We start from the raw sequence: 43723 nt of genomic DNA, 5'->3' as shown, positions 1-43723 counted from the left end.
GGAGCATCCGGTCATGCTTGATATGCAGGTAATCCTTGGTGATCCACGGCGGGATTGCGGACCTGGCCTGGCGTTCAGCCAGGTCCGCATCCCAGGTGGCTTGCGCATGGTCAGTGCTGAGCGGGTTCCCACCACACCAGGTTGGCGGCCACCTGGGCCACCGGTTCGATGATCTCCCACGCCTCGGCGATGAGCCCGCCGTCGATCCGCCAGATGTCGACGACGGCGATCTCTGGTCCTGCGTCGGGAAGCCAGCGTCGCGAGTACATCACGACGCGATCGCCGTCGGCCAGGACCTGATGGATCTCGATCTGCATGCCGGCCAGCTGTACCAGCGCGGCGCGGACGGCGGCGAGCCATTCCGCCTTGGTCGATGTGGTGGAACCCGGTCGGTGGTGGACGAAGTCATCGCTCAGGAACGGTGCGAGCGCGTCGACGTCGCCCGTCTCGATCAATCCTGCGAGTGCCTGTTGGACGATGGTCTTGTTCTCGGTGGTCATGGACGCAGTGTTTCCGTGGTCGCTTCGATTGTCGATGAACTCGGATGTCATGGCGCCCCGCCCGGCGATGAGTAGGCTTCTTGATCATGCACACCGTCGGGGAACTCTTGCGGCAGTGGCGCCAACGCCGGGGGCTCAGCCAGCTGGATCTCGCGATCGCCGCGGATGTCTCGGCTCGTCACGTCAGCCTGGTCGAGACCGGCAAGTCCAAGCCGAGCGCCGACATGGTCCTCCGGCTCGCGGATCAGCTCCAGGTGCCGCTGCGCGATCGCAACCGGCTGCTGCTCGCCGCCGGCTTCGCACCCCGGTACGCCGAGCGTCCGCTCGACGACAACGCACTGGCGGCCGCCCGCGACGCGGTCCGCAGGGTGCTCCGCGCGCACGAGCCGTATCCGGCGCTGGTCTTCGACCGCCGGTGGAACATCCTGCTGACCAATCGCGCTGTCGACCCGTTCTTCGCCCAGGTGGCTCCCGAGCTGCTGCGGCCGCCGGTCAACCTGCTGCGGCTGGGGCTGGACCCGCGCGGATTCGCTCGCATGGTGGTCAACCTGGCCGACGTGCGCGCGGTCTTCCGTACCCGGATCATGCGCCAACTCGCCGCCGCTCCGGACCCTGAGCTCACCGCGATCTACGAGGAGCTGCTGGCGCCCGAGTCCGAGGATTCGTCAAGCCAGCGGGTCGAATCCGACGTCGTGATACCGATGATCCTGCGCGTCGGCGGACGCGAGCTGCGGCTGTTCTCGACCATCACCACGTTCGGCACCCCGATGGACATCACGATCGACGAAATCGCGATCGAGTCCTACTACCCGGCAGACCCGGAGAGTGCTGCCTACTTCACGGAGTAGCGCCCTGTCATGCCGCCGACCGCGCGCCCCGGCGTCGCCGCGGGACTCACTCATAGCCGCGATGTCGTAAGGCTCCTCGGTCTGCTGGGTCGCGACCGACTCGACCAGGCCATGATCGTCATTGGGTAATGATCAACCGGAGAGCTTGAGACAACGGCGAACACGGCCAGCATGGTGAAGGACATCTTCGACATCGGGTCAGTCTGGTCGTAGCTGCTGCCGCCCAGCGACAGGCGGACACCGCGGGTGACCAGGGTGTCGCCGATGTCGCGGGCGTCGGGGACCGAACGCGCGAAGGGCTAGTCCTCAGACCCGAGATAGGGCTCGAGAAGGATGGTGAGCTGGGTGCGGACTTGATCGGCGGGGCTGCCCTGGCCGTGCATCCCCCAGGTGACCATGGCGCCGTTGTAGGCGGCGTGGATCGCGCGGGGCAGGTCGGTCAGGTCGGTGTGGACGATCTCCCCGGCTGCGTGGGCGGCGGCCAGAACCTCGGCGATGGTCTGTTCGACCGCGTCGGCGTAGTCGCGGCTGATCTGCTGGAACTGCGGGTCGGTCAGGTCGAGCAGCAGGAAGGCCAGGTGGTTGGCGAACTCCGCTGAGGTGCGCACCGAACCGGCCAGGGCGGCGAAGTTTTCGATCAATGCACGGGCCGGGGCGGCGGCGGAGCGGGCGGCGGCGAGCCGGTCGGGAAGCGCGTCGGCGCCGTGACGGGCGAGTGCGAGCAGCAGCCCGCGTTTCGTCTTGAACCGTTGCGTCAGCGTCGCCGCCGCCAACCCGACCTCTTGGCCCACCTCGGCCAGGGTCAGCCGGGCCGGGCCCATGCGGGCGACCACCCGAGCCGCGCCCGCCAGGATCTGTTCGTCGCTCACCGTTCTCGGCCGTCCTACCGTCATCCCTAGATAATAAACGAACAGCCATTTAGTATCTACCGCGACCTCACCGAAGGAGCACCGCCATGACCATCACCGCCCCGAATCCGGCCTACGCCTCCGTCGCGGACGAGTCCACCACCGCGGCCGAGGGCCTGCGGGCGCGCGGCTACGAGGGTGCGGCGGGTGTCCGACGCCGCTCGACGCGCGAGGACCGGCGGGACTTCGTCCAACCGGACTGTGACGGTTGCCGCGAGTGATCCACTCGGCTTCCCGGAGGTGGGGGTATCGGCGACCCGCCGACATCCCCGGTTCGCGGGAAGCCGAGTGGATCTATATCAGCGGAGGCGCTCGGTCACTGCGGCGTAGGCGTCGATGACGCCGTGGCCGTAGAAGCCGTTGAACTTCGTGCCGCCCTCGCACAGTGCGTCGAAGGTGGTGTCGCGGCCTTCCTGCACGTAGCTCTTGAGCCGCGGCTGCGGGCAGGCCGTCTTGGCGGCGGTGCGGTAGAGCTGCGTCTCGACCTTGGTGGGCGACATGGTCAGGCCGCCGCGCCACCGGTCACGCTGGCCGAACTTGCTGGCGATCAGCGCCGCGACGCCGGCGGCGTGTGGCGAGGCCATCGAGGTGCCCTGCAGGTAGGTGTAGTAGCCGCAGACGCCGGCCTTGGTGCAGTCCTTGAGGACGAGTTCCTCGTTGCCGGCGGTGACGTTGCCGGCTGCGTCGACCTTGCCTTCCTCCTGCAGCACCTTGATCGGGTACGACGAGAGGATCATGTTGCCGTTGGTGCGGGAGGTCGGGGTGCCGAAGCCGTCGCGGAACCAGCCGCCCGGTGCGGCGACGGAGATCTGCTCGAGACCATAGTTGGAGTAGTCGGCCTTCTGGCCCGACGGTCCGATCGACGAGACGCCGATGACGTGCGGGCCCTCGACGGGCAGGTCCCAGCAGGTGTTGTTATCGATCGGACGTTCCTTGGCGGCGTCGGCCGGGTAGTCCGGGCTGGACGTGTCGGTACGGGGCTTGCCAAGGTCCTCGTGGTTGTTGCCGAGAGCGCCGACCAGGGTGACGCCACGGCGGTGGGCGTACGTGAGAGCGCGCTTCATGCCCTGGATGATGGCCTTCTGCTCGGCCTTCTCCTCCGCGGTATCGGCCGGGTTGTCGGTGCAGTTGTAGAGCCATGGGTCGACGTAGAACGACATGTTGACCACGTCGAGACCGACGTCACCGGCGTAGGTGAGGGCATTGACGACGGGCTCGAGGAAGAAGTAGCCGGAGTCCTGGCCGCCCTTGAGCTCGACGAGCGTGATGCCCGGAGCAACACCGGAGACACCCGATCCGTTGGCGGCCGCGCCGATGGTACCGGCGACGTGCGTGCCGTGGCCGCCATCGTCGGTGCCGACCGGGTCGAGGCAGCTGGCGACCTCGCAGGGACCGTCGACGTCGATCAGGTCCGGGGCGAAGTTGCGCGAAAGCCGGGTGCTGAAGTTCGGCGCGAGGTCCGGGTTGCTCGCGTCGAGGCCGGTGTCGAGGACACCCACGGTGACGCCTCGGTCACCGGCTTCCTTCTTGCGCGCCCTGTCAGCCCTGATCATCTGCAGGCCCCAGAGCTTGTCGTCGAGCGGGTCGAGCTTGGCGGCCTTCGAGGGGTGCTTCCGAGAGGACGTGGCGGAGTTGAGGTTCTCTCGCTCGACCAGTTTGTCGGCCTTGGGCGCGTACCCGATGGCCTTACGCTCGCTCGCCCCGATCAGGGCGGTCGCGGCGGTGGCCCGGGCGCCGAAGTCGGCGCGCTGCGAGGTCACCTGGAACATTCCCACGGCGTCGTTGCGGCCGACGACGGTGCCACCGGCGGCGGTGATCGCCTGCACGGCTGCCTCGGCGGATACCCCGTCCTCGGCGACCACGGTGTATTCCGTGGTGGTGGTCGACGCCGTTGGGGCGGCGACCGCCGAAATGCCGGGTACGGTGATAAGGAATGCCAGACCCGTCGCGGTCGCGACGGCTCCGGCGATGAGGCGTCTTCTCATGGAACGCTTCCCTCCGATGCGGTTGACGATGACATCACATCGAACTCAGATCACGATCCGGCATGCAAATGACGAACATGTAGTCCGTACAATTCGTACCCAATAACCTATACCATTTCAAAACTTTGTCCGCGCCGCGCCCGAGGCCTTTGAAAGTCGGGGTCGGGCTGCGCAGTGCTGCGCGTTGGTGGTGGCGCTTTGTCATCAAGGCCGCGTAGGACCTGAACGTTCGACTCGCGAATTATGGGGGTTTTGTCCGAAAGTTGATCTATGCAAGTTTCCCGGTGGTTCATGCTTTTCCAGTGGCCGATCAGCGCGGTCCTCGCTCGTCCAGGCCGATACGATCGGAGGATGGCGACGTCCTTTGTGGTGCGGGCCACTCACGCGTTCGACGGGCAGCGGTTCGTTCCCGATGGGTTACAGGTCCAGGTGCAGGGCGATCGCATCGTCGCGGTTCGCCCGGCTCACGCGCCGCTACCGGTCGGCCTGCCAGTGTTGGACCGCCCCGACACCACTCTGCTGCCCGGTCTGATCGACACCCACGTCCATCTTGTGGCCGGGGCGGAGCCGGACGCACTCTCCTTGGATGCCGGACGGTCCGCCGACCAGCGCGAACAGGTCATCCGTCAGTCGCTGCTGCAGCAGGTGCGCGCTGGCGTCACCGCAGTGCGAGATCTGGGCGACAACCGGTTTGCGGTCGTGGACCGCACGGTGCGCGACGACGAGCCGTCGGTCGTCGGGTCGGGCCCGCCGATCACCTCGGTCGGCGGCCACTGCGCCGCGCTCGGTGGCGCGGTGAGCGGCGTGAGCGCGCTGCGGGCCGCCGTTGCCGAACGGCATGAGCGCGGCGCTCAAATCGTCAAGCTCATCGTGAGCGGCGGAGCGATGACTGCCGGCTCAGATCTGCTGTTGGATCAGTTCGAGGATGCCGACGTCCGGGTCATGGTCGACGAGGCGCACCGTCGAGGGCTCCCGGTGACGGCGCACGCCCACTCAGTGTCCGCCGTCCAGACATGTTTGACCGCCGACGTCGATGCCATCGAGCATTGCACGTGCCTAACCGCAGCCGGTATCCATACCCCGAGCGAGGTGGTCGACGCCTTGGCGGCGCGGCGGATCTGGGTATGCCCGACGTTCGGCCGGTTACCTGCGCTGCCGCCGTCCCCGCAGGCAATCGAGGTCATGCGGCGGACAGGGATGACGCTGGATGCGCGATTCGCCCAGGTCGGCCGATTGTATGCCGCTGGGGTGCCGTTGACCGCGGGCTCGGACGCTGGGATCCATCCCGCCAAGCCGCATGGCGTCCTGGCCTATGCGGTTGGCGAGTTGGTGCGGTCAGGGCTGCCGGTGGACGCCGCGGTCGCGGCCGCGACATCTGGTGCTGCCGAGGCGTGCGGGCTGGCTACTACGGCGGGACGGCTTCGCCCGGGGATGGTGGCTGACCTGGTCGTCGTAGACGGAGATGTGGAGCGCGACGTCTCTGCCCTTACCCGGATCCGGGACGTCGTCCTGCGCGGACGGTCGGTCGTCGTCAGCGACTCCGAGCGACCAGCACTGAGTTGATGACCTCCCCAAAGGGGTGTACGACAACCTCGGGTGCCAGCCCGGCATCGTGGACGTCGCGGACATCGACCACCGGGTAGAGCAGGGAGCGCAGACCTTCCGCGGTGCGGACGACGACATACGTGCCAGGCTCGACCGCCGTGCCGACCGCTCGTAACGCCGCCCGCTTCTGCATCGCGGTCCTTCCGACAAGTGCGGCCACCACAACGACGTCGCAGCCGGCCACCACGCGGGTCATGTCCACCGTGGACTCCGCGTCCGCCGCTATCACGCTGATCCGCTGCGCCGGGGCGAGCCGGTCGAGCAGGCGGCGGGAAAGCTCGACGGCGTCGGTGTCGCGGTCCACGACGGTGACCTCGACCGCCAAAGCGCGGCTGAGCAGCAGCGCGCTCAGCGGCAGCGGACCCCCGCCGACGAAACACACCCGACGGGTGGCCTCGGGACGGTGGCCGACTGCGGCCAAGGCGTGCAGCTCAAGCCGAGCGAGCTGTTCGTAGTTGCCGAAGTACGGGAACGCGGCCGCCTCGGCGCGGGCGTCGTCGGCAGCCAGCGCCCTCCGGGCCCACACGCCTTCGAGCAGGGACTCTCCCTCGGCACACAACCGCACCAGGTCCGGCCGCACCCGGTGGATCCGCGGATCCGACAGGACAGACGCGACCTCCTCCGGCTCGGCGTGAACGCACGCGTTGACCAGATCACCGAAGAGCGCGTCGACCACGGGCGAGGGGGCCAGGCTTGCCTGGGCGCGCAGCCGCTCGTATAGGCCAAGGATGTGGCGACACAGCGAACCGGTCGGGTCCACGTCCCGGTCGGGCGTGACCGATACGGTCAGCATCCGGACGCCTGCGGCAGCGCGTCGACATCGATCTCGAAGTGCACCGTGTGGAACGGATCGGGTCGTCCGTCGTGGACCTCGCGGGTCGGTAGCGTACGCCAGAACGCTTCCGCCCCGGGCACGCTGGCGTCGGTGTGCAGGTAGATCCGGCGATATCCGCCGGGGCCGACGCTCCAGGTCATGGCCCGCTCGGCGAGGGCCCGACCGACGCCACGGCGGCGGGCGCCGGCGGCGACCCAGACCCGGACGAGCTGGCAGACGTCCGGCTGGTTGTACTCGCGGGCGAGCCACTGCGGGCTCGGCGGACTCGCCAGCGCGCAAGGCTTGACCGCGGCGGTGCCGAGAACCTCGGTAGCGTCCCAGGCGATGAACAGGGCACACCCCGGCCGATCAAGGTAGGCCGCTTCAAGGTCGTCGAGGTCGTGGTGCCACTCTGGGCGATAGCCGCCAAGGTCCCGGTGCAGCACTTCCCGCATGACCAGCTCGGCCTTCGCCAGATCCGCCGGTGTGGCAACGGTGACGACCGGTTCCACGGTAGCGACCTGGCCCTTTCCTCGAGTGCTCGACATACGTTCAAACTCCTTCAATAGATATTATGCGATGGCCACGATCCGGCCCGGGCATTCCTAAGCAGATGTTCCGACTGCTCCGGGCGACGCATCGACGCAGGAGGCAACCTTCGGGGCGACGCGTTTCCCGCCGGTCGTCGTTGCGGTGACTCCGATCCTGCGCGCACCTCCCTCAGCAACCGCCGCCGTTAATAGTAACGGTTTCCATTTGCTTTAGGAGGCGGCTGCCCCGCAGAAAGTCGCCCGCAGGTGTCAATCTCGCACCGGCTCCCCTGCCGCTCGCGATGACCGCCGACGAATCAAAGGGCTGCACGATGCCCGATGGCCAGCCCTTACACCTGTTTGACCCTGCCAATCGAGACCCTGCCGCCCGTCAGCATCGTCGTGATGTCCGCGCGTTCGATCCCGGCGCCGGCGTCGCCGTAGCCGCACCCTTCCAAGACCTGACAGCGCCCACGCCGTCAACCCCGCACCGCGACGTTGACGGCCATAATCCCGGTCATGAGTCCTGAGGTGATCGCCGACGACAACTGTCGCTTGTGGGCCGAAGAGGCCGGGAATGGACCACCACTTGTGCTCTGCCACGGTGGACCTGGGCTGTGGGACTACTTCGACGATGTCGCCGCTCTGCTCCGCGACCACGCGCGGACCGTTCGATGGGACCAGCGCGGCTGCGGCCGATCGGAGCGACGCGGCCCCTACTCGGTCGCCCGATCCATCGCCGACCTCGACGCGGTGCGCGACCAGGCGGCCGGACCGCGCATGACCCTGCTCGGCCACTCGTGGGGTGCGCACCTGGCATTGCGGTACGCCCTCGAACATCCCGACCGGGTCAGCAGCCTGATCTACGTCTCCGGAACCGGCATCGATCCCGACCGGGGCTGGCACCCGCACTACAAGCAGAACCTGCGGCTGCGGCTCGGGAAGCACCTGGACCGGTGGGAGACACTCGGCGCCCGCGACCGCACGACCGCGGAGGACCGCGAGTGGGCGATCCTGCAATGGTCGGCCGACTTCACCGACCCCGCCACCGCGCTGCGACACGCCGAACACATGGCCACGCCGTGGCCGGGAATCAACTACGACTGCAACGCCGCCATCAACACCGAGGTCAAGCAAGAAATCGGCCACAACAGCCTCGCGACGCGTTGCCGCGAACTCGAACTGCCCGTCCTGATCGTCCACGGGACCGAGGACATCCGCCCTCGCTGGGCCGTCGACTCGCTGCACCAAGCGCTGCCCAACGCCCAACGCGTCAGCCTCGCCGGCGCCGGTCACCTGCCCTGGGTCGAGAACCCTGACGAATTCCATCAAGCGGTGACCAGCTTCCTGACGCGACACAATCGCCACACCGATGGCTGGAGTCATCGCGAACCCCCGGATCCGCGACAGCGCGATGGCGACGACGCACCCTCGGGTTCCCGCTGAGAATCAGTCGGTTTTCCGAACTCGCGGGGAATAACGAACTGTTGAAGTTCGAGCTACCCCTCGGACGTGCCGGTCGGCTCTCGCACCCCGACCTCCTCCTCGGCCGCGCCGTCTCAGCCAGGTCATGGCGGCCACCGGCTGACCCGCCGCGCATCACGGCGGTGATCTGTGCGGGCAGGGGGAAGATCGGTGGCCAGGTGCGCGAGCATCGGATGAACGGCTCGGTGCGCGGCTGCGCGTCTACAAAGCGGCTGACTCGGTCAACGACCAACAGGCGTGAGCCTTCGAGGTGCCGGTCAAGCCGGGCATCCGCTTCACCAACATGATCACGGTGTCCCTGGGCGGCCAGGGCACGATCAACCGCGTCATCGACGACAAGAGCAATCCCGCCGTACGCGGCACCGAAACGCAATACCTCACATCCGGTCCGAGTCCCCCTACGCACGCGGCGCCCCGGGCACCCGCTCCGGTGCGGCGGCGTCAGCCCTTGGTGAAATCGGTCATGGGCTGCACCCGGACCAGGTGGTGGTCGGTGCCGGTCGCCACGCTTGCGCCGTCCGGGCTGACGCGAACGATCATCGGCCACTCGTCGTTGACATTCACCGTGCGGATCAACCGGCCCGTCGCTATCTGCCACACGGGCATCCCGAGCTCAGACTCGGTCCCGGCGATCAGCCAGCCGCCGTCCCGGCTGAAGTCCACGCTCTCGATCAGAGCGTCCGACCTGGTGAGCGCGGTGCCCGCGCGCCAGTCGACGGTGCTCCACAGCCGCACCTCACCGTCTGTGCCACCAGCAGCCAGCAGTTTGCCGTCCGGGCTGAACGCCACGCCCATCGGCGAGGGCCCGGGCAGGGCCTTGACCAGCCGTCCGTTGCTCGCGTTCCACACCCGGACCGAGCCGTCGTTCCCCCCGCTGGCCAGTGTCTTGCCGTCCGGGCTGAAGGCTACGTCGTACGTGCCATTCCGATGCCCGGACAGGCGTGCCCGCTCGGTCAGCGTGCGGGCGTCCCACAGCACCACCGGCCCGCCTATCCCGCCGGCCGCGATGGTTCCGCCGTCCGGGCTGAACGCCACTGCCTGCACCGACTCGATCTTGGGGTTGAGCTTGGCGACGCGCTTCCACGCGCCGGTCTGCCACAGCAGCACAGACGCGTCGTCGCTGTGTCCCGCGGAGGCGAGCAGCTTGCCGTCCGGGCTGAACGCCAGGTCGAGCACACTATCCAGGTGCTCTTTCATGGTGCTGACCGACTGGCCGGTAGCGGTGTCCCAGAGGCGTATCGTCCGATCACTGGCCCCACTGGCCAGTGTCTTACCGTCCGGGCTGAACGCGACGGCCAGCACGATTTCGCCGTGCCCGAGGAGCGCGCCGCGGTACTGCTCCCGCGACGGTTCGGCCGACGCGCTGGAGGGTGCCGGGCTGGGCGCGGCCTCCGGCTCTTCCCTCGACCGCGTCGCAACGACCGCAAACGTCACGACGAGGGCCGCGACGCCGGCGGCGGCGATCCCGATCCAAGCCCGGCGCCGTCGGGAGGGCTCGGGCGGCACCAGCGCGGTGATGGTGTCGATGTCGACCGGCGGAGCCGACGCGGTGGTCGCCGCGATCGTGGCCAGCGGCGCGTCCAGGGTCACTGAAGTGGACCACAGTGGCCGGCGCCGTCGCTTCTGCGCGGCGGTCGGAGCGGGCCGCTGTGCGACGGCGGCAAGCAGCTTCAGGGCCGGTTCGGCGGTGAGCCGACGGCCTGGATCCTTCTCCAATAGTCCCTTGATCACCGGCCACAGCCGGCCGGCGTGCGCGGGCGCGGCGGGTTTGCTGGTGAGAATGGCGGCGAGCGTGCCCTGGGTGTCGTCACGCTGGAACGGCGAGCGTCCGGTCACCGCCAGGTAGAGCGTGACACCCAGCGCCCACAGGTCCGTCGCGGTCGTGGCCGGCTCGCCGTTGATCCGCTCGGGCGCCATGAACGCCGGCGATCCGACCATCTGCCCGGTGCGGGTGAGCGCCGTGGCGTCGTCGATCGCGGCGATGCCGAAGTCGGTGAGCACCACCCGGTCGCTGTCGAGCAGAATATTGGCGGGCTTGACGTCGCGGTGCAGGATCCCGCCGCGGTGCGCCGCCCGGAGCGCGTCCAGCACGCGCACCCCGATCTCGGCGGTCCGCTGTTCGGTCAGCAGGCCGCGCGCCCGGATCTCGTCGGCCAGCGACTGCCCGCCGACGAGTTCCATGACGATCCACGGCCGCCCGTCCTCGATGATCACGTCATGCACGGTGACGATGCTGGGATGGCGCAGCCGGGCCGCCGCCTGAGCCTCCCGCAGAGCCCGCTTGATCAGTGGATCCCCGGGATCGACGGACCCATGCCCGGCCGCCGGGAACAAGATCTCCTTGACGGCGACATCCCGCCCGAGCAGCGAGTCGTGCGCCACCCACACGGCACCCATCCCGCCCCGTCCCAGCGCCCGCTCCAGCCGATAGCGCCCAGCGACCAGCCCAGCCATAGACGAAATCTACAGGTCTTCCAAGACACTCGATGCCGCAGCGGGTGGGTGGTCCGGACCGCAGCTCACGCCGAGGATCGCCTCGCTCCGCGTTGGCTCCACCTCCGTGCCGCTCACCGACAGCGCCTTCTGCTACTCGCGGTGTCAGGTCTGGTCAGGAACGTGGCCGAGAGCACCGCCTGATCGGTCGGTTCCAGATCCAGGCGTCTGACCTGACTGCTACCCACCGAGCGACCGATCGCGCACAGAACCGCAGCTCAAACCCCGGAACCCAGTTTTCGAGCGGTACCGGTTCAGAGCTCGGCGACGACGCGTCGTAGGGTGCCCGGCGCGACGCGCAGCATGGCGGGCATGACTTTCGTCTGACCGGGGAATGCCATGTTCCGCCTCCGCCGGAGAGCTTTCATCGTGACCGCCGCCCCCTGCGCGGGAGTCAGTTTCTTCCCCGTGGCTTCGGCATTCATGGGCGTGTCCGTAGACGGTGGGAGGACCTCGAGGACATGGGTGTGACCATGCGGGGCGAGTTGACGGCGCAAGCCATCCGCAAAGCCGTGCAGGCCGGCCTTCACCGCGCCGTGGGTAGGCGCGCGAGTGGGCGAGACCAAAGCGAACCCCGAGGTGATGAAGACGATCGCGTCGGGCGATGGCCATCGCTCGAGCACTTCACCCGTCAAGTGGATGGGGGCGGTGAGATTCAACGCCACCTCGTCATCGAGAGTCGCATTGGGGTTCTTGCCGGCGGCATAGTCTCGTTGCTCGAACGTACCGGCGTTGTTGACCAACACGTCCAAACGCCCGAAGCGATCAGCGACTGCTTGCAACAACGCTGCCCGATCAGCTGCGTTCGTCACATCAGCCCGCACGGCCAGCGCCTGCGGGTGTGCCTGCGCGAATCGGTCAAGCGCGGCCTGCGAACGCCCGCAAACGACGACAGACGCCCCGAGTTCCACGAAGGATTGCGCGAGGCTCAAGCCGATGCCTGAGGTTCCGCCAGTTATGAGTACGGTCTGTGACACGATGTCGCCTCTCCGTATAGCGTACCGGTTGGTACGGAAGTACCGTAGCACGTCCGTACCGATCGGTACCCAATGGCTAGGATGAAGAAATGTTCTCGACGACACCGGCCCCTGCCGGCAGGCCTCGCGCGTTCGACATCGACGAGGCACTCGACCGTGCAGTCCTGGTGTTCTGGTCAAAGGGTTTCGAGGGCGCCAGCCTTGACGACCTCACCGAAGCGATGGGTATCAGCCGCCCCGGCCTGTATCGGGCGTTCGGTAACAAAGAAGACCTCTTCCACAAGGCCCTGGAGCGGTACACCGAGGGCTTGGTCTCCTACTTCGCTCGAGCTCTAGCAGAGCCCACAAGTGCCGCAGTGGCTACTGCTGTGCTCCACGGGGCGGTCGAAGCGGCAACCATGCCGGGACTCCCCACGGGCTGTCTCGGCGTGCAGGGTGCGTTGGCCACCGGGGATGAGAGCCGCCCAGTCCGAGACGCGCTCATCGCATGGCGCGAGGACGGGATAGCCCACTTGACGCGCCGGTTTCAACAGGCGGTGGACGCCGGCGACCTTCCGCCTTCCACCGATCCTCATCTTCTCGCGCTCTACCTAAGGACAGTCGCCAACGGGATCGCCGTCCAGGCCGCGAGTGGTAGTTCCCGCCCCGAGCTGCTGCAAGTCGCGAACCTCGCGTTGGGCGGCTGGCCAAAGCTGTAGTCAGCTAGCGCCCAGTGTCGCCGCGGTCGGGCGCCGCGGTGACGAAGTCCTCCCGGGCTGCCTGCGTCTCTGCGGTGGTCATCGCTTCCGGTACGGGGTAGGGCTGCTCGCCCTTCTCGGTGACTGTCTTACCGTCTCTGGCGATCGTGCTGGGGGCGAGAACGCGGCGGCCACCGTTGATGTCGGGGTGGGTGCCGCAGCCGGCGTGCATGATCTGCAGGACGATGCGGCCGCCCTCGGCGTGCACCGCCTCGAACACCTGCTGCCAGCCGGCCGCCTGCTCGTCGGTGGCGATGCCCGGCTCACTGACATACCCCTGCGAGGCGTGGTCGGGGTAGGTGCCCTCGGTGATGATCAGCCCGACGCTCGCCCGCTGCCGGTAGTACTCGACCATCAGATCCCCGGGAATGCCGGAGGAACCGGCCCGGACCCGGGTCATCGGTGCCATGACGACGCAGAGGGTCCACGCCGTCCGGTCTCAGCGATCCTCATTTTCGCCGGCCTGAGGCACTTCGTCGGCCGATCGCCCGCCGGACAGCCTGCTTCCCGAAAGCGCGAGGTTAGCTGAGCGGTACGTCCGCGACGGCCTTGAGGTGGCTGAACGTCTCGAGGGAATACCGGCCGTGGTACCGACCCATGCCACTTTCGCCGACGCCACCGAAAGGCAGGCCGGGCATGAGCAGTTGCATCACCGGCTGGCCCCAGGCGACGCCGCCGGAGGACGTCTCGTTCAAGAGGCGCGACTTGGTGGGCTCGGACGTGGTGAAGGCGTAGAGCGCTAGGGGCTTTTCGCGTTCGTTGATGAAGGCGATGGCGGCATCGAGGTCTTCGACTTCGACGACGGCGAGGATCGGACCGAAGACCTCCTCCTGCATGACCGGCGATGCGGGGTCGACGTCGGTGAGCACCGTCGGTGCGATGAACAGGTCGTCACGGTCGTGCTGGCCTCCCACCGCCGCCTGGCCGGAGTCCAGCAGACGGGTGAGCCGGTCGAAGTGCGGCTCGTTGATGATCCGGCCGAAGTCGGCTGCGGTCTGCGGGCTGGTGCCGAACTGGGCTTCGACCGCCGCACGGAGGGCGGGAACCAGTGCGGCAGCGGTGGCAGGATCAGCCAGAACATAGTCCGGGGCTATGCACTGCTGCCCCGCGTTGCCGAATTTGGCGCCGACCAGCCGCTTCGCGGTCTCGTCCACGTCGGCGTCGGGTGCCACGAAGACCGGCGACTTGCCCCCGAGTTCAAGGGTGACCGGGGTGAGGTTCTTGGCGGCTGCGGCCATGACGATCCGGCCGACGGTGCCATTGCCGGTGTAGAAGATGTGGTCGAAGCGTTGTGCCAGGAGGGCCGTAGTCTCCTCGGCGCCCCCTTCGACGACGGTGAGCACGTCGGCGTCGAAGTACTGTCGCAGCAGGCGTGCGGCCACCGCCGATGTGTGCACCGAGATCTCGCTCGGCTTGGCCACCACGGTGTTTCCGGCGGCCAGTGCGCCGATGATGGGGTCGATGAGAAGGTGCAGCGGGAAATTCCACGGTGCGATCACCAGGACGACCCCGAGCGGGTCGTACGTGGTGTAAGCGGTTGTCGTGGGACCGAAGTGGGCAGGAACCTGCACCGGGCGCGGCTACAGCCAGCTCTCGAGACTCGCCAGCGTCTCGTCGATGTCGGCGACGGTGAAGTCGATCTCCTGGGTCTTCGCCTCGGCGGGGTTCTTCCGCAGATCCGCCCAGAGCGCTTCGATCAGCTCCTGCTCGTTCTCGACCAGCAGGGCCCGCAGCCGCTGCAGCTGGTTGACGCGCCAGTCCAGTCCGCGGGTGACGCCGGTGTTGAACGTCGCACGAAGGCGGCCGACCACCTCAGCGGCCGTTTCGCTCTGGCGCGTCCTCGACTCCCCCCTGCCGCTGGGCCCTGCCCCGACGGCGGTGCCGTCGGGGCAGGGCGCGAGCGCGGCGCCCGGCCCGACGGCCATCGCGTCAGAGCAGCTTGTCCAGGGTGATCGGCAGGTCCCGCACCCGTTTGCCAGTCGCGTGATGGACGGCGTTCGCCACGGCAGCAGCGACACCCGTGATGCCGACCTCGCCGGCGCCGAGGATCCCGAGCGGCATGTTCGGATCCGGTTCGTTCAGGAAGGACACGTCGATCGGCGGAACGTCGGCGTGCACCGGTACGTGGTATTCGGCCAGGCTCGGGTTCATGATCCGCCCGGTGCGCGGGTCGACGAGGGTCTCCTCGGCCATCGCCATGCCCAGGCCCATCACGATCCCGCCGCGCAGCTGACTGGACGCGGTCTTCGCGTTGATCACCCGGCCGATGTCGAACACCCCGACCCACCTCGACACCCGCGTCTCCCCGGTTTCGGCATCGACGCGTACCTCACAGAACTGCACACCGGAGGCCGCCTTCACCCACCTCTGGGCTCCCAGCAGGAAGCCCGGGAGGAACCGTGCCCGCCCGGCGATCCGGCCGAGCCGCGTCTCCGATCCGACGGCGGCCTCGACATGGGGCACCTTCGCGCGCCGGAGGATCTCCTCATGGCTGCCGCCGCCGGTCTTGCGGGCCATGGCCTTCAGCTTTCGCTTCAACTCGTCGCACGCCTGGATCACGCTGGCTGCGATGCTCGCGGTCTGCAGAGATGAGGCGGCGGCCGGCCCCATCGGCAGCGCGGAATCGCCGTACTCGACGTGGACGGCGTCGAACGGCACCCCGAGCGCGTCGGCGGTGATCTGAGCCTGGGCCGTGGCGGCGCCCATGCCCATCTCGTGGAAGCCGCAGCGCACCAGCACACTGCCGCCAGCCGACAGGCGTACCGCGACGTTGACCGGCATCGTCAACGCCGGGTGGAACGCCGTTGCCACGCCCGTCCCGACCAGCCACCGGCCGTCGCGCGTCGCACGCGCCTCCGGGTTCCGCTCCTGCCAGCCGAACCGTTGCGCGCCAAGCGCGTACATCTCTCGCAGCCTGCGGTGGGAGAACTTCTTCTTGCCGTCGATCGGGTCGACCGCGGTCTCGTTGCGCATGCGCAACTCGATCGGATCCATGCCCAGCGCATAGGCCAGTTCGTCGATCGCCGACTCCAGGGCGAAGGTGCCGATCGCCTCGCCCGGCGCCCGCATGAAGGTGGTCGACAGCAGATCGAGCTCCACGCGGTCGTGCCGGGCGAGGATGTTCTCGGCGGCGTAGAGATGCTGGGCCGGGCCGGTTACCTGCTCGTAATTGCCCCCGATCCGGCCGTTGCGGGTCACACTGGTGTGCACCAGCGAGGTCAGCCTGCCGTCCCGGTCCGCTCCCAGCGCGACCCGCTGGACCGACGGGGTACGCCCGCCGACCGTGCGGTAGACCGCCTCCCGGGAGAGCACCAGCCGGACCGGTCGGCTGGTCGCCCTGGCGGCCAGCGCGGCGAGGATGGTGCCGGGCCACATCGCGAACTTGCCGCCGAACGCGCCGCCGACGAACGGCGCCAGCACCCGCACGTTCGTCATCGGAACCCCGAACCGCAACGCGAGGTGGGTGCGGAACCAGTCGATGGACTGGGTCGCGTCGTGAATGGTGAGCCGGTCGCCGTCCCACAGGGCCACGGTGGCGTGCAGTTCCAGCGCGTTGTGATTGTGCGGCGGGGTGCTGTAGCGCAGATCCAGCGACACCGCCGCAGCCTTGAGGGCGGCCTCCGCGTCACCTCGCTTGGCACCTTGGGGGAAGAACGAGTTGTTCGGTTGCGGCCGGGCGTCTTTCGCGGCCACGTCGAAGTCCACGACGGCCTTGGTCACGGTGTATTCGGCGTGCACCAGCCCGGCAGCCTCCCGGGCGGCGGCGGAGGTCTCCGCGACGACCACCGCGATCGGCTGCCCTTCCCAATGCACCTCGTCGGTCTGCAGGTAGTTCACCGAGGTACCGGAGAACAACATGCTGAAGTTGAACGTGCCGGGCTTGGGCGCCGGTTTCAGCGGCGGCGCGTTGCGGTGGGTGAGCACGGCGATCACGCCCGGCACCGCACTCGCCTCGTCGGTGTGCAGGGCGGTGATCCGGCCACGGCTGATGGTGGCGTGCACCATGACGGCGTGGGTGAGGCCGGGATAGAAGTGTTCGGCGGCGAACTTGGCGGCACCGGTCGTCTTGACGCCGCCGTCGACACGGTCGAGCGGTTGTCCGATCGTGGTCATGCCGCGCTCCTCTCGGCCAGCAGCTGCCGTAGCGTCGCCACGATCGTGCGGCGCGCGAGTTCGATCTTGAAGCCGTTTTGCGGCCCGCCCACCGCGGCGGCGAGTTCGGCGTCTGCCGCGTGCCCGAAGGTCTCCTCGGTCGCCGGTCTGCCGATTAGCGCCCGTTCGGCCTCGGAGGCGCGCCACGGTTTGGTGCCGACCCCGCCGAGCGCGAGCCGGACCTCGGTGACCGTCCCGTCGTCGACGGCGAGTGCGGCAGCGACCGAGACGAGGGCGAATGCGTATGACGCACGGTCGCGTACCTTGCGGTAGTGCGAGTTCGCCGCGACCGGCACCGGCGGCAGCTCGACGGCCGTGATCAGCTCGTCGGCGACCAGCACCGTCTCGATGTGGGGGGTGTCGCCGGGCAGCCGGTGGAACTCGGCGATCGGGATGCGCCGGGTGCCGCGCAGGCTCTGCACCTCGATGACTGCGTCGAGCATCACCAGCGCCACCGCCATGTCCGAGGGGTGGGTCGCGGTGCAGTGCTCGCTTGCCCCCAGCACGGCGCTGCCGCGGGAGAATCCGCCGATCGCGGCACAGCCGCTGCCGGGTGCGCGCTTGTTGCAGGCGGCGGCGTCGTCGTAGAAGTACATGCAGCGGGTGCGCTGCAGCAGGTTGCCTCCCACGGTCGCCATGTTCCGCAACTGGGCCGACGCCCCGAGCAGGATCGCCCGCGCCAGCACGGGATAGCGGGTCCTGATCACGGGGTCCGTCGCGAGCCGGCTGTTGCTCACCAGCGCACCGATACGGATCCCGCCTTCCGGCAATTGTTCGATCCCGGTCAGCGGCAGCCGGGTGATGTCCACGACCGTCGACGGTTGTTCGATCCCCTCGCGCATGAGGTCGACGAGGTTCGTCCCGCCCGCGAGAAGCTTCACGTCGTCGTGGTCCGCGATCGTGCGCAGCGCCGTGTCAAGGTCAGGTGCGCTGAGGTAGCCGAAGGACTTCACTTCGCGACCTCCCTGATCGCCGAGACGATGCCGTTGTAGGCGCCGCAGCGGCACAGGTTCCCGCTCATCCGTTCCCGGATCTCGTCGTCGTCCAGCTCCCCGCTCGTGGCGGCGAGGTGCTCGGTCGCCGCGCTGGGCACACCATCCTTGTGCTCGGCAAGCATGCCGATCGCCGAACAGATCTGGCCCGACGTGCAGTAACCGCACTGGAACCCGTCGGTGCGGACGAACGCCTGCTGCAACGGGTGGTCGACCCCTTCGATGGTCGTGATCTCACGGCCCTCGTACTGCACCGCCAGCGCGAGGCACGCGTTGATCCGTCGACCGTCGGCGAGCACCGTGCAGGCCCCGCACGCGCCCTGATCACAGCCCTTCTTGGTGCCGGTCAGGCCGAGATACTCGCGCAGCGCGTCGAGCAGGCTCACCTGCGGCGAGACGTCCACCCGCCGGGCCGATCCGTTGATCTGCAGTTCGATCTCCACCGCTCGTTCCTCCGGTTCGCCCGAGGGCTCGCATCTCGTGAGAGGGCCGCGCCAGGCACACATGACTCGACCGGAGCTAATCCGGCCTGCGGCCCGAACACCGCGTCTCGCCTCGCCACGCTCGCAGTGAGGATCTGTTTCAGATCACGGGCTATCTGCGGGCAGTGCCGGGTAGTTGGGTGTCGCCGCCAGCTTGCCGGGCGATCAGGCATTCACCCAGGCCACGACCTTGCGTACGTCCGCTGGTCCTACTACTGGCAGGGTCAGGTTAGGGTGCGTCCGCCCATGGATACTCAAGTGATGGACGCACTCCCCGAACCGGTGCGCGAGCCCGCCGCCGGCGCCTTGGACCCGCGTGTCGAGCTCAGCGAGTTCCTGCGTACCCGGCGGGCCCGGCTGAAGCCCCAGGACGTGGGGCTCCTGGAGTTCGGGCGGCGTCGCCGGGTGCCGGGGCTGCGCCGCGAGGAACTGGCGCAGCTGGCCGGGGTGTCGGTGGCGTACTACACCCGCCTGGAACAGGGCGACGGCCGCAACGTCTCCGCCGAGGTCCTCAACGCCATCGCTCGCGCGCTGCGCCTCGACGGCGCCGAACACGCCCACCTCACCCACCTCGCCAAGCCGAAAAACCGGCGGCCGGTGGCCCGCCGGCAGCAGGCACGCGGCACGGTCCGCACCCTGCTGGATGCCATGGACGGCATCCCCGCGATGGTCATCGGCCGGCGCTCGGACATCCTGGCCTGGAACCGGATGGCCGCGGCGCTGCTCGGTGACTGGTCGCACCTACCGGTGCAAGAACGTAACTGGGCGCGGATCCTCTTCCTGCAGCCCGATTACCGTGACCTGTTCATCGACTGGCAGCAGAAGGCGGCCGACACCGTCAGCCAGCTGCGCATGGACGCCGGCGCCCACCCGAACGACCCCCAGCTGGCCGCCCTCGTCGGTGAACTGTCCGTCAAGAGCGAAGAGTTCCGGCAACTGTGGGCCACCCACAACGTCAGAGGCAAGTGCCACGGCCTCCAGCGTCTACGTCACCCCCTCGTCGGGGAACTCGACCTGCACATCGACACCTTCGTCACCGACGACCCCGACCAGACGCTGCTGACCTACCACGCCGCACCACAGTCGCCCTCAGCAGACGGTCTGCGCCTACTGGCCAGCTGGGGAAGCGACGCGACCCAGACAGGCATGGAATCCTCGCGAACCTAGGAGCCTGCGCCGACGACCGGCACCAGGGTCAACTCATCGCTGCGGCGGTGCCATCCCGCCGTAACGGCCGGTAGCCGTCGGTGTCGAGCTGGGCGAGTTCGCCGTCAATGTCGACGGAGTGGGTGCCCAGCCGCCGGGTCAGCAGCGCCCCGGCCCGCGGGTACCGATCCAGGAAGTCCGCGCGGGGCCCGGTCCGGTACAGGGTGATCTTCCCAAGGTCCCGGATCCGCGGGGACAGTTGCTTGCCGACCAGGTCGAACAGGGCGAAGTTCGCCAAGGTCGCGCCGTGGGTGTCGGTGGCGCGCTCGAACACCGGCAGGTCGGTCTCGTTGCCGAGCAGCCCGTCGAGGACGTAGTGCGACTCGGGCGCGGTCGCCACGATCACCTTCGTGTCGAAGGTCGAGTGCTGGTCGGAGACGTGGGTGTAGGTGGAGACGCCCTGCCCGCGGGCGAAGTACCGCGACAGGTGCCGGGCGGTGATGCTCTTGCCATTGACCGGAACCGCTGTCCGCCCGAGGACGAGCCGGTGGTGACAGTTGACCACCGCGGCGTTCGCCGCTTCCAGGGTCTCCGGCCGGAAGTACCACTCGGCGGTCCAGGCGAGCACGTCGTACGGCACCCCGCAGGACTCGGCCATCGCGGACAGACCCATGTTCGTGGCCTCCGTTATCTAGAGCCCGGGATTTGACCTTGGATCTGACCTGCGGATCCGCGTTGAGGTCAGTGTCTTTGACGCACTGTTAAGCGCGGTCTAAGCATCGCTGAAGTACAATTTCCCGGCGTGTTGAGGTAGCGCAGCTGGTAGTCCTCAGTTGTCGCACCCAGGGCATTCCCCGTTCGCCAAGAGGACGTACTGGTTGCAGCGGGGGCACTTAGTCTGCGGCTTGGCGTCGGCTGAAGTTGACCGCGAGTCCTTGATGACTCCTCGGCGACCGGCGGACCGCAGCTTCACTGCCTCGATAGCCCAGCTAAGCACCGCGTCGAAGCTACCCTCAACAACGTTTGCGGCGATCTTCACGAAGGGGTACGGATCGTTGTTGTTGACAGGCGGCGGCACGGCGCCCGGAACGTCGCGCAAAATGCCTTGAAGACGGTGCCGGTCGACAACGATCTCCACGCGGCTGGGATGAAAATACAGTGCGATACCACCATCATCGGTCGGCCTGACCTGCAGTTCGCCGGCAACCCTCTCCCGTTGGGCGATACCAATGCTTCCTTGAAGGGCATCCAGCAGACGCTGAAGCGTCGGATCCAGATTCATTGAGGCTCCCCGCTCGGCCGACAGATCATGCTCCCCCATCGGCGAATGATGGCCAGCCTGAAGGACTCCAGCAACGGCATCTGAGGCGTCTCGGTGCGGGTGATCACGTCTCCGCACACGCCGCGATCCGCGTCAGTTTCCTAGGGATCGGGTAACCGGCCGCAGTCGGCCGCTGCTGCCTGCGCGTTGTTCGCCGAGGGCTTCGGCGAGGGCGAGTCGCAGCCGTCTGTTGTCGTTCTCCAGATGCCGGATGCGCTCGGTGGCCGCCTGCAGGCGGTTCAGCAGCGATGCGTCGGAAGCGCGTTGCCGGTCGGGTACTTGCCGCCGGTTGGGCTGCTGGCGGCCCCGAAGACGCTCGATCTCGCTGCGGATGTCCGGCTGGGAGTAAAGCCAGGAACGAGAGACGCCCGCTTCGCGGGCGACCGCCTCGAACGAGACCGGCGTGCGGGCGGTGTCGATGCGCCGCAGCGCGGCGGCAGCACGCCGGTGGGTGGCCTCTGCCCGGCGCCGGGCAGAGGCGATGACGTGGTGGGAGTTGTCAGCTCGCATCGGCCCCCCTGCCTTCGTCCTGCTCGGGCTTACCGTCCAGAACCGTGATGATCTGGTCGAGGTTCCCCAGCACCTGCTGATTCATCTCCACCACTCGGGCCTGACCACGGGCCTCTGCGGCGGAGATGAGTTGGACGACCTGCTGGCGGTGGGTGCGATGCTGCGGTAGGAACTCGGCGGTGGTGACGAACATCGGGCAGGTCAAGCAGGCGTTGGCGTGCGGACAGGTCTGCTGCAGCGGCAGGCCGCAGTAGCCGTTGGGCAGGGCCTGGGTGACCCGGCCGAGCCGCTGTTTCGCCCACGCGGCCTCGGCGAGAGGACCGGCCGGGTCCAGCGTGACGGTTTCGCCCTTCATGTTGACCTTCCGTGCTCGGTCCCAGTGTCGGCGCACGGTCTTCTCGTTGATACGGGCGTAATGGGCTGTCATCTGATGAGATTCATGGTCGAGTAAGACCCGGACGACCTCCTGCGGGACGTCCTTGTTGATCAGACGGGTGCCGAACGTGTGCCGCCACTGGTGCGGCGTGAGGTGGACGGGGCGGCGATGCTCGTCGAGTACCTCGCAGTCGGCGAGCCACCGCTTCAGCGCGAGCCGGTAGGTCGAGCTGGACAGCGGCTTGGTGCCGTCCGGGTTGGCTCTGGGCTGCGGAAACAGCACCGGCCCTCGCGACCAGCGGTCCACCACGCGCTGTTGCTGTTCCCGGATCGCCGTCTCCAGCTCGTCGTCGACGGGCACCAGCGCTTCCCTCTTCATCTTGTGGTTGAAGTAGCGCAGGTAGGGAGCGGCGTCAGCGTCGTGGACCAGGCAGTCGAGTGGCAGCCGCAACGCGTCTCCGACCCGCAACCCGCAGCGCATCAGGATGACGGTGACCAGCCGGCCAGCCGGGTCCGGCCAGCGGTCCAGATTGTCGCCGCGCTCGAGCTGCGTCATGACGTGTTCGGCCAGGGCACGAGGCAGGCGTTGAGGCCGCTTGGGGTAGTCCTCGGTGTAGAACATCGCATCGACGGGGAGCGAGTCGTTCCAGCCGTGCTGGCGGATGGCCTGGAAGAACGCGTTGACCAGGCCGATCAGCTCCCCGTGGCTCTTGGCGCCGTGGCCGAGGGCCTGCAGATGAGCGAGGTAGCGTTCCAGCACGCCGCGGTCGATGTGAGCGATCGCGTCGACGCCACTTGTGTCGAGGAACTTGCCGAAGCGGGTGAGCGCGTTGACGCACTTGGTCGCCTGGCCGCCGCAGATGCCGGTACCCAGCCGCCACCGCACCCACCGTTTGGCCAGCTCTCGCAGCCAGGGCTGGGGGATGCGGTCGAAGCGCAGGTGGGCGTGCGGGGAGTCGATACCGAGGTTGCGCAGACGCCAGACGTCGCGCGGGTATTCGATGTTCCAGCCGCGGCCGTGATGGAGCTCCTCGACTTGCCGGCGAGCGTAGATCACCAAGGACACCGACGAGCCGCCTGTGCCATCGGCGTTGCGGGGAAAGTGCTGCTTCCAGGTTTCTTCCGGCCAGTCCAGCAGCGACCGGACTCTGCATCTGGCCACGAAGCGCACGACGTGCCGGGCTCTGGTCGGCGGAGTCTTGATTTTCGCGTCATCGTGGCGGCGCTGCAGGGCGTATTGCATCTCGAGTTTCACCCCGGGCGTCAGGCCGCGCAGGTCCAAGCGCTCGTGATCCGGGGTCGCGTCGTCGTAGGCGCGGACGTATTCGTCGAGGCCGGGTTTCCCGAGGGCTGACCAGCGACGGGCGTGCGAGGCGCACAGCGGCGCGTTGCCCTGGGCCCACAGATCGCAGTAGGAGACCAAGCAGGCCGCCGGAGCAGTCGCGGCGGCCTGTTCCGAGAGTGCTGCCAACCACGCGTCGAGGCCTGGCTGGCCGGCTTCTCGCCAGGCGTAGTCATGACGTGAGCACAGCCCGCCACGACGCCGGCCGTAACGGCATTCGGCCGCCCGGCATGGCGGTAGTGCCACGTGCCCGCGCATCAGCGGTGTGGTGGCCGCCGCGAACTGCTGCACCTCCGGCTTGCCCTCGGCGGACCACCTATTGTGGTGCCCGAGACACAGTCCCCGGGTGCGGCCGATGCGGGGACAGCCGGGCACCAGGCAGGGAGGCCCGCCGAAGACCGGATCGCCGGGATCGATGTCGATGAGGTCAGCCCGGAACTGTGGCCGGACGACAGCCAAAAGCTTGCCGAGAAGGCCCGGATGAAGCGGGCCGACCGGTTCGGGAACTGCGGTCACAACTGCACCTCACGTCCGGTGAGGAAACCGGCGGCGGCCAGCACCTCGCGCGCGTCCTCGGCGGTGAGATGCCCATATGTGTCCGCCGTGGTGGTGATGCAGGCATGACCAAGCAGCTTGCTCACCATCTCCACCGGCGTCCCGGCGCGGAGCAGCCGGGTGGCATAGGTGTGCCGATACCAGTGCGGATCGAAGTCGATGCCGGTGCGGGCGACGCAGGCGTTTCACCAGGTCGTAGACGGCCGTGTAGGTCAACGGATGGCCGTGGGGAGCGGCCCACAAGTTGACGAAGACGTAGTCGCTGTCCAGGTCGCCGTACTCGGCATGCATGTAGTCGGCGTAGAGCCGCACGAGCCCGGCACTGACCGGGATGCTGCGCGGCGACCAGGACTTCGTGCGGGCGCCGTTGTCGTTCAGCCGCGGCACGACCGCGATTTTCTGTGCGGGCGCCGACCAGTCCTCGTGGCGCAGGCCCAGCGCCTCACCGATACGCATGCCGGTGTCGTAGAGCACCGCGAAGAGCAGACGGTCGCGTAACCGGTCGCACGCGTCCAGGATGGCCTGGACCTCGCCCACGGTGAGGATGCGCGGATGCTTGCGCGGGGCCTTCAACTTGATCAGCCGTCGAGCCTGGGGCTGGTCTTTGCTGATGTGGTGCAGGAACGGCCGCCATGAGCTGCCACGACGACCAGCCGGCTGCCACGTGGTTAGCAGTTCGCCCAGGTCGACGCCATGCCGGGCGGCGTGCTGGTAGAAGGCGCTGATCGCCGACAGCTTCCGGTTGACCGTCGTCTCAGCGCAATGATGCTCGACCGAGGGCAGCACCGCCACGCGGCCGGACCGGGCGACCGGCGGCCGCCGCAGCCACGCCACGAACTCGGCGATGTCCTCCAGCCGCACTTCCTGCCAGTTCAGACCGCCGACGGCGAGGAAGTCGAACCAATCCTTCAGATCGTGGGCGTACGCCTTGACGGTGTTCGGAGACCGTTCGGCATCGGTCAGGTACGCCAGATACCGCTCGACCGGGGCGACGGGGATTCCGTCGTCGCCGAGCACCGTCCATGACTCGCGCCGTGCGACGGCTGTGACCACGCGCTGAACCAGCATCAAACCTCCCGCAGACCTGCGTGTTGGACGGCGGCAGATAACCACGTCCACCAGGCAGAACCGGGGATCTCCGAGCTGCGTCACGCACGTGCTGGACAGCCTTACAGCGGCTCCAGATAACCTCCGCGATGATCACGTACATCAGGTTGCGCTTGAGCTCCACCGGCCGGGCGACCTTCCCGCCGGCTTGCACCAGGTGGTCGGTGAACCAGGTCCGGGCGTCGACCTCCACCAGCACCGACGCGATCGGCACCCGCAGCGGCCTCGACCGGTTTGCCGACCGGGTGGCAGAACTCCACCTTCTGCGGCGCCCACGCCTGCGGGGTGAGCAGGAACGACGCCGGATCGGCGTACCGGCGCGGGCCGGGCATGAAGATGTCGCCGGAGCGCAGGCCGACCAGCACGGCCAGCTCCCAGTACCGGCGGTACGCGGTGACGTCGCCGGCCTGCTCCGCGGCGACGAGGTAGCCGGCCCACTTCGTCGGCACGAACCCGACCGGCGCGTCTGCCGGGACCTTCCGGGCACCGGTCGCGGACAGGCCGGCCAGGATACTGACCGCCTGCAGCAGCTGCTCGGTGCCCGGCCCGCCGGCGAACTGGACCGCCGCGAGCACGGCCGGGGCGAACTGGCGCAGGTACGACATCGACGCGTCCAGCATGCTGAGCTGGCCGTGATCGCCACGGCAGCGTGCACAGCTGGACTGCCACACCCAGCACGTTGCGGCCGGTCCGGAACTGGCGCACGAACGCCTCGTCCGCGCCGGTCAACGTGAGGTACTGGATCAGCTCGGCCCGGTTGATCTCCGGGAAGCCCCGGAGCCGCGCCAGTTCCTCTGCCGAGAACACATCCTGAGTTGCCACGTGTCCCGATGGGGCCGGACGCGATTCGCCCCGACCCCGGCGGCTGTCAGAACATCGTGTTGTCGTTGGCGGCGGTCTCGGGCACGGCCTGTTCGGAGCTCCAGTGCTCGACGATCCTGGCGTCGCGGACCCGGAAGAGGTCGAAGACCGACCGGCCACGCTCGCCCGGCGTGTCGACGTAGTGGCTGTGCACGGCGACCAGGTCGCCTTCGGCGATAACGCGTTTCGGTGTGACACTCAGCTGCGGGAACTTGTCGAAGTAGCTGCCCAGGCCGGCCTTGAGACCGGCCGCGCCGCCGGGGTTGTTCGGGTCGTGTTCGTGGTAGTCGGCGCCGACGTAGGCGTCGATGGCGGTCAGGTCCTTGCGGACCAGCAGTTGGTCGACGAACGCGGTGACCAGTTCCTTGTGGTAGGCGGTGAACCAGCGCTGCCCGATCGCGTCGGTCCGCGGCTCGCTGAGCGTGGCGAACATGTCGTTGCCGCTGGCCGTGGTGGCGGGCACTTCCTGAATGACGTCCCAGTGCTCGGCGATCTTGCCGTCCTGGAAGCGGAACAGGTCGAAGATGGCCAGACCCTCGGTGCCCGGCACCATGACGTAGCGGGAGTGCAGCAGCACCAGATCGCCGTCGGTGATGACCCGTCGGGGCTCGAAGGCGGCCTGCGGGAACTGCTCTCGGATGCCGGCGGTGAAGTACTTGAGGGCGTCGGCTCCGTCGGGCGCCAGGGGGTTGTGCTGGATGTAAGAATCGGGCCGCACGACCCGATCGACGATGGCCGTGTCACCGAGGACGAACACGTCATGCAGCAGTTGCTGGGCAAGTTGTGCCTTGCTGTCTCGAACGGTCAGCACGATCTTGCCGCTCGTCCGGCCGGTCTCGCCGAGCGCGTGCGCCTTCGCGGCCTCGGCGAGCGGGAAGGTGGCCTCGACGTGGGCACGCAGTGCGCCGGCCTCGGCCAGGGCGGCGATGGCCTGCATGCCGGCCTGGTCGGCCTCGACCAGCAGCGACTCGTAGCGGATCCCCCGCTCGGCGATCGTCGCTAGTTCGCCGGCGTCGATGGGTACCGGAAGGATCGAGACGAGGGTGCCGCCCGGGCGCAGCACGGCCACGGATCGGGCGCGGCCGGCGGAGTCACGGGAGATCGGGTCGAGGACCACGTCGATGTCGCTGAGCACCTCGGTGAAGTCGACGCTGTGGTAGTCGATGACCTCGTCGGCACCGAGTGATCGCAGGAAGTCGTGTTTGGCGGCGCTGGCGGTGCCGATGACGTACGCGCCGCGGGCCTTGGCGATCTGCACGGCGAGGTGACCGACGCCGCCGGCCGCCGCGTTGATCAGGACTCGCTGCCCGGCCCGGACGCCGGCGGTGTCGACCAGCGCCTGGTAGGCGGTCAGCGCGGCCAGCGGCAGCGCACCGGCCTGGACGTGGTCGATCCCGGCGGGCTTGTGCGTGAAGACGCGGGCCGGCCCGGTCACGTACTCGGCATGCGAGCCGGCTCCGCCCGGGTAGGGCAGCATGCCGAAGACCTCGTCGCCGGGCTTGAACACGGTGACGCCCAGGCCGACGGCCTCGACCACGCCGGAGACGTCCCAGCCGAGCACCAGCGGCAGCCGGGCGATGAGCGTGGACTGGGCCCGGCTCCACCAGTCGGTGGGGTTGACCCCGGCCGCGTGAACGGCGACCAGGATCTCACTCACCCCGGGCGCCGGTTTGGGTAGCCAGGTCTCCCGCAGCACGTCGGGGGCGCCGTAGACGTCCTGGCTGATGGCTCGCATGGTTTCGGTGTCCGTCATGGGCCCAGCCTGGCCGCCGTCACAGGCCACTACAATGGCATGAACGCCAATTTTCGACGGGATCCTGCCATGGCCAAGGTGCACCGCGTCGTTGTCCTCGCCCCGCCCGGCGTGTACCCGTTCGACCTGGGCATTCCCCACCGCGTCTTCGGCGCCGCGGACGGCCGCTACGAGGTCGTGACCTGCACCATCGATGGTCACCCGGTGCGCACCAGCGCGGACTTCACCATCACCGTCGAGCATGGCCCGGAGGTGTTGCGCACCGCCGACACCGTGATCATCCCACCGTTCTACACCAGCGACCCCCGCCGTGAAACGCTGGTCGACCTGGCGCAAGTCCTCTCGTACGTGGCCCCCGGCACCCGGATCGTGTCGACCTGCACCGGCGCCTTCGTGCTGGCCGCGGCGGGGCTGCTCGACGGGCGCCGGGCCACCACGCACTGGCACGCCACGGGCCTCTTCCGGGAGTGGTACCCGCAGGTGGAACTCGACCCGAACGTCCTGTTCGTCGACGAAGGCGACGTGCTGACCGCGGCAGGTGCCGTTGCCGGCATCGATGTCTGCCTGCACCTTGTCCGCAAGGACCACGGCAGCGAGATCGCCAACCAGGTCGCCCGCGCCTGCGTCGTGCCCCCGTGGCGTGAAGGGGGCCAGGCGCAGTACATCCAACACCCGGTCCCCGACGCAACGGCGAACGACACGTCCGCCGCCCGGCAGTGGGCGCTGCAGAACTTGCACCAGCCGCTGACCCTGAGCGACCTTGCCGAGCAGTCGAACATGAGCCTGCGCACCTTCGCCCGCCGCTTCACCGAAGAAGTCGGTTTGAGCCCCGGACGCTGGCTGATCCAGCAACGCGTCGACCGGGCCCGGCAGTTGCTGGAATCCACCGACCTGCCGGTCGACGACATCGCCGGCCAGGTCGGCTTCGCCGGCGGCACCTCGCTACGAGAACACCTGCACGCCGCCATCGGCGTCACACCAGTGGCCTACCGGCGCACGTTCCGAGGCGCACCGGCAACGAGCCGTGCCGCCACGGCGAGCGCTCGGCAGGACGGTCAAGCACGTCGCCCTCGACCATAAAATTATGTACGTCATACCATCGGCTACGCCGGGACGGGTATCGGCCGCGGCGGGCAGACGGGAGGGCCCCGGGCGGCAAGAGGTTGGCACAAATTAAATTATGGCCGTACGCTCATTGGGGCCCGGAGGTGGCGCCCAGCCGCCGGCGGGACGAGTGAAGGAGTGTGCGGGGTGCGATACGGACCAGAACGCAAGCAGGCGACGCGGCGGCGCATCATCGAGGCGGCCGGGCGCCGGTTCAAGGCCGACGGCATCGACGGTTCGGGGATCGCCGCGCTCATGGCGGATGCGGGGTTGACCAACGGCGCGTTCTACGCCCATTTCGACTCCAAGGACGACCTAGTCGCCTCCGCGGTCGCCGACCAGCTCCGCGAGCAGTGCGAGATGCTGGGGACGGCGTCGCCCGGCCATGCCGGGGTCGAGCAGATCCTGCGCACCTATCTCTCGGTGCAGCATCGCGACAGCCCCGAGCACGGCTGCCCGTCCGCTGCCCTGCTCGACGAGATCGCCCGCAGCGCCGACGCGACCCGACGCGCGTACACCGACGGGGTGCTCACCGTCATCGACGACGTCGCCGCCCGGGTCGCACCCCACGACCCGCGCTCGGCACGCGTGCAGGCGCTCAGCATCTACGCCCTCATGGTCGGCACCCTGCAACTCTCCCGCGCCCTGGCCGACCAGCAACTCGCCGACATCGTCCTCGAACAGGGCGTCCAAAGCGCCCTGACCCTGCTCGGCACCGAAGACCGGCGATAGGGCACCGGGCCGAGCGGGGGTGTCAGCGTCTCGCGTGCCCGCGTCATGCACCGGATGTGCGTCGACCACCCCGGCCGGGGGGTCGCTCGCGCCGCAGTCCTGGACATCGCGTCCACCCGGCACGCCATCCATCACCTCCGCCGGTCAAGGCCGGCGGGCACGTCAAGCCCCGACGCGGTGAGGATCCGCCGTACCCACTCTTCGGGGCGCTCGCCCAGCCTGTCGTAGCCCCGTTCGAACAGGAGTCTGGCCTGTTCACGTGGCCAGCCGGTGGGCATCAGGTGCTGCGGTAGTTGCGGATCGAGGGCGGGGAACCGGCGGTACGCGTCCATCAGCCGGGTCCTGGCGGCCAGGGCCTCGCCGCCGCGGACCCGGTCGCCCTGCGGCGTCGCCAGCCACCGCCATTCTTGGCTGAATTCGTCGCACTGCGCGGCGATACCGGGCAGGTCCCAGGCGTCCAGCGGGCTCCGGTTGGCCTCGGGCAGGACGACTTCCTGGCTGCGGAAGACGGTGAGCGCCGCCGGCCGCGACCCGCGAGTGGAACCGCATCAGCGCCGAGCACGCTGACCGCAAGGCCGCGGCGCCGATCGCCGTCAGCATCCCGATCATTTGACGGACTCGTTGACCGTCGACACAGATTCGTCGTACGTTGACCCCCGCTCGTCGAGGAGGCTCGGATGCCAGACCACACACAGCCCGCACGAGGGCCCGCCGATGGATCCCGCTGGTGTCCGCAGCCGCCGTTCTGCTGATCCCCGCCACGACCGCCGCCGTGGCGGCGGTCCAGATCCAGTTCGAGGTGCGACTGCCCACGCAGACCTACCGGCAGCGTTACCTGCAGACCGGCTGCGGCGGCCTGTGCCGCTCTCGCGATCAACGCCCCCGCACGCCTGCTCGCTTCATCTGATGAGCTCCCCGGGTCTTGCGGAACGATCATATTACGACCATACTTCCATGAGCATTGGGGCGCGCTCAGCCGCCCCACCCGCAACGCCCGACAAAGGAGATCGCCATGGAAGCCCGCCACGGCATAGTGAAGTCGTACAAGGACGCGCCCACCCGTACCATCTCCGCCGGAGGCGTCGAGTTCGCCTACCGCGAACTCGGCCCGAAGACCGGCATCCCGCTGGTCCTGGTGACCCACCTGGCCGCGGTCCTGGACAACTGGGATCCTCGGGTGGTCGACGGCCTGGCCACCAAGCACCACGTCATCGCCTTCGACAACCGCGGTGTCGGTGCCTCCACCGGCATCACCCCGAAGACCATCCAGGCGATGGCGGCCGACGCTCTTACGTTCATCCACGCGCTGGGCCTGACTCAGGTCGACCTGCTGGGCTTCTCCATGGGCGGCATGATCGCCCAGGTGATGGTGCAGAGCGACCCTCAGCTGTTCCGCAAGCTGATCCTGGCCGGCACCGGCCCCGCCGGTGGTGAGGGCATCAAGAACGTCACCAAGCTCTCGCACTTCGACACCGTCCGGGCGCTGCTGACTTTGCAGGACCCGAAGCAGTTCCTCTTCTTCACCCGCACCCCCAACGGCCGCCGGGCCGGTAAGGAGTTCCTGGCCCGATTGAAGGAACGCACAGTCAACCGGGACAAGCCGATCGCGCTCAAGTCGTACTTCTCCCAGCTCGCCGCCATCCACGCCTGGGGACTGGAACGCCCGCACGACCTGTCCGTCATCCGCCAGCCGGTGCTCGTGGCCAACGGCGAGACCGACCGGATGGTGCCCACCTCGAATTCAGTCGACATGGCCCGCCGCCTGCCCGACAGCGACCTGGTGATCTACCCCGACGCCGGGCACGGCGGCATCTTCCAGTTCCACGACCAGTTCGTCGCCAAAGCCCTCGAATTCCTCGAGCAATAGATCGCGGCGGAGCAGGTGGTCCCCTCGGCGATCACCTGACCATTGCACCAAAACCTCTAGGAGCCGGGCAATGACCCAGACACCGACCCATGTCAACAAGCCCTTCGTCTCATCGATCCTGCTGTGGATCCGCACCGACCAGCCCCGCCAGCAAGGGATGGACTACTGGAAGGGCCCCCACTCCAAGATCATCACTGCGACGCCGGGATTCGACGAGTACCGGCAGATTCACCTGGCCGAGACCAACCCCGGACTGTGGCCGGCCGTCGACGGAGTTGAGACGGTCATCCCCGCCGACCGCAAGGTCGACGGACTCGCCGAGGTCACCTTCGCCTCGGTCGTGTCTCCGCTCTGGGGCCGCAAACAGACCAAACTCGCCTACCAAGATGAAGTCAACGTGTTCCGGCGCACCCTGCTCTACGCCGGGCCGCCGCACTCCGCCCGCTGGTACGACGTCGCGAACCCCGGCGACAAGGCGCAGGCCCACACCCTCATCTACCTCAGGAGAAGAGACGACGTCAGCACCGGCGCCTTCCGCAAGTTCCTCAACGAGGTGCTCGTCCCCGGCATCGCGGACACCGGCGCACTCAAAGAACTCCGGACCCAGGTGTTCATGCCCTGGAGCCAGAAGCTCTGGGACACCCCGAACGTGGCCCACGACAACCCCACCGACCAGCGCTTCCACGCCTCACTGATGCTCGGCTTCACCGATGCCGACGCCCTGCGGGCATTCTTCGCCGGCGACGCCGTCGCGAAGTTGTCGACCGCGCTTCCCACGTACGCCTCAGCCGTACACGCCTACGAGGCGACCGCGGCGCTCACCTACGTGCGCAACGGAAAGATCCTTCCAACCTACGAACAATGACCGGCGGTGAGCGTCAACAACAGCCTGACTCCCGCGACGCCGCCCGGCCGTCAGCCCCAGCGGCGTCTCATCCAACACCGTGAACGTTCGTGGTCACGGCGCTAGCTCAGGCGTCGCGCCGTACCGCTGCGGGAGTGGTCTGCAGATGCCGGCGCATCACCCGGGTCAAATGCTCCTGGTGGGTGAAGCCGCAGCGGTCCGCGACCGCGGCGATCGGCATGCTCCGGGTGCGCAGCAGCCGGACGGCCGCGTCCAGCCGCATGCGCAGCAGATACTGATGCGGCGCCTGCCCGACCCGGGCCTTGAACTGGCGGGCGAAGTGGCTGACGCTCAGCCCGGCCGCCGCGGCCATGTCGGCCAGCGGGACCGGCTCGCCGAGCCGTTCCGCCAGCAGCTCGCGGACCCGGGTCAGCTGCCGCTCGCTGAGCCCGGCCGAGCGGGCCCTGTCGTCCGGGCGGGCCGACTGCCGCCGGGTGCCGTGCCGGCGCGCCAGCTGCCCGGCCAGCAGGCTGCCGACCTGGTCGACATAGGTGCGCGCGGACGGCTCCCACTGGCGCAGCACGCCGTCCAGCGCCAGCACCAGCTGCTCGAGCAGCGGGTCGGCGACGCCCAGCTCCTCGGCCAGCTCGACCGGCGGCCCGTCCTGCCCCTGCTGCAGGACGGCATCGTCGAGATACACGTGCACCGTGTCGAGCGGGCCGCCCAGCTCCACGGTCAGGTCCTTGCCGGCCGGGTGCACGAAGAACCCGCCGGGGGCGACCGTGCGCGCCGAGGTCAGGCCCAGGTGACCACGGCGCACGGTGACCGGCCCGTCCAGATGCAGGATGACCAGATGGCTACGGGCCCCGTCGAAGGCCGCCCGGTACGGCTGCTCCCGCTGGGTCGACACGTAGAGGCCGGACCAGCCCAGGCCCGCGCTGGTCCGCTCCGGCCTGATCCAGGGCTGGCGCAGGATGCCGTTGGTGTCGAGCAGCGAGAGCTCGTCCATGCCGCATCCTAACCTCCGGCGGCGTTGAGCCGGCGCAGCTGGTCCTCGTCGAGTTTCACGTCCAGGGCTGGCAGCGCCGCCTCGAACTGGTCCGGCGTGCGCGGCCCGACCAGCGGGATCGTCCGGGGCGGCTGCCGCATCAGCCAGGCCAGCACCAGCTGGATCGGCGTGACGCCGGCCTCGGCGGCCACCTCGGCCAGCACCGCGAGGCGGGCCTCGGCGTCCGGCCCGGCGTACGCCTCCATCATCCAGTGCGCGGCCCGCTTCGCCGGGTCGTCGTAGATCCCCTTGAGGATGGGCGAGTAGGCCACCAGCGTCAGGTCCTCGTGCGCGCCGAGGTAGTCGAGCTGCTCGGCGTTGGTGATGGACGCCCGGTCGATGCCGGGGCCGGGCCGCAGGTACGAGTGCTGCTGCTGCAGGGCGACCGGGGCCGGCCAGCCGTACCGGTCGCAAAGCTGCCGGATCCGCTCCAACCGCCAGGTCCGCACGTTCGACCAGCCCAGGTATCGGATCTTCCCCGCCTGGACCAGGCCCGCCAGGGCCTCCAGGGTCTCCTCCAGCGGGGTGGCCAGGTCGTCCACGTGCACGTAGTAGAGGTCGACGTGGTCGGTGCCGAGCCGCCGCAGGCTCCCGTCGAGGGCGTGCCGCAGCGTGTCGCCGCCCGCGCCCGCGAAGGTGCGGCGGGCCAGTTCCCAGTTCGGCGTGCCGTCGGCCGCCCACAGCTCCGGCGCGTACTCCGGCAGCGCGCTGCCCTTGGTCGCCAGGAACACCTGGTCGCGCCGGCCGCCGTGGCGCAGCCAGCGGCCGAGCAGTTCCTCGCTCTCGCCGCCCCGGCTGTCCCGCGTCGCCCACCACTCGTAGCAGTCCGCGGTGTCGATGAACGACCCGCCGACCTCCCGGTAGCGGTCCAGGATGCGGACCGAATCCCGCTCGTCGGTGGCGTTGCCCATCTGCATCGCGCCGAGCGCGATCCGGCTGACCTGCTGCCCGGTGGTGCCCAGTTCGATCGTTTCCATGCCGACGACGCTAGGACCTGGAGCGCGCTCCAGGTCAACCCCGCGGTCGGGCCGGCCGGTCCTGCTTCACCGGTTCCGCGCACCACTCGGCGATCGCGGCCGACGTGCGCGGCGCGGTCAGCAGTTCCTCGCTCGCCCAGGCGACGTATCCGTCCGGCCTGACCAGCACCATCGCCGGCCCGGACAGCGCGGCGGACCGCACCCCGCGCACGGCCGGCGAGCCGTCGAGGGTGAACGGGTCGCGGGTCACGAGGACGAACCGCCCGTCTCGCAGGTGCTCGTACAGGCGGGTGCCCGCGCAGTCCAGGTCCGGCATCCGCCGCCCGGCCCAGGCGTGGTCGGCGCCGGACCGGGCGGGATAGCCGATGCCGATGCCGCTGATCCGTTCGGCCATCGCCAGCCGGCTGCGGGGGAACCGCAGGATCGCGCGGATCACCAGCGCCTGCAGCGCGTTGCGCACCTTGGACTGGCCGAGCACGAGCCGGTTGAACGTGTCGGTCAGCTTCAGCACCCGCTCGCCGACCGGATGCCGTTCCCCTTCGTAGCTGTCCAGCAGCCACGGTGCGGCCGTGCCGTGCACGGCCGCCGCCAGCTTCCAGCCGAGGTTCATCGCGTCCTGGATGCCGGTGTTCATACCCTGCCCACCGAGCGGGGAATGGACGTGGGCGGCGTCGCCCGCCAGGAAGACCCGGCCGACCCGGTACCGGGCGGCCTGCCGGCGTTCGCTGAGGAAGCGGGTGCTCCACCGCGGCTGGCCCATCCCGAGGTCGCTGCCGGCGATCCGCCGGAACGCGTCCCGCATCTCGTCGTAGGTCACCGGCTCGGCGAGCGGCACCCGGTCCCGCTGCCGGTCCCACGCGATGACCCGGAACCAGCCGTCGCCGAACGGCACGGAGATCACCGCACCGTCGGTGCCGGTACGCGCGAACATGGCCTCGGCGGGCGGCTCGGCCAGCCGGACATCGGCCAGCAGGATGTGCGTCTCGTACTGCCGACCGGCGAATTCCACGCCGATCAGCCGGCGCACCGCGCTGTGGGCACCGTCGCAGCCCACCACGTACCGGGCCCGCTCGGTCCGGGGCTGCGCGCCGCCGACCTCGACCCGGACGCCGGCGTCGTCCTGCCGGATGCCGAGCACCTCGGCGCCTCGGACGATCTCCACTCCCAGCCGCTCGGCGCGGGCCCGCAGCACCCGCTCGGTGCCGCTCTGCGGGGCGATGAAGATCATCGGATAGCGGCTGCCGAGCACGCCCAGGTCGAGCGACGAGCCGGGCACCGGCGCCACGCTGTCCACGCGGACGCCGTGCAGCAGGACCTCGTCGGCGAGCCCGCGGGCGTCGAGCAGTTCCAGGGTCCGTGCGTGGACGGCGAAGGCCCTGGTGATGTTGGGTTCCTCGGCGCGGCGTTCCAGCACGCGGCACCGGACACCCGCGAGGGCGAGCTCGCAGGCGAGGGCGAGACCGGTCGGACCGGCACCGACGACGATGACATCGGCGGAGTTCATGGCTTCCTCCAAGAGTCGAGTTGACCCCCGTAGCCTGCCCGCGGCGCCGGGCGCCTCGAATCAGCGAAGTCACCGGTCCGGCGCGGCTCGGTAGCATCGGAAGATGCTGCACGGGAGAGTGCGGGAGTGCACGCTCATCGATGAATTGCTGGGCGCGGCCCACCGCCGGCGAAGCGGTGTCCTGGTGCTGCGCGGCGAGGCGGGCATCGGCAAGTCCGCCCTGCTCGGGTATGCGGCGGAGCGCGCCGCCGGCATGCGGATCCTGCGTGGCACCGGCATCGAGTCGGAGTCGGAGCTCGCGTTCGCCGCTGTCCACCAGCTCCTGCGCCCGCTCGCCGGCCTGTTCGACGCCGTACCCGCCCGGCTGGGGGCAGCCCTGCGGGGTGCGTTCGGGATCGGCCCGGCCCACGGCGAGGACCGGTTTCTCATCTCGCTCGGGGTGCTGAGCGTCCTCGCCGAGGCCGCCGAGGAGGGACCGCTGCTCTGCCTCGTCGACGACGCGCACTGGCTGGACGGCGCCTCGGCGGGCGCGCTCACGTTCGCCGCGCGCCGGCTGGACGCGGAGGGCGTGGTCATCCTGTTCGCCGCCCGCGACCGCGAGGCCGCCGGCTTCGCCGCGCCCGGCCTGACCGAGGTGCCGATCACCGGTCTCGATCTGGCGGCGGCCGGCGCGCTGCTCGCCGAGGGCTCCGGCGCCGACCTGCCCGTCCCGGTGCGCGACAGCCTCGTGGCCAGCACGGCCGGCAACCCGCTCGCGCTGCTGGAGTTGCCGTCGTCGTTGTCGGCGGAGCAGCTCGCCGGCCGGGAGCCGCTGCCCGACCGGCTCCCGGTGAGCGCCGAGGTCGAGCAGGTGTTCCTCGATCGCGTACGGCGCCACGACCAGCAGACCCAGACGCTGCTGCTCGCCGCCGCCGCCGAGGACACCGGCGACCTCGGCGTGGTCCTGCGCGCCGCGTCCGCGCTCGGCGTGGCCGACGGCGCCATCGACGCCGCCGAGCAGGCCGGCCTGATCCGGGTCGACGGCCGGACGCTGGCGTTCTGTCATCCGCTGGTCCGCACGGCGGTCTATCGCGGTGCGACGTTCTGGCAGCGGCGCGCGGTTCAGCAGGCGCTCGCCACGGCGCTGGACGGGGACGACAACGTCGACCGGCGCGCCTGGCTGCTGGCGGCGGCGACGCTCGGACCGGACGATGCGGTCGCCGCGGAGCTGCACCGGTCGGCCGACCGCGCCCGGCACCGGGGTGGTCACGCCGCGGCGGCGACCGCCTACGAACGCGCGGCCGCGCTGACCACCGCGCCGGAGCAGCGCGGCTCACGGCTGGCCGAGGCCGCGGACGCCGCCTGGCAGGCCGGGCTGCCCGACCGGGCGAGGGCGCTGCTCGACCGGGCCGGCGCGCTGGCACCGACGGCGCTGCCGCGGGCGCAGGTGGAGCATCTGCGCGGCTCGATCGAGTCCGCGTGCGGCGAGCCGACCACGGCGTACGCGATGCTGGTCGCCGGCGCCGAGCCGATCGTCGCCCTCGACCCGGTCCGGGCCGCCCGGATGCTCACCGAGGCCGGCCAGGCCGCCTGGCTCTCCGGCGACGTGCCCGGCCTGCACGAGGCCGGCCGGCGGCTGGCCGCCCTGCCCACGCCCGACGACGCCGTTCCGCTGAGCGCGGAGCTGGTGCTCGGCCTCGACCGGCTGCTGAGCGGCGACACGGCCGGTGCCGTCGTCCGCCTCCGGGCCGTCGTCGGCCGGGCCGCGAGCTCCGGGGACCTGCGGGCGGTCATGCTGACCGCCGCGGGCGCGATGTTCCTCGGCGACGACGCCGTCGCGATCGGGCTGTTCACGACGGCCGTCGCCCGGGCCCGGTCGGCGGGTGCCGCCGCGATGCTGCCGGCGCTGCTGGCGCCGCTCTCCTCGCTGGAGGCGTGGACGGGCCGGTTCAGCGCCGCCACGGCGAACGCGACCGAGGGGCTGCGGATCGCGGTGGAGACCGGGCAGGACAACCCCGCCGCCCACCTGCGCGGCGTCCTGGCCTGGATCGCCGCTGTGCACGGCCGGGAGCAGGATTGCCGGGAGCAGGCCGCGGCCGCCCACGCGCACGCGATCGGGCACCGGCTCGGCCCGGCGGCCGGTATCTCGTCGTGGTCGCTGGCCCTGCTCGACCTCGGCGCGGGACGTCCGGAGAGCGCCCGGGACCGGCTCATCGCGCTCGCCGCCGCCGGGCGCGGCGAATCCCACCCCATCGTGGGCGTCTTCTCCGCCGCCGACCTGGTCGAGGCGGCGGTCCGCACCGGCCGCGAGGCGGAGGCCCGCGAGGCGCTGGAGCGGCTGGCGGCCTGGACGGCGCACACCGGATCCGGGTGGGGCCGGGCCCTGGTGGCGCGCTGCCACGGCCTGCTCGCGACGGGATCCGACGCGGACAGCCACTTCGCCGAGGCGGTGGCCCTGCACCCACCCGGCGGCCGGCCCTTCGACGCGGCGCGCACCGGGCTGCTGTACGGCGAGGCGCTCCGGCGCCGCCGGCGGCGCAGCGACGCGCGGGTGCACCTGCGCGCCGCCCACGAGCAGTTCGAACGGCTCGGCCTGCCGGTCTGGGCCGGGCTGGCCCGCGCCGAGTTGCGGGCCACCGGCGAGACCGCGCGCAAGCGCGACCCCGGCACGGTCGGCCAGCTCACCCCGCAAGAGGTGCAGATAGTCCGCATCGTCGGCGAGGGTGCCACCAACCGCGAGGTCGCGGCCCAGCTGTTCCTGAGCCCTCGCACGATCGACTACCACCTGCGCAAGGTCTTCACCAAGCTCGACGTCACGTCCCGGGCGGAACTGATCAGACTCGCGGCCCGCGAACCCCGGTAGCCCACGTCACCAGCATCCCGGCAGCCCGCGTCACCAGCGGACCGGCCCAGGGCCCGCAGCCCGCGCAATCCCGGCAACCCGCGTCACCAGCGGACCGGCTCAGCGCCCGCAGCCCGCGAAATCCCGGCAACCCGCGTCACCAGCGGACCGGCCGCGGCCCGCGCAATCCCGGTGGCCCGCGTCACCGGCGGACCGGCGATGTCACTGATGCGAATCCCGGCCCGCTCAGCATGTCAGCAGGCCTGCGCGGTCCTTGGCCTGCAGCACGTGGCGGGCCGCATCGGTCAGCCGGGCGGCGAACGGCGGCGACTCGCGGGCCGCCGCGATCAGCGACGCGGCCATCGGGACCGCGTCCTGCGGCCGGATGGACAGCACCAGATCGCCGCCGGCCGCCACGAACCGCACGGCCCGCTCGCCGGTGGGCAGCGCCGACGCCGACGCGGCCGCGCCCAGATCGTCGGACATCACCAGCCCGGTGTAGCCGAGCCGTTCGCGCAGCAGGGTGGTGACGATCGGCTTCGAGAACGCGGCGATGGACGAGCCGTCGATCTTCGGGTACGTCGCGGACGAGATCATCACCCCGGCCGACCCGGCCTTGATCCCGGCCACGAACGGCTTCAGGTACGGGTCGTCCACCGTGGTCGTGTTGTCGACGACCCGCGCGGTCGTGTCGGTGTTGGCGCGCACCCGGCCCAGCCCGGGGAAGTGCTTGAGGATCGTCAGGACCCGCGCGCCCTGCGAGGCCGACACCACCGTGGCGACGTCGCCCGCGACCGCGTCCGGGTCGGAACCGTACTGGCGGTGGAAGCCGCCGATCGGCGGGTTGCCCTCCCCCAGCTTCGCGGGGACCGTGTCGGCGACCGGCGCGAGGTTCACGGTCACACCGATCCCGGCGAGGCGCTGGGCGGTGTCCCGCACGGTGCCGCGCAGCTTCGCCGGTGCGCCCGCGCCCAGCCGCTGCGCGGACGGGATCAGCGGGAAGTCGCGGCCCTTGAGGGTCTGCACGCTGCCGCCCTCCTGGTCGAGCGCGACCAGCAGCGGCGTCCCGGCCCGGCGCTGCAGGGCGGCGATGTCGGCGCGCAGGCCCGCCGCGGACCTGGAGCTGCGCCCGGCGAGGAAGACCCCGCCGAGGTCGTGGCTGGCGACCACGCCACCCAGCTCCCGCGGGCTGCCGACCGGGGTGCCGATCATGAGCACCTGACCGGCGCGCTCGGCGAGCGAGAGGCCGGCCAGCACCGTGTCGGCGCATCGCTGCGGGCTCGGCGCGCTCGCGGACGGAGCAGAAGAAGACGCGCTCGCGGAGGGAGCAGGAGGAGGCGCGCTCACGGAGGGAGGGATCTGCTGCGCGGCCGACGCCGCGGGCAGGGCACCCGGTGCGTCGGGAGCATCGGCGACGGCCCGCCTGATCACCACCCCCGCTATCACGATCAGCAGGACAATCCCGGCACTCAGCCACCGCACTCTGCTCGTCATCGCCGCCCACGCTATCGAACGCGGGGTAGCCGCCCGAGCGTCACCGACCCGCGACCGGATCGGTGAGCGCCCGACCGCCGTAGCGACCGCCCGACCGCCGCGGCGAGCAGCCGGCGCGCCGCGCGGAGTATCAGTACCTGCGGCCCGCGCGGAGACGCTTGAAGCCGGCGCCGGCCAGGACGCCCGCGATGACGATCAGGGCCGCGATGATGATCTGGTGGCCCAGGGCGACCCGGTCCTGCGTGCCGTCCGACTGCGCCGAGGCCGGGCGCAGCCAGGTCTCCTCGCTCTCCTGCGGCGCTCCCGCGACGGCCGGCCCGGCGGCCTCCTGCGGCGAGGCGACCACGCCGGGCTCGACCGAGCGGGACGCCTTCGGCTTCGGCGACGACGTGGCCTCGGCCGCCCGGGTCGTGGCGGCGGCCGCCGCCGGCGCCTTGAGCTGCAGGTCCGAGCAGGAGTAGTAGGTGTCCGGGGTGCTCGAGGTCTGCCAGACCGTGTAGAGCACGTGCCGCCCGGTGCGGTCCTTGGGCAGCTTGGCGCTCATCCGGTACGAACCGTCCGTCAGCGGCGGGTCCTGCACCGTCAGGATCGGTTTGCTGCCCAAATCGTCCCAGCCCAGCGGCTGCTTCGGGTCATAGCCCTGCTTGGTCAGGTAGACCCGGAAGGTGCCCCGGTGCGGGATCGTGCCCCGGTAGCGGATGGCCAGCGTGCTGCCGGCGGCCAGCTTCGTCGACGGCCAGTCCGTGCGGGCCAGATCCAGGCCCTGGAAGTCCGGCAGGTCGCCGCTGCACAGGCTGCCGTCGGGGACGACCTCGGTGTCCCGGCCGTTCACGTTCGGCAGGCGCAGGTTGTCGAAGGTGCCGAACGGTCCCCCGTTCGCCGCGCGGGCCGCCCGGCACGCCGCCGAGCCTTCCTGCTCGCCGCCGGTGGCGCAGGCGGCGGTGCGGCTGATCGGCTGGGTCGGCGCGCCGTGCGCGAGCGCGGGCGCCGCCGGGAGGATGGTCGCGGCCATGGCGATGCCGCCGGCCAGGACGAGGGCGACGGTACGGCGTACGGCGGTCATGCGACCTCCTCCTGCTCACGGCGGCGAGACCGGTGCAGCCTCCCGCGAACAGTACGGACCTCAGCCCTCAGTCGTTCACCTCCGTGGGTGGCGCTGCCCGGAAAGACCGCACGCTGTGGTTGCATGGCCATGCAGTCACACAACTGGAGGAGTACACATGGAGAAGCCCGACGTCGGCCCCATCGTGGGTGAGCCGCCGGCCGAGCTGGTCGTGGAGGATCTGGTCGCCGGAGACGGCGACGAGGCCAAGCCGGGCCACCAGGTCACCGTCCACTACGTGGGGGTCGCGTTCTCCACGGGTAAGGAGTTCGACGCGTCCTACAACCGGGGCCAGGCGTTCGACTTCGGCCTGGGCGCCGGTCAGGTCATCGGCGGATGGGACCAGGGGGTGGCCGGCATGCGCGTCGGTGGCCGCCGCAAGCTGACCATCCCCCCGCACCTCGGCTACGGCGCCCGCGGCGCCGGCGGCGCGATCAAGCCGAACGAGACCCTCATCTTTGTGGTGGATCTGCTCGGCGTGCAGTAAGCCAGGGCCGGCAGGCCGCACGGGCCGGGACGGGCGTCGCCTGTCCCGGCCCGCCGCTGTCCGCCTCGTCCTGGTCGGGCTGCGGCCCCGGCGAGGGGTCGAAGGGCTCGCCGATCGGGGTCATCGGGCCGCCTTCAGGTCGGTGCAGCCCGTCTCCTCCGGCAGCAGCGGGCGCAGCTGCACGGACCAGCTCTTGCTCGCCCAGACCCACGGGGTGTTCGCGGTGGCGTTCTTGGCGGCGCCGAGCACGGCGTCGAGCTGCGCGCCGGTGACCGCGACGCAGGTCAGCTCCAGGTTGGGGCTCAGCTTCTCGCCGGGCAGCGCCGGGCCGGGCCAATCCATGGTCAGCGGGCGGCCGGGCTGGCCCTCGGGCTCGGTGTACGGCTGCACGATCGCGGCGAGGATCTCGGGCTGGTATCCCTCCGGTGCGCTGGTCGTCAGCTTGGCGGTCAGCTCGCTGAGCTCGTCGATGAAGGTGCTCAGCTTCGCGCGGGCCTGCTGCTGTGCCTTGGTGAGCTGGGGGTCGTCGGGCCGGGCCTCGCGCAGGGCGACCGCGGCGGCCGTCTGCTTCCCGGCGGCGGTCTGGACCGTGACCTCGGTGGTCGGCGCGTCCGCGACCCCGGGCTGACCGAAGTCGGTGCCCTGCTTGACGCCGGCCGCGACCGCCTTGTCGATCAGCTGCTGGAGCGTGGCCGGGGAGATCGTCCCCCACTGCACGTTGGGCAGGGCGGGGCCGGGATAGACCGCCGGGACCGGGCCTTCGAAGATCACCCGGCCGTCCGCATACACGCTGGTCTGCGGGAGGCGGCCGACGATCGCGCTCGGCGGCACGAAGCCACCGGCGGAGGAAACCCGCAGCACCAGCGCGTCGTCGGCGCCCGCCGGCGGGGCTGACGAGGCGTCCGGCGACGGCGCGGTGCTCGGGGCACCGGCGGCCGTCTGCTGGGCACAAGCACTGAGCAGGAGCATGGTCACGGCGGCAGCGGCCGTCCACGAGCCGCGAAGTCTGGTCATAGGCTGTCTGACGTACCCCGCGGCGCCCGGGTTCCTACCCCTTTCGGGGAAAAATCCGGGCGGGAACGCGGTGACCGGCCCCAGGGGTTGGGGCCGGTCACCTCTATCGGGGCGGAGTGGTTGCGGATCAGCGGCGGCTACTTGACCGAGCCCAGCGACAGGCCCTGCACGAGCTTGTCCTGGGCCGCGAAGCCGGCCACGAGCACGGGCAGCGAGACCACGAAGGCGGCCGCGCAGAGCTGGGCCAGGAACAGCCCCTGGCTGGTCACGAAGCTGGTCAGGAACACCGGGGAGGTCTCCGCCACGGTGGCGGTCAGGACCCGGGCGAACAGCAGCTCGTTCCAGCTGAAGATGAAGCAGATCAGCGCGGTCGCGGCGATGCCCGGCATGACCACCGGGGCGATCACCGAGCGCAGCGTCTTGGCCAGCGAGGCGCCGTCCATGGCGGCGGCCTCGAGCATCTCGACCGGCACCTCGGACAGGAACGAGCGCATCATCCAGACGGCGATCGGCAGGTTCATCGAGGTGTAGAAGACGATCAGCAGCCAGATGTTGTCCAGCAGGCCGGTGTTCTGCGCGAACAGGTACAGCGGCAGCAGGCCGGCGACGACCGGGAGCATCTTGGTGGACAGGAAGAAGAACAGCACGTCGGTCCACTTCTTCACCGGCTTGATGCTCAGCGCGTACGCGGCCGGGAAGGACAGCAGCAGGACCAGCAGGGTGGACAGGACGCTGGCGGTCATCGAGTTGAGCAGCGGCGGCCACGGGCTGGCGCCGCCGGAGAAGAACTCGCGGTAGCCCTCCAGCGTGAGCGGGGCGAACACGGCCGGCGGGTTGGTGGCGGCGTCGGACTCGGAATGGAACGAGGTCAGCACCATCCAGGCCACCGGCAGCACGAACAGGATGCCGATCACCCAGGCCAGCAGGGACAGCCAGGGTCCGCCGCGGTCCTTCTTCCTCGGTACGGCGCCGGCCGGGTCGGCCCGGTTCAAGGTGGTGGTCATCGTCCCGAGTCCTCCTTGAACAGCGACGAGACGGTACGCAGCGCGAACGTGGCGATGATGATCGTGCCGATGACCACCACGACGGCGGCCGCGGAGGCCCGGCCGTAGTCGTGCGCCTGGTAGAAGATCTGGTAGATCGTGTACGGCAGGTTCGCCGTGCCCAGGCCGCCGGACGTGATGGTGAAGACCGCGTCGAAGTTCTGCACGATGTAGATCGAGCCGAGCAGCGCGCCGAGTTCCAGGTACT

Annotated in this window: 39 protein-coding genes and 5 pseudogenes; 13 read left to right on the top strand and 31 right to left on the bottom strand. The window is 69.9% G+C overall.

Going from position 1 to position 43723, the window contains the following annotated elements; genetic code table 11:
- Positions 1-110: 110 nt before the first annotated feature.
- Entirely contained in the window at positions 111-500 is a 390-nt protein-coding gene (locus DMB66_RS14565) for a nuclear transport factor 2 family protein (protein WP_125804613.1), read from the bottom strand.
- 86 nt (positions 501-586) lie between these two features.
- On the opposite strand from DMB66_RS14565, the gene DMB66_RS14560 reads away from it, so the two are divergent.
- Complete coding sequence (locus DMB66_RS14560) at positions 587-1348, top strand: helix-turn-helix domain-containing protein (protein ID WP_125804612.1); 762 nt, start codon at positions 587-589, stop codon at positions 1346-1348.
- Positions 1349-1647: 299 nt separating this feature from the next.
- On the opposite strand, the gene DMB66_RS14550 is transcribed toward DMB66_RS14560, so the two are convergent.
- Positions 1648-2241 carry a TetR/AcrR family transcriptional regulator gene (locus tag DMB66_RS14550; protein WP_125804611.1) on the bottom strand — a complete coding sequence of 198 codons (594 nt, stop codon included), beginning with the start codon at positions 2239-2241 and terminating at the stop codon, positions 1648-1650.
- Between the two features lie 62 nt (positions 2242-2303).
- On the opposite strand from DMB66_RS14550, the gene DMB66_RS61160 reads away from it, so the two are divergent.
- Positions 2304-2477, top strand: a complete 174-nt coding sequence (locus DMB66_RS61160; protein WP_158647240.1) for a hypothetical protein — start codon at positions 2304-2306, stop codon at positions 2475-2477.
- Between the two features lie 78 nt (positions 2478-2555).
- On the opposite strand, the gene DMB66_RS14545 is transcribed toward DMB66_RS61160, so the two are convergent.
- Positions 2556-4241: a S8 family serine peptidase gene (locus tag DMB66_RS14545; protein WP_125804610.1), complete on the bottom strand. Its 1686-nt coding sequence runs from the start codon at positions 4239-4241 to the stop codon at positions 2556-2558.
- A 351-nt stretch (positions 4242-4592) separates the two neighbouring features.
- Between DMB66_RS14545 and DMB66_RS14540 the strand changes: the two genes are divergently transcribed.
- The gene (locus DMB66_RS14540) at positions 4593-5804 is read left to right on the top strand and encodes an amidohydrolase family protein (RefSeq protein ID WP_158647239.1); all 1212 of its coding nucleotides are present in this window, start codon (positions 4593-4595) and stop codon (positions 5802-5804) included.
- On the opposite strand, the gene DMB66_RS14535 is transcribed toward DMB66_RS14540, so the two are convergent.
- Positions 5773-6639 carry a nicotianamine synthase family protein gene (locus tag DMB66_RS14535; protein ID WP_125804608.1) on the bottom strand — a complete coding sequence of 289 codons (867 nt, stop codon included), beginning with the start codon at positions 6637-6639 and terminating at the stop codon, positions 5773-5775. The genes DMB66_RS14540 and DMB66_RS14535 overlap by 32 nt on opposite strands.
- Positions 6633-7208, bottom strand: coding sequence for a GNAT family N-acetyltransferase (locus DMB66_RS14530; protein ID WP_125804607.1), 576 nt, complete (start codon positions 7206-7208; stop codon positions 6633-6635). The genes DMB66_RS14535 and DMB66_RS14530 overlap by 7 nt, the downstream gene beginning before the upstream one ends.
- A gap of 501 nt (positions 7209-7709) precedes the next feature.
- Here DMB66_RS14530 and DMB66_RS14525 point away from each other — a divergent pair.
- Positions 7710-8636 carry an alpha/beta fold hydrolase gene (locus DMB66_RS14525; protein WP_125804606.1) on the top strand — a complete coding sequence of 309 codons (927 nt, stop codon included), beginning with the start codon at positions 7710-7712 and terminating at the stop codon, positions 8634-8636.
- Positions 8637-9116: 480 nt separating this feature from the next.
- On the opposite strand, the gene DMB66_RS14520 is transcribed toward DMB66_RS14525, so the two are convergent.
- Together DMB66_RS14520 and DMB66_RS14515 are read right to left on the bottom strand one after the other, a co-directional pair.
- Positions 9117-11129, bottom strand: a complete 2013-nt coding sequence (locus DMB66_RS14520) for a WD40 repeat domain-containing serine/threonine protein kinase (RefSeq protein ID WP_125804605.1) — start codon at positions 11127-11129, stop codon at positions 9117-9119.
- A gap of 293 nt (positions 11130-11422) precedes the next feature.
- Positions 11423-12145 (bottom strand): SDR family NAD(P)-dependent oxidoreductase, encoded by a 723-nt coding sequence (locus tag DMB66_RS14515; RefSeq protein WP_158647238.1) that lies wholly within the window; start codon positions 12143-12145, stop codon positions 11423-11425.
- Positions 12146-12234: 89 nt separating this feature from the next.
- Between DMB66_RS14515 and DMB66_RS14510 the strand changes: the two genes are divergently transcribed.
- A complete protein-coding gene (locus tag DMB66_RS14510; protein ID WP_125804603.1) occupies positions 12235-12843 on the top strand; it encodes a TetR/AcrR family transcriptional regulator in 609 nt (202 codons plus the stop codon).
- Positions 12844-12847: 4 nt separating this feature from the next.
- Here the strand turns inward: DMB66_RS14510 and DMB66_RS14505 are convergent, their stop codons facing one another.
- From DMB66_RS14505 to DMB66_RS14485, 6 genes are all read right to left on the bottom strand, one after another.
- Positions 12848-13291: a hypothetical protein gene (locus DMB66_RS14505; protein WP_199752342.1), complete on the bottom strand. Its 444-nt coding sequence runs from the start codon at positions 13289-13291 to the stop codon at positions 12848-12850.
- A gap of 112 nt (positions 13292-13403) precedes the next feature.
- Positions 13404-14453, bottom strand: a complete 1050-nt coding sequence (locus tag DMB66_RS14500) for an aldehyde dehydrogenase family protein (RefSeq protein ID WP_233624552.1) — start codon at positions 14451-14453, stop codon at positions 13404-13406.
- A 9-nt stretch (positions 14454-14462) separates the two neighbouring features.
- Positions 14463-14807, bottom strand: coding sequence for a hypothetical protein (locus DMB66_RS63710; RefSeq protein ID WP_233624551.1), 345 nt, complete (start codon positions 14805-14807; stop codon positions 14463-14465).
- A 4-nt stretch (positions 14808-14811) separates the two neighbouring features.
- On the bottom strand, positions 14812-16995 hold the full coding sequence (locus tag DMB66_RS14495) for a xanthine dehydrogenase family protein molybdopterin-binding subunit (protein WP_125804602.1): 2184 nt from the start codon (positions 16993-16995) through the stop codon (positions 14812-14814).
- Positions 16992-17987: a xanthine dehydrogenase family protein subunit M gene (locus tag DMB66_RS14490; protein WP_125804601.1), complete on the bottom strand. Its 996-nt coding sequence runs from the start codon at positions 17985-17987 to the stop codon at positions 16992-16994. The genes DMB66_RS14495 and DMB66_RS14490 overlap by 4 nt, the downstream gene beginning before the upstream one ends.
- Positions 17984-18469, bottom strand: a complete 486-nt coding sequence (locus tag DMB66_RS14485; protein WP_125804600.1) for a (2Fe-2S)-binding protein — start codon at positions 18467-18469, stop codon at positions 17984-17986. The genes DMB66_RS14490 and DMB66_RS14485 overlap by 4 nt, the downstream gene beginning before the upstream one ends.
- A 300-nt stretch (positions 18470-18769) precedes the next feature.
- On the opposite strand from DMB66_RS14485, the gene DMB66_RS14480 reads away from it, so the two are divergent.
- Positions 18770-19675 (top strand): helix-turn-helix transcriptional regulator, encoded by a 906-nt coding sequence (locus tag DMB66_RS14480; RefSeq protein WP_125804599.1) that lies wholly within the window; start codon positions 18770-18772, stop codon positions 19673-19675.
- A gap of 121 nt (positions 19676-19796) precedes the next feature.
- On the opposite strand, the pseudogene DMB66_RS14475 reads toward DMB66_RS14480, so the two are convergent.
- The 9 genes and pseudogenes from DMB66_RS14475 to DMB66_RS65855 form a co-directional block, all read right to left on the bottom strand.
- A pseudogene (locus DMB66_RS14475) lies at positions 19797-20345 on the bottom strand (Tn3 family transposase); the annotation flags it as partial.
- 138 nt (positions 20346-20483) lie between these two features.
- Positions 20484-20975 (bottom strand): hypothetical protein, encoded by a 492-nt coding sequence (locus DMB66_RS14470; RefSeq protein WP_125804598.1) that lies wholly within the window; start codon positions 20973-20975, stop codon positions 20484-20486.
- A 93-nt stretch (positions 20976-21068) separates the two neighbouring features.
- Positions 21069-21485 carry a DUF6262 family protein gene (locus tag DMB66_RS14465; RefSeq protein ID WP_125804597.1) on the bottom strand — a complete coding sequence of 139 codons (417 nt, stop codon included), beginning with the start codon at positions 21483-21485 and terminating at the stop codon, positions 21069-21071.
- On the bottom strand, positions 21475-23493 hold the full coding sequence (locus tag DMB66_RS14460; RefSeq protein WP_199752338.1) for a tyrosine-type recombinase/integrase: 2019 nt from the start codon (positions 23491-23493) through the stop codon (positions 21475-21477). Before DMB66_RS14460 ends, DMB66_RS14465 begins: the two co-directional genes overlap by 11 nt.
- 221 nt (positions 23494-23714) lie before the next feature.
- Positions 23715-23873: a hypothetical protein gene (locus DMB66_RS65860; protein WP_370318406.1), complete on the bottom strand. Its 159-nt coding sequence runs from the start codon at positions 23871-23873 to the stop codon at positions 23715-23717.
- 94 nt (positions 23874-23967) lie between these two features.
- Positions 23968-24825 (bottom strand): annotated as a pseudogene (locus DMB66_RS14455) (tyrosine-type recombinase/integrase); the annotation flags it as partial.
- Positions 24826-24946: 121 nt separating this feature from the next.
- Positions 24947-25532, bottom strand: a pseudogene (locus tag DMB66_RS14450) (Tn3 family transposase); the annotation flags it as partial.
- 13 nt (positions 25533-25545) lie between these two features.
- Positions 25546-25671 (bottom strand): annotated as a pseudogene (locus DMB66_RS63705) (hypothetical protein); the annotation flags it as partial.
- Between the two features lie 61 nt (positions 25672-25732).
- On the bottom strand, positions 25733-27478 hold the full coding sequence (locus DMB66_RS65855) for a nuclear transport factor 2 family protein (protein ID WP_125804595.1): 1746 nt from the start codon (positions 27476-27478) through the stop codon (positions 25733-25735).
- Positions 27479-27547: 69 nt separating this feature from the next.
- Between DMB66_RS65855 and DMB66_RS14440 the strand changes: the two genes are divergently transcribed.
- Complete coding sequence (locus tag DMB66_RS14440; RefSeq protein WP_125804594.1) at positions 27548-28558, top strand: GlxA family transcriptional regulator; 1011 nt, start codon at positions 27548-27550, stop codon at positions 28556-28558.
- A 171-nt stretch (positions 28559-28729) separates the two neighbouring features.
- Entirely contained in the window at positions 28730-29314 is a 585-nt protein-coding gene (locus tag DMB66_RS14435) for a TetR/AcrR family transcriptional regulator (protein WP_125804593.1), read from the top strand.
- A 131-nt stretch (positions 29315-29445) separates the two neighbouring features.
- On the opposite strand, the gene DMB66_RS14430 is transcribed toward DMB66_RS14435, so the two are convergent.
- Positions 29446-29760, bottom strand: a complete 315-nt coding sequence (locus tag DMB66_RS14430; protein WP_255440659.1) for a PaaX family transcriptional regulator C-terminal domain-containing protein — start codon at positions 29758-29760, stop codon at positions 29446-29448.
- 281 nt (positions 29761-30041) lie between these two features.
- On the opposite strand from DMB66_RS14430, the gene DMB66_RS14425 reads away from it, so the two are divergent.
- The 3 genes from DMB66_RS14425 (at position 30042) to DMB66_RS14415 (ending at position 32046) form a co-directional block, all read left to right on the top strand.
- Positions 30042-30221 carry a tannase/feruloyl esterase family alpha/beta hydrolase gene (locus DMB66_RS14425; RefSeq protein WP_158647236.1) on the top strand — a complete coding sequence of 60 codons (180 nt, stop codon included), beginning with the start codon at positions 30042-30044 and terminating at the stop codon, positions 30219-30221.
- Positions 30222-30326: 105 nt separating this feature from the next.
- On the top strand, positions 30327-31181 hold the full coding sequence (locus DMB66_RS14420; protein WP_125804590.1) for an alpha/beta fold hydrolase: 855 nt from the start codon (positions 30327-30329) through the stop codon (positions 31179-31181).
- A gap of 70 nt (positions 31182-31251) precedes the next feature.
- Positions 31252-32046, top strand: coding sequence for a strictosidine synthase (locus DMB66_RS14415; RefSeq protein ID WP_125804589.1), 795 nt, complete (start codon positions 31252-31254; stop codon positions 32044-32046).
- Positions 32047-32152: 106 nt separating this feature from the next.
- Here DMB66_RS14415 and DMB66_RS14410 read toward each other — a convergent pair whose 3' ends face one another.
- The 3 genes from DMB66_RS14410 to DMB66_RS14400 are packed head-to-tail and all read right to left on the bottom strand — an operon-like array spanning position 32153 to position 35554.
- The gene (locus tag DMB66_RS14410) at positions 32153-33034 is read right to left on the bottom strand and encodes a helix-turn-helix domain-containing protein (RefSeq protein WP_125804588.1); all 882 of its coding nucleotides are present in this window, start codon (positions 33032-33034) and stop codon (positions 32153-32155) included.
- 8 nt (positions 33035-33042) lie between these two features.
- Complete coding sequence (locus DMB66_RS14405; RefSeq protein WP_125804587.1) at positions 33043-34050, bottom strand: aldo/keto reductase; 1008 nt, start codon at positions 34048-34050, stop codon at positions 33043-33045.
- A 34-nt stretch (positions 34051-34084) separates the two neighbouring features.
- Positions 34085-35554, bottom strand: a complete 1470-nt coding sequence (locus tag DMB66_RS14400) for an FAD-dependent oxidoreductase (RefSeq protein WP_125804586.1) — start codon at positions 35552-35554, stop codon at positions 34085-34087.
- 103 nt (positions 35555-35657) lie between these two features.
- Here DMB66_RS14400 and DMB66_RS14395 point away from each other — a divergent pair, with 103 nt between their 5' ends.
- The gene (locus DMB66_RS14395) at positions 35658-38396 is read left to right on the top strand and encodes a LuxR family transcriptional regulator (protein WP_125804585.1); all 2739 of its coding nucleotides are present in this window, start codon (positions 35658-35660) and stop codon (positions 38394-38396) included.
- 225 nt (positions 38397-38621) lie between these two features.
- Here the strand turns inward: DMB66_RS14395 and DMB66_RS14390 are convergent, their stop codons facing one another.
- Both DMB66_RS14390 and DMB66_RS14385 read right to left on the bottom strand, forming a co-directional pair.
- The gene (locus tag DMB66_RS14390; RefSeq protein ID WP_125804584.1) at positions 38622-39869 is read right to left on the bottom strand and encodes a glycoside hydrolase family 3 N-terminal domain-containing protein; all 1248 of its coding nucleotides are present in this window, start codon (positions 39867-39869) and stop codon (positions 38622-38624) included.
- Between the two features lie 130 nt (positions 39870-39999).
- On the bottom strand, positions 40000-40932 hold the full coding sequence (locus DMB66_RS14385) for a lytic polysaccharide monooxygenase (protein WP_125804583.1): 933 nt from the start codon (positions 40930-40932) through the stop codon (positions 40000-40002).
- 157 nt (positions 40933-41089) lie between these two features.
- Between DMB66_RS14385 and DMB66_RS14380 the strand changes: the two genes are divergently transcribed.
- Entirely contained in the window at positions 41090-41458 is a 369-nt protein-coding gene (locus DMB66_RS14380; RefSeq protein WP_125804582.1) for an FKBP-type peptidyl-prolyl cis-trans isomerase, read from the top strand.
- 120 nt (positions 41459-41578) lie between these two features.
- Here the strand turns inward: DMB66_RS14380 and DMB66_RS14375 are convergent, their stop codons facing one another.
- The 3 genes and pseudogenes from DMB66_RS14375 to DMB66_RS14365 form a co-directional block, all read right to left on the bottom strand.
- Positions 41579-42472 (bottom strand): hypothetical protein, encoded by an 894-nt coding sequence (locus DMB66_RS14375; RefSeq protein ID WP_125804581.1) that lies wholly within the window; start codon positions 42470-42472, stop codon positions 41579-41581.
- Positions 42473-42609: 137 nt separating this feature from the next.
- The gene (locus DMB66_RS14370; RefSeq protein ID WP_199752332.1) at positions 42610-43476 is read right to left on the bottom strand and encodes a carbohydrate ABC transporter permease; all 867 of its coding nucleotides are present in this window, start codon (positions 43474-43476) and stop codon (positions 42610-42612) included.
- Positions 43473-43723, bottom strand: a pseudogene (locus DMB66_RS14365) (sugar ABC transporter permease); the annotation flags it as partial. The pseudogene DMB66_RS14365 and the gene DMB66_RS14370, both read right to left, overlap by 4 nt.

The sequence above is a fragment of the Actinoplanes sp. ATCC 53533 genome, assembly GCF_003947245.1.
Note: the sequence above shows the minus strand (reverse complement) of the source record. Positions and strands in the feature narration are given on the sequence as shown.

Excerpts from the sequence above, each read along its gene's own strand:
- DMB66_RS14565 (WP_125804613.1), bottom strand. The coding sequence starts at position 500 with ATGACCACCGAGAACAAGACCATCGTCCAACAGGCACTCGCAGGATTG.
- DMB66_RS14560 (WP_125804612.1), top strand. The coding sequence starts at position 587 with ATGCACACCGTCGGGGAACTCTTGCGGCAGTGGCGCCAACGCCGGGGG.
- DMB66_RS14550 (WP_125804611.1), bottom strand. The coding sequence starts at position 2,241 with ATGACGGTAGGACGGCCGAGAACGGTGAGCGACGAACAGATCCTGGCG.
- DMB66_RS61160 (WP_158647240.1), top strand. The coding sequence starts at position 2,304 with ATGACCATCACCGCCCCGAATCCGGCCTACGCCTCCGTCGCGGACGAG.
- DMB66_RS14545 (WP_125804610.1), bottom strand. The coding sequence starts at position 4,241 with ATGAGAAGACGCCTCATCGCCGGAGCCGTCGCGACCGCGACGGGTCTG.
- DMB66_RS14540 (WP_158647239.1), top strand. The coding sequence starts at position 4,593 with ATGGCGACGTCCTTTGTGGTGCGGGCCACTCACGCGTTCGACGGGCAG.
- DMB66_RS14535 (WP_125804608.1), bottom strand. The coding sequence starts at position 6,639 with ATGCTGACCGTATCGGTCACGCCCGACCGGGACGTGGACCCGACCGGT.
- DMB66_RS14530 (WP_125804607.1), bottom strand. The coding sequence starts at position 7,208 with ATGTCGAGCACTCGAGGAAAGGGCCAGGTCGCTACCGTGGAACCGGTC.
- DMB66_RS14525 (WP_125804606.1), top strand. The coding sequence starts at position 7,710 with ATGAGTCCTGAGGTGATCGCCGACGACAACTGTCGCTTGTGGGCCGAA.
- DMB66_RS14520 (WP_125804605.1), bottom strand. The coding sequence starts at position 11,129 with ATGGCTGGGCTGGTCGCTGGGCGCTATCGGCTGGAGCGGGCGCTGGGA.
- DMB66_RS14510 (WP_125804603.1), top strand. The coding sequence starts at position 12,235 with ATGTTCTCGACGACACCGGCCCCTGCCGGCAGGCCTCGCGCGTTCGAC.
- DMB66_RS14505 (WP_199752342.1), bottom strand. The coding sequence starts at position 13,291 with ATGGCACCGATGACCCGGGTCCGGGCCGGTTCCTCCGGCATTCCCGGG.
- DMB66_RS63710 (WP_233624551.1), bottom strand. The coding sequence starts at position 14,807 with ATGGCCGTCGGGCCGGGCGCCGCGCTCGCGCCCTGCCCCGACGGCACC.
- DMB66_RS14495 (WP_125804602.1), bottom strand. The coding sequence starts at position 16,995 with ATGACCACGATCGGACAACCGCTCGACCGTGTCGACGGCGGCGTCAAG.
- DMB66_RS14480 (WP_125804599.1), top strand. The coding sequence starts at position 18,770 with ATGGACGCACTCCCCGAACCGGTGCGCGAGCCCGCCGCCGGCGCCTTG.
- DMB66_RS14470 (WP_125804598.1), bottom strand. The coding sequence starts at position 20,975 with ATGGGGGAGCATGATCTGTCGGCCGAGCGGGGAGCCTCAATGAATCTG.
- DMB66_RS14465 (WP_125804597.1), bottom strand. The coding sequence starts at position 21,485 with ATGCGAGCTGACAACTCCCACCACGTCATCGCCTCTGCCCGGCGCCGG.
- DMB66_RS65855 (WP_125804595.1), bottom strand. The coding sequence starts at position 27,478 with ATGACGGACACCGAAACCATGCGAGCCATCAGCCAGGACGTCTACGGC.
- DMB66_RS14440 (WP_125804594.1), top strand. The coding sequence starts at position 27,548 with ATGGCCAAGGTGCACCGCGTCGTTGTCCTCGCCCCGCCCGGCGTGTAC.
- DMB66_RS14420 (WP_125804590.1), top strand. The coding sequence starts at position 30,327 with ATGGAAGCCCGCCACGGCATAGTGAAGTCGTACAAGGACGCGCCCACC.
- DMB66_RS14415 (WP_125804589.1), top strand. The coding sequence starts at position 31,252 with ATGACCCAGACACCGACCCATGTCAACAAGCCCTTCGTCTCATCGATC.
- DMB66_RS14410 (WP_125804588.1), bottom strand. The coding sequence starts at position 33,034 with ATGGACGAGCTCTCGCTGCTCGACACCAACGGCATCCTGCGCCAGCCC.
- DMB66_RS14405 (WP_125804587.1), bottom strand. The coding sequence starts at position 34,050 with ATGGAAACGATCGAACTGGGCACCACCGGGCAGCAGGTCAGCCGGATC.
- DMB66_RS14400 (WP_125804586.1), bottom strand. The coding sequence starts at position 35,554 with ATGAACTCCGCCGATGTCATCGTCGTCGGTGCCGGTCCGACCGGTCTC.
- DMB66_RS14395 (WP_125804585.1), top strand. The coding sequence starts at position 35,658 with ATGCTGCACGGGAGAGTGCGGGAGTGCACGCTCATCGATGAATTGCTG.
- DMB66_RS14390 (WP_125804584.1), bottom strand. The coding sequence starts at position 39,869 with ATGACGAGCAGAGTGCGGTGGCTGAGTGCCGGGATTGTCCTGCTGATC.
- DMB66_RS14385 (WP_125804583.1), bottom strand. The coding sequence starts at position 40,932 with ATGACCGCCGTACGCCGTACCGTCGCCCTCGTCCTGGCCGGCGGCATC.
- DMB66_RS14380 (WP_125804582.1), top strand. The coding sequence starts at position 41,090 with ATGGAGAAGCCCGACGTCGGCCCCATCGTGGGTGAGCCGCCGGCCGAG.
- DMB66_RS14375 (WP_125804581.1), bottom strand. The coding sequence starts at position 42,472 with ATGACCAGACTTCGCGGCTCGTGGACGGCCGCTGCCGCCGTGACCATG.
- DMB66_RS14370 (WP_199752332.1), bottom strand. The coding sequence starts at position 43,476 with ATGACCACCACCTTGAACCGGGCCGACCCGGCCGGCGCCGTACCGAGG.